Source organism: Vibrio sp. R10-SG3-ISO10, assembly GCF_059834185.1.
Map to the genome: position 1 here is coordinate 397,704 of NZ_JCBDHG010000002.1, position 57,516 is coordinate 455,219.

Below are 57,516 nucleotides of genomic sequence, written 5' to 3' on the forward strand. Positions count from 1 at the left end.
TATCTAAACCTGCCACTTTCTCATTGAGTTTACTGGCGATTTGATCTGCCTGACTCTCTACATACTCTTGGTTGCTATTGGTAATAACCTCTACCAACGTTTCTTTCTGGTCAATGTAAGCAACATAGCTAGACACAGAGACCGAAAAAACAACCAGAGCAATAATGGAGATAAGAAGTAGTTTTCTAAACCCTAAATTCCTCATTACAAACAACCCTTTTTTAGTCAATTAGTTATTAAGCGACTTGAAGTACGTCAACTCTAGTTAATTATTAAAATTATTATTAAAGTGTGGCTGTTATATGACAAAAATCCAGATTTGAAATGCAATAATCACATTAATGATAGATAAATCATTAATGTGATTAATATCAGTAAGTAAAATGTGATTTAGCTTGTTGATGTCCCAAAAGTGGGACGACTAACGTTAGGAATAAATAGTGTCAGACCAGCGAGCTAATCCAGCGGTGACCGAACCAAAGTAATTGCCACTCACGATTGGCGTGGTCGGCAGTATCGCGCTCACCGCCCCTCTTAAAATTGGCGAGCGTGCAGAGCCCCCTGTCATATAAACGACATCTGGCTCAATCCCACTCTGGTTTATTGCTTCTTTAACTAGTGCTTTAATCTTCTCTGTCGGGACTGAAATTGCCTCTTCCATATCCGATTTTGAAACAGGGATAGAAACTAACTCATTGAGCAATTGAATTTTCGCTTGATAGCTGTCGTCTTCGCCCAAAGCAATTTTGGTCTGCTCGGCTTCTCTGATGATGGCATATCCCAGTGTGCCTTGATATAGTTCGAATAGTCGGCGTAGTTTATCTGGGTTCTGCGCTTCTTTAATCAATAGTTGAAGCTGCTTTCTATTATCGTGCCCATAGAATTTTCGCTGCGCCTGCACATCATTGATAGCAATTGGATTCCAAAATTGGGTTGTCGGGACTTCTAACCCCGCCAGATTTTGGCTGCCCATTCCAAACTCAGGCATAAACTGCTTAAACGCGGTAAAGATATCCAGATCGTTGCCACCCACCATTTGACCAGAGTGTGCTAATAGCGAATCTCTACGCTCGCGCTTTCCAGCCCATGTTGGCCCCATGCGCAGAAACGAGCAGTCTGTGGTACCACCACCAATATCCACGACCAAGACATTTTTGTCCTGATCCAATGATGCTTCATAATCCAACCCGGCGGCAACGGGTTCAAACTGAAATTCAACGTCTTTAAATCCCGCTCTTAAAGCAGCACGACGTAAGATACCTTCGGCTTGAATGTTAGACTCTTCTCCACCTCGACCAAGAAAGTTCACCGGTCGACCAATCACAGTTTGAGTCACCTCTTGCTCTAGAGCCGATTCTGTTCGGTGACGAATGTTTGCCATCATGGCACAAACCAGATCTTCAAAAAACGATAGCTGCATATCACGCAGTCCCATTGCACCTAGGAACGATTTTGGAGATTTAACGTAATAGACATCCTGAGGATCTTCGAGATACAGATTTAGCGCCTCATGACCAAACTTGACGTCTTCACCGCGGACATCAAGCCCCTCTTCGGCATTGAGTTTAATCGCACGACGAAGCATGTTTTCACCCACGCTGTCTGAAGGCTTAATCCCTAAGCTTCTAAAAAGGTATTCGGACACCACTTCTGATGTTGGAGCACAAAGGGTCGAAGGAATATAGTAATCTTCTCCAACCAAAGGAATCTGTTTCACCTGTCCATCGACTAGCGTTGCGACTGAGCAATTCGCGGTTCCATAATCAAATCCAATAGACATAGTGGCTATACCTCTTCACTGTATCGAAATCTTTAGCCTTATTTTGGCGAGCCGGATAGTAAAACCTACACTGGTAGACAGGTCAATAGCGAAAAAGGCTTCTTTTTTAAATACCTAAATTCATTTAAAGTGATTGAAGAATAAATGAGCGAAGGAATCGTGGTCGGTGAATTTAAGACAGCTTGAAGTGTTTTATGCAGTAATGAAAACAGGCACCGTTTCAGGCGCGGCAAAACAGCTTTTTGTTTCCCAACCGAATGTCACCCGCGTTTTGTCTCACACCGAACAGCAATTAGGTTTCGCGCTATTTGAGCGTGTTAAAGGGCGTTTAATCCCAACTAGAGAAGCGAATTTACTGTTACCTGAAGCTGAAAAGGTTTATCAACAACTTGGACAGTTTAGAAACCTGACTAACAAGATAAAGGCAGGAGAAAAACACCTGACGATTGGCGCTCCGCCGATTCTTGCGACCATCTTACTTGCCCCCATCGTAGATAAGATTTGCCGCGAAACCGATTATACCGTTGAAATTTCTACCGGTAACCGAGACGAGTTATGTGATGCTTTGATCAAAAATGAAGTGGATCTGGCGATTGGTTTTGGTGACGAAACGCCACCAGCAATTGTGAGACGCGAGCTACTAAGTGAAGAAATGACCGTGTTAACACCACTGACGACTTCTAACCAAGCTAGCTATTCTCTGTCAGAGCTGATAAACAACAAACAACCGCTAGTTGGGCTTGATACTCGCGATCCATTAGGGTTGCGACTTCACCAAGCTATTCATGCGGTAGACGCCAGCTATCACTCTAAGATCTCAGTCAGAAGCTACAGCGCAGCTGCAGAACTTGTCACGTATGGAAACTGTAACGCGGTCGTGGATCCATGGACAGCGCAGCATTATCAGAACAAGGTGCAAACCGCTCAACTCGAACCTGCCATTAGAGTCTCCGTGTCTCTACTTCATGCAGAGCACTACCCATTATCGATCGCGGCCAAGTGGTTTGTGGAACAGCTTTACTCCAGCCTATAACCTAACGTTATACCCAACAAATAGATAAGCATTCGAAACTGACTCTACGCCTAGATAAAGTCTTGTTATTGCAAACAATCAATAACAGGGATGCTTATGTCAATTGCTCAACCTTACCTTCTTTTTCTTGGCGATGTCACTGATCCAATCGCAGCTAAAACAGCCCGTGGCATTGCCTTGTGGCGCCCTGAAACCTGTAAAGGGCAACTGAGGCTAAGCGAAGAAGCCGTGTCATTAGATTTACCAGAGTTATCGTTGCAACAAGCAAAAGAGCAAGGCGTCAAAACCCTTGTTATAGGCACAGCCAATGCAGGTGGCGTTATCCCTGAGAGTTGGCAACAGACGTTAATTCAGGCTGCTGAAATGGGCTTCAACATTGCGTCCGGAATGCATAGCCGCCTGTCCGATATTCCTCAGTTAAAATTGCTTGAAGAGAAAGGCAAATGCCAGCTTCACGATGTACGCCACTTTGACCAATCACTCGCCGTCGGAAATGGTAAGAAACGCCTCGGTAAGCGCCTTTTAACCGTGGGCACCGATTGCTCTGTTGGCAAAATGTTTACTGCCCTAGCACTTGAAAGTGCTCTCAAAAAACGCTCGGTAGATGCACACTTTAAAGCCACTGGGCAAACTGGCATTTTGATTGAAGGCTCAGGCATTTCAGTCGATGCCGTAGTAGCCGATTTTATTTCTGGTGCAGTAGAAGCGATTAGTCCTGACTTTACAGACCACAAGTGGGATATTATCGAAGGCCAAGGTTCGCTATTTAATCCTTCTTTTGCAGGTGTCAGTTTGGGGTTACTTCATGGCGCTCAGGCTGATGCTTTGGTGCTTTGTCACGAAATCGGTCGCCCGCATATTCGCCATCTGCCTCATTGCCCTGTCCCTTCAATCGAGGAGACACTGTCAGCTAACTTAGCCGCTGCTAAGCTCACTAATGCCAATGTTCAGATTGCCGGCATAAGCTTAAACACTTCTGCAATCAGTGAAGAGGATGCTCGCGCTTTATGCGCCGATTGGCAAGAGCAATTCAAGGTACCTGTGACAGACCCGGTTCGCTTTGGTATTGATTCTATTGCTCAACATATTGCTCAACTTTAAAGGTGGCTAAGATGCGCATTGAAGCCAAAGCTCACTCAATTAAGCTTGCCACTCCGTTTGTTATCTCTCGTGGTGCCCGGACTCACTGTAACGTCGTCAGAGTGACGATTGGTTTGGGCAACTGGCAAGGTGTCGGTGAATGTACCCCTTACCCACGTTATGAGGAAAGTGTTGAATCCGTCCTAGAGCAAATCGAAACTTGGCAAGTGAATCTGAAGCACTTAACCCCAGTACAAGCCAAGCTGCAATTGCAAAACTTTCCTGCTGGTGCAGCTCGTAACGCTCTGGACTGCGCATTGTGGGCGTTAATTTGCGATATGGATGAACTCGACTTTCCCGGACCTTACTTCGACGTTAACCCCAATATAGAAACGGCAATGACGGTCTCTATCGGCAGTGCAGAAATCATGGGGCAACAAGCTCGACAGTATGTAGAACAAGGGGCTACCTTACTCAAGGTTAAACTTGATGAGTCAGACATAGAACATAGGGTTGCAGCTGTAAGGCAAGCTGCGCCAAATTGCAGAATCATTCTTGATGCCAATGAAGCTTGGAAGAATATGGAGTTGGAGTCTCTGTTTCAGCGTCTCGCTCACTATGATATCGCCATGATCGAGCAACCTGTTCCTGCGGGTCAAGATGAGTTATTGCAAGGCATTGCTCATCCAATTCCGCTTTGCGCTGACGAGAGCTGTCATACCAAACAAGACCTCTCTTCACTAAAGGGCTGTTATGAAATGGTCAACATCAAACTGGATAAAACTGGCGGGCTCACTGAGGCATTTGCACTTGAAGCTCAAGCACGCTCCCTTGGCTTTGATATCATGGTAGGGTGTATGTTAGGCACGTCCGTAGCCATGAAAGCGGCATTGCCGATCGCGACGCGTGCAGAAATCGTCGACCTAGATGGCCCTGTTTTGCTGGGGCAAGATGTGGAAAATGGGTTGAGATACAGTGAAGGCAAATTACATTTATTGTAAACAACGAAAAGGCAGCCATTTAGGCTGCCTTGGTGATTCTACTTGTTTTTACACGTCGAGTGACATGCCAATTTGGCTGAGCTTGGTTTTAAATTCATCCACACTCGATGCTTCATAAGTCGGTGAACCGTTAAAATACCTTGGTTTTTCTGGAAGCATCGCATTCTTTAACGCTTTTTCTTGGTCAATATCATCATGATATACGGTGACGCGATTAGGGATGTCCTGTTGGAATTTCGCCATTGTGTTCTCCTTTCCTCTGACGTTTTACTCAAATAAAGCTTAGGAAATCTCCTCCAAGTGTCAAAGTGAACTTTCGTACCAGAAAACACTATAAGACTCTTGGTTAGTATCTGATATTAAAGAGAAACTAATCAGTATGGCTAACAATAAAAGGCTCACACAATTAGTGAATCTGTGAGCCTATACCAATTTTTCCGTAAATTTATTAACTTATTTAACTGAAGTAAATGCAGGAATAATATAGTCCTCCATTATTTCTTGATAAGGTGTCGGTCCATTCATTTGCCACGCCGTTCGCGCCACAACTAAGTTGAGTTCATCCACCACAGCGACTATCTGTCCACCATATCCCAAGCCATAAGCAACAGAGTAAGTTTTCCCATCTACTTCAGCATCACTTAACCACCAGTAATATCCGTAGCTAACGCCCCTATCACGGGTTTTTAAATACTTTTGTGTCGAGCGTTCAATCCAACCTTCAGGCAAAATTCGTTCGCCTTGCCACACCCCGTCTTGTGCGACCAGTTGACCGACCTTTAGCATGTCTCGTGGTCGCATATAACCACCACCAGCAGCATTACTCACACCACCAGCCTGCATTGACATGTAAGCGTTTTGAAAACAAAGCATATTAAGAGGGCTAGAGCGCCAATAGTCTGCGAAGTTTTTCTTTCCGCTCTGTTGGGCGACAATCTCTCCAACAACAGTCACTAGACCACCGTTGTACTGGAACATGCTGCCAGGTTGTACGGCAAGCTCACGATCTAGAATAAACTCGACCGGATCGTTTTTTGCCATTTCAATTGAGCGAACATTGTTTGGATTGCCATAAGGGATACTCCACTCATCCCAGTTGAGGCCAGCGCCCATTGACAAGAAATGATGTAATGTCAGCTCGGATTTATCCTGTTGAAGAAACTTGGCATAAGCCGGCATGAGGTCTGCTATTTTTGTTTGATAGCCTTCGAACAGCTCTTGTTTTATCGCAGAGCCAGCTGCGAGGGAAGTTAAACTTTTACTGATCGATTGTATCGTATGAGGAAAGTCTGCTTGCCAACCCCCAAAGTACTTTTCAATGACTAATTTACCATCCTTAGCGATCAGTAGACTGTCTGTATTCGCATAGAGGGAATCTGATTGTTGGCTTAGTTCAACAAGCGATTTTATTACACTTTGGTCATAGCGTATATTACTGTCAGTTTGCCACTCTTGATTTTCACAGCTGGTTTCGTTACTCAAGTTACTCCACCAGTAGTCGTCAAATAACATAGGAACGTTGAGCTCATGACTATTGACATCGGCACGTCCAAACAAGCTTTTAAATTCGCTGTATTGGAATCTTCCGGATTGGTACACCCCATCTTTTTGATGATAGAAAGAGCCCGATAAAGGAACATTTGTGTCTAGCGCACGAAACTCCCCTTTATCGTTGACCTCTATCGGGACAACGCCCCATGCGCTGTACAGATATTGCTTACCGTTTTGTTCATAAAAGAACATATTTTGCGCTTCAGATTTTCCCGCTTCATACATTCCATGATGCGCTTTGAGCGTATCTGCTTGCGCATGGGATAAAAGTAAAGCCGTACAAGTAACTACAGAAAAGGCTTTGAGAATCCGCCATCGTTTAGCTGTTATCATCATCCTGACTCCTGATTAGTTTTCTCATTCCCATTCTAAATAATTCTATTTTAATACAACCATTTACTAAGCAAATATGCGAGACCAAACGCAATAAACATTATCAATACCAAGCTTTATATTGGTGGAAACTTGCTAGAATTCAGGCGAAATTGTTTAACTAAAATCACACTTTCCTTTTCTACGCCCCCTATAGTTTAAAAAGGGATGAGTTGGCTCTTCCTTGCTTGTTTTAGCCTTTGACAAAACAACAATTGGCTACCCTACACAATGAAAAAACAAAATATTTATCAAGTCTTCACTCGGCTATTTGGCAACACCAATCGAACCAATATTTCATGGGGAACGATTGAACAAAACGGTGTCGGGAAATTCAGCGATTTTACAGATAAGGCGCTGGTCGAGATTAAAAAACTTGGTATAACCCATATCTGGTACACGGGTGTTCCGCATCATGCTGTTATTGGTGACTATAGTGAGATAGGCATTAGCAATGATCACCCGAGTGTGGTCAAAGGGCGTGCTGGGTCACCTTACGCGGTAAAAGATTACTACTCGGTCAATCCCGATTTAGCCGACAACCCTAGCGAGCGCAACCAAGAGTTTGCCGCGCTGATTGAAAGAACGCATAACGCTGACATGAAGGTCATCATCGACATTGTGCCCAACCATGTTGCGCGTGTTTACAAGGGGCTTAACAACCCAATAGGCGTCAGCGATTTTGGTGCCCATGATGACACTAGCGTCGCTTACGCCAAAGATAACAACTTCTACTATATCCCCAATCAAGCGTTTGAGTTGCCCGATACTCTGCTTGAGGAGCCGCCACTTGGTGGTGAAAAACATCCGGACCTTGTCGAACCGTATTATGAGTTTCCCGCAAAATGGACGGGCAACGGTTCACGCCTTGCTAAACCTAATCATGATGATTGGTATGAAACGGTCAAAGTTAACTATGGGGTAAAACCCGACGGCAGTAAAGACTTTGCAACGCTACCCGAAGAGTACCGCTTTAAATCTGCCAATGAGCACCTTGAGTTTTGGTCAGATAAGGAAGTGCCTGACTCTTGGGTTAAGTTCCGCGATATCGCCCTGTATTGGCTCGGACAAGGTGTGGATGGGTTCCGTTACGATATGGCAGAAATGGTACCTGTCGAGTTTTGGAGCTTTATGAACTCGTCGATTAAGCATGTTAACCCAGATGCCTTCCTCATGGCGGAGGTGTATCAACCGGACTTGTATCGCGACTATATTCAGCTGGGCAAGATGGACTATTTATACGACAAAGTCGATCTTTATGATTCACTCAAAGAGGTGATTCAGGACAAGGGCTCGACCAGAGAGATCGGACGCATACAGCATGAGCTGCGCGATATTGAGCACCATATGCTCCACTTCCTTGATAACCACGACGAGCAGCGCGTGGCTTCACCTGAGTTTGCAGGCAGTGGCGAGAAAAGCAAACCTGCCATGCTGGTGTCAGCGTGTTTATCTACCTCACCGACCATGATTTATTTTGGTCAAGAGGTTGGTGAAGCGGGCGCTGAAATGGCAGGGTTTGGTCAACCATCACGAACTTCAATTTTTGACTATATTGGTGTCCCTGCCCACCAGCGCTGGATGAATGAAGGGCGTTTTGATGGCGGCCTTCTTTCACCATCAGAACTCGAGCTTAGAAACTTTTACAGTACACTGCTTAACCTAACGTTAAACCATTCAGCACTGTGTGGCGATTACCATGACTTATACGCCGCCAATTTTGATAACTTCGCGGAAATGCAGGATAAACTGTATGCGTTTGCTCGCTCCGATGATGAGCAAGCCATCATCATCGCCACCAATTTTAGTAACAAGCAATCGAAGCAACTCGAGCTTATTATCCCAAATAACCTTGTGGAGCTGTGGCAATTAAGCAGTGGGCAATATCCCCTAGTTGATAAACTCAATCAGCAAACGTATCGCCTCAAGGTAGACGAAAACGGTGCAAGGATCGAATTAGATCTTGCTCCATTGGCAACCCATTTCCTATGTTTAGATAATCTCAAGCAGTTGAGAGGTTAAGATGAAGTCACTACCATTTATCTATCACGGACAATCTGTTGACTGGCTAACACGCGAAGACAATAAACTCAACGTCACCTTAGCCACCGAGAAAGCCGTCAACTTTACCAAAGTCTTGCTGCGCCATGAGCCAGATAATGAAGAATACTTGGTCGGGATGACGTTAAGCAAAACCACTGAACACTTAACGTACTGGCAAGCGAGTTTCCCTCTCAACAATGACCGAGATGTCTCGCACTACACTTTCAAGCTTTTGACTGAGTGCGGGCAATACTGGCTTGATGCCAAAGGAGTCTCAAAGCGAGTTTCACCAAAAGAGACTCACTTTAAATACAATGCACACCACCAACCGCCGAACTGGGTGCAAGAGCAGGTTTTCTATCAGATCTTCCCTGACCGTTTTTGCAATGGCAAACCTGAAATCAGCGTTAAAGAGGGAGAATACTTAGTCTCCGGCGGGACAAAATCGGTCGTGGCTAAGCAATGGGGTGACCCCATAGATACCGAAAGCGGAAACGCGGGTTGCGAGTTCTACGGCGGGGACTTATACGGCGTTGAAGATAAACTCGACTATTTGCAAAACCTTGGGGTAACTGCGCTCTACTTAAACCCAATTTTCACTGCGCCAAGTAACCACAAGTACGATACCTCTGATTACCTGCAAGTTGACCCCCATTTAGGCAGCAATGAGTACTTTGCCAGCCTTTGCCAGCAACTGCGAGATAGAGAGATGAAAATCATGCTCGATGCGGTGTTTAACCATACGTCAACAGAGCATCCGTGGTTTAATTTACAAGGGTTACAGGATAGCCTTGGCGCCTATCAATCACCGGATTCTCCGTATCGGGATTACTATTTCTTTAATGGTGATAGCCAAGACTACGTCAGCTGGAAGGGAATTCAATCACTCCCTGTACTGAACTTTGAAAACCAGCAGGTGAAAGACTATATCTACGCCAGCGATGAAGCCGTCATCAAACACTGGTTAAGGCCGCCTTATCAAATCGATGCGTGGCGCTTTGATGTGATTCATATGCTTGGTGAGGGTGAAGGCGCGACAAATAATGCCCACTATGTCAAAGCATTTAGAGATTCAGCTAAGCAAGTGAATCCAGATTGCTATGTACTCGGAGAACACTTCTTTGAAGCGACACAGTGGTTGCAGGGCGATCAAGAAGATGGCGCAATGAACTACTACGGCTTTGCCCATCCAGTAAGAGCTTTATTAGCCAAACTCGATATTGCCTTTGACCCTATCGATATCAGCGTAGGGGAGTTTGTCGATTGGCAAGCAGAAGCAAGAGCTAAACTACCATGGCAAAACCAACTAGCCCAGTTAAACCAGCTAGATAGCCATGACACGGCGCGCTTCCTTGAACTCGTTAAACATGACCCTCGCCTATTTAAACTGGCAAGTGTGCTGCTGTTTAGTTACGTCGGCACCCCTTGCATCTACTATGGCACAGAACTCGGTATGGTGGGGAGCCATGACCCTGACAATCGCCGCACAATGCCTTGGGAACAGGAGGATAACTCTGAGTATCTTGACTGGTTTACGCAGTTGATTGCTCTAAGGAAAGCCAACCCGGCCCTACAGAAAGGTGACTATATTCCCGTCCATCACGATGAAGACTGTTTTGTTTTTGCACGTAAACTAGGCGGCAATACCATGCTCTGTGCCTTCAACTTGTGCGAGAAAACAGTCCACCGCCAACTGCCAGTCTGGCGAGCTGATATACACTCAGGTACTTTCAATGGACAACTCTGTGGTGAGGTATCTTACGCCTCTAACGGGCTATTAAACCTTTCAATGCCACCTCGCTCGGCACTTTTGCTGTTAAAAGAGGAGTAATCTCCTAACTTCACACTATCAAGGATAAAACCAGCGGCGCATTTTCTTTGATGCGCCGATTTCTTTGAACACAAGCACATCTTTACCGTTTGATATAGCTTTTTCCTATACTTAACTCTCGATAATCTATTTTCCCATTAACTGGAGGAAAGGTAGCCTTGTCTTAAAGTTAATGACATGGATTGATAGTGATGAACAAGTTCCTGAAACCTCTTTCTATTTGTACTCTGGCAGTATTGGCTTCTAACCCTGTTGTGGCAATGACCGAAGGTGAAATCACGATTTGGATCAATGGTGATAAAAGCTATGAAGGTTTAGCTGAAATTGGTAAACAGTTTGAACAAGATACTGGCGTTAAAGTCATTGTTCAGCACCCTGAATCTTTAGAAGAACGATTTGAAAAAGTCGCCGCGAAAGGAATGGGGCCAGATATTATCATTTGGGCACATGACCGATTCGGTGGCTATGCAGAGGCTGGCCTTCTAAAGGAGCTCAATCCTAGCCAAGAATTTAAAAACAAACTCATCGATTTCAGTTGGGATGCGGTCACGGTTAACGGCAAGATTATGGGTTACCCAATCGCCATTGAGACACCTTCGCTTATCTACAACAAAGACTTATTGCCTGAGCCGCCAAAAACATGGGAAGAGCTCACCGCTATTCACAAAAACATGGCAGAGCAAGGTAAACAAGCCATTATGTGGGACGTAAAGAACGCCTACTTTACTTGGCCAATGATTTCGTCGGGCGGCGCGTACGCATTTGAAAAGATCGAAGGCGGCTATAATGGCGCAAAAACCGGCGTGAATAATGAAGCGGGTATTAAGGGACTTCAGTTTCTTGTCGACATGGTGAACCAAGGCGTCGTCAATCCCGATATGGATTACTCAGTGTCCGAAGCTGCCTTTAGCAAAGGTGAAGTTGCTATGACGATTAATGGCCCTTGGTCTTGGGGCAACCTAGATAAAATGGGGCTTAACTATGGCGTGGCCGAGCTTCCAACCCTAAATGGCGGTAAGGGCAATCCGTTTGTCGGCGTCCTCAGTGCAGGTATTAATGCTGGGAGCCCAAATGAAGATTTAGCCGTAGAACTATTGGAAAACTACCTGTTCGTTGATGACTCGTTAAAAATCATGAATGACGACAAACCGCTTGGTGCCGTCACACTAAAAAGCTTCCAGAAAATCCTAGAAAGCGATCAGCGAATCAAAGCAACCATGACCAACGCTGAAAATGGCGAGATCATGCCTAACATTCCGCAGATGACTGCTTACTGGTTTGCCGAAGGGGCAGCAATTGACAACGCGATGCAAGGAAAACAAACCGTAAAACAAGCCCTTGATACGGCAGCAAAGCAGATCATTAAATAATAACGACTTACTTTCTTCTTTTAACTTGTTCAGTCCTTTTGCCGAGAGTTTAGCTCTCGGCTTTTTTTATGATCAGATCAATTAAGGCTTGGGTCGGTTTGGTGAAGTCACCGACTTTAGTGTAAATCCCTACCTGACCAAGCTGCTTATTGTTTAGCCATAACAGGGCCAAACCTTGGTTAACAAAAAGCGCCTCCATCTCAGAGGTATAAGGCATAATCGCGTTGCTCATTTTAACCATATCAATACTGGCCGAAAGCGAATCTAGCTCATACGTGACTTGGGTATTTTGCGCGGCAGAAGTAAACAACTCCGCTCCCTCTTCCGTAAGTACATCGCCATGGCGAGCGTGATCAGGTGTCACCTTAACCAGCGGATAGTCTCTGGCTTTCTCCACGATATTGGCTTCGCCCCTCAAGGGATGCTCTGGACGCACATACCAAGCTTCTCGTTCTTGAAAAAGCGGAATAAAACGAACACGATGACGTGAGTTTATACCGATAATCTCATGACCAACAAACAGGTCAATATCATCGTTAATCAGATGATGCAGCATAGACAAACCGTTGCCAAATTCGATATGCATTGAACTGTTAGGAAACTGTTTTGTGAACTGCTGCACCGCTTCAGCGCCAAAGCACTGCCACCAAGCCTCTCCAATGCCCAGCTTAACCTTACCACCACTTCTAAGCTTCATATCCGACATTTGATGCATCATCTGGATGTGCTTTTCTTGCACTTCCTGAACATAGCGAAAGTACACCCAACCATATTCTGTAAGCTCAACACCTTTTGACTTTCTGACGAACAAGTCGGCTCCCAGCTGCTCTTCTAACTTTTTAATTGCCGTCGTCAAGGAAGGCTGACTAATAAAGAGCTTATCAGCAGCGGCTTTTATGCTGCCCTGTCGCGCAACTTCATAAAAATAACGATATTGCTTATCCATACTTTCACGCATCCGTTTTCTGAAGACTAAAGCCTAGCGTGTGGTATTGATTTTTTCTATAGGGCAATTCAAACAATCAATTATTTTTACCTGGATTAGTTCGCTATAGTCTGGTCAGTTAATCAGTTCAGTTAGGGCTTAGAAAATGGAAAAACGTTGGTGGCATGACAGTGTGGTCTATCAGATCTATCCACGCAGCTTTTGTGATTCAAACAACGATGGTATTGGTGACCTTCAAGGCATCATCAGCAAACTCGACTATCTAGATAAACTCGGTATTGACGTTATTTGGCTATCTCCTGTTTATCAGTCACCGATGGACGACAACGGCTACGATATTTCAGATTATCAAGCTATCGCACCTGAGTTTGGCTCCATGGAGGACATGCGCGAGCTGATTGCACAAGCTAAACAACGCGGTATTCGCATCGTTATGGATTTAGTGGTCAACCATACCTCTGATGAACACCCTTGGTTTGTTGAAGCAAAGCAAAACCCTAACAGCGAATATCGAGAGTTCTACATTTGGCGCGACGCCAATCCAGACGGCACTCCACCAAGCCAGATAGACTCTATTTTTGGTGGCAGCGCGTGGCAGTGGGATGAAGAGAATCAACAGTACTATTTCCATCTATTTTCAAAACGCCAACCTGACTTAAACTGGGAAAACCCAAACGTCCACGACAAAGTGTTCGAGATGATGAACTGGTGGATCGAGCAAGGGATTGGTGGCTTCCGATTAGATGTGATCGACCTTATTGGTAAAGAGATCGATAAAAGCATCACAGGCAACGGTGATCGCCTGCATCCATTGCTGCAGAAAATGAACCAAGCAACGTTTGGTGACAAAGACTTGCTCACGGTTGGCGAAACGTGGGGGGCAACACCAGAGATTGCTAAACTGTATAGCGATCCTGCAAGGCATGAGCTTTCTATGGTATTTCAGTTTGAACACATCACGCTGACTTGGCAAAACGGTGATAAATGGCGCCCTATTCCACTCGATTTAAACGAGTTTAAGCGTGTACTAACAAAATGGCAGGTTGAGCTAAAGAGCCAAGGTTGGAACTCACTATTTTGGAACAACCACGACCTCCCACGTGTCGTCTCGAAATATGGCTGTGACAAGCAATATCGAGTTGAATCTGCCAAGATGCTCGCCACGACTTTGCACTTTATGAAAGGCACGCCTTACATCTATCAAGGCGAAGAGATTGGCATGACCAACGTTGCATTTGAAAACATTGAACAATACAAAGATATCGAAACAGTCAATTTCTACAAGGTGAAGACAGAATCGGGAGTGAGTCATGAACACATGATGACAGCCATCCATGAAAATGGCCGCGATAATGCGCGTACGCCAATGCAATGGAATGATGACCATCATGCAGGCTTTACCAATGGTACTCCGTGGATAGAGGTCAATCCAAACTACACAGAAATCAATGTCGCGAAAGCACTTGCCGATAAAGACTCAATCTTCTATCACTATCAGCAACTTATCTCGCTGCGTAAAGCACACCCAGTGATTGTCTATGGCGATTTCATCCCGCTACTGGAAGATCACCCACAACTGTTCGCCTATGAGCGCAAGGGGCTTGAGGAACACATTGTGGTATTTAGTAACTTCAGTGCTGAATCCATTAGTGTTGAACTACCCGACCACTTGGTTGATCAGCAGGTCGAGACCTTAATCAGCAACGGTCACTCAATCGATTCGCTTAGCAATGAAATAAACCTCAAGCCATTCGAATCTATCGCAGTTAAACTCTAGTTAAATCGAACCTTAACCAAAAACACCGGGCATTAACCCGGTGTTTCTTTGTTTGCATCGCAAGCCTAAATCAATTGTTCGATCTGGCTAATGGTGGTTTGTGCTGATTGGTAATCCACTTGAAGTTCGACAAGTCCTTCAGCCGTTTGCACAAACAACGATGGGAAACTATTCCCCCCTATGCTACGAGCAAAATCCAACTCGCGCATGAACTCCTCATTCAAGGTGACCGAGCCAAAGTCGGACTCAAAACGTTCTAAATCTAAACCAATGCTGTCAGCAAGATCGATAAGCACATCGCTGTCACTCGGGTTTCTCGCCTCAAGGTAATACGCAGTTTGAATTGCGGTCAGCATTTGTTTCTCTGCGCTTTGCTTACGCGCAGCTAACACCGCTCGGCAAGCAGGATAAGTGGACCGTCTAGGGACGTTGGTATTCCAGAATTCATAGTTAAATTGAGTACCAAGGAAGTCCTCAATTTTCCTCCAGTAGGAAACAATCTGTCGCTGCATTGCTTCTGGCATGGGGAGATCAGAATCAGGGGCTAAGCCGCCTACTACATACTGTATTTCAATTTTGCCCTCTAAAATTTGGCAAATCTGCTGCCAAACTGGCTTGTAACCCCAGCACCACGAACACATAGGGTCATAAACATAATAGAGTTTGTTTTGAGCCATCCACATCACTCCAGCGAAGTATTGATAGCTTTAAGCATAACTGTTGAGAATCAATTTGCACTATAACGGAATAAGTAAATTTTAAACGAGATCACCAAAGGCTAGTAAACTGACTTTGCATCGCTCGACTGACAGGGAGCTTATCCTCCCCAATCACTACCATCATCTTCCCAGTAATGACTTTCTTTACCTTCTCGACTTTTGAAACGTTCACTATGGTTGAACGATGTATCTGCCAAAAGTTATCGGGGTCGAGTTGCTGGAGCAACTCTTTTAACGATGTCCTAAGCAGATATTCTGCCGTTTTGCCTTCTTCTTTAGTGAATACAGAAACGTATTTATCTTCCGCTTTAAAATAGAGCACGTCTGAGGTAGAGATAAGGTGAATGTCCTCCCCTTTGGTTGCTCTTACCCAGTTTAAATAGCTCGGGGACACTTGATGGCTAAGCTGTTGAATTTGCGAAAGTAACGCTGCCATATCTGGTGAGTTTTGATCTGCCGTCCCTTCGATTCGCTGCTTTACCTTAGCGACGCATTGCTCTAGGCGCTGCTCGGATAACGGCTTAAGCAAGTAATCAAGAGCATTGGCTTCAAACGCCTGTAGTGCATATTCATCATAAGCAGTAATAAACACGACTTGGGTTGGGCTGTTCATTTTACCCAATGCTCGTGCTGCCGACATACCATCAAGCTGAGGCATTTTTATATCAAGGAATACAAGATCAGGCTCGAATTGTTCAATCATTTCCAGCGCTTCTTGACCGTTTTTAGCCTGCCCTACAATTTCTAATTGAGGCCAAACCTCAGCCAGCATCTTGTTAAGGTGATATCTCAACAATGGTTCATCATCGGCAATGACTGCGGTAACTTCCTTGATTGTCATTAAATCCTTCCTATTACGAGGTCAATTGATTGAACGGAATTTGAATCACCGCCAACACACCACCAGAGGCAGATTGCTTCATTTTCAAGCTCGCTTGGTTACCATAAAGCGTAGCAATTCTCTCTTTGGTGTTTTCTAACCCAATACCATTGCCACTGCTGTTTGGCGCATTAGCAAACCCTACACCAGAATCTTCGACTTCGATAACCATAAGCTGTTCTTTTTTCGAGACTTCGATAGAGATCTCGCCCCCATCAACTTTTGGTTCAATACCGTGCTGAATCGCATTTTCAACCAAAGGTTGCAACAGCAAAGGGGCAAACAATACCTCTTCACTGATCGAGTTGGTGATCTGATAGTTTAAGCGTTCATCGAGACGGATCTTTTGTATCGCTAAGTAGGCATCAACCAAGTCTAATTCTGCTTTTAAAGTCGAAGTCTCTTTACGGCTGTTTTGTAACGTTCCTCTTAGCAAATCCGTCAGTTTCCCTAACATATGCTGCGCGGCTTTTGGGTCATGGCTAATTAACGCATTGACGTTGGCAAGGGTATTAAATAGAAAATGCGGTTCAATTTGGCTTTGCAGTTGACGAAGCTGGCTCTTAACTAAGGCTTTCTCTTGTTCTGACTGAATGCGTTTAGCTGTTTCTAGTTCCTTTTGTGCCAGTAGCTTTTGCTCATGCGTGTAAAAGTAGAAAAAGCATGTCGCTGAGAAGATAAACCCAAGAATTGCTACTGGTTTAAGTTGGCTGATATCAGAGAACTTTTCGTAACTATTTAACCACCAGTAGGCATTCAGCGTACCGAAAACCATTGCGCCCACTATCGACAACCCGGTCACCACTTGATTTGACAGCTTCGGCCACAAGCGGCTGATCACCAATGAGCTCACAACCGAGCTGTAACCATAGCCTAAACTGATCGCCAGATGCTCTAGGTAGGCACTTGGCCAAATAGATTGAGTGACAAAAGCAATCACTGCGCAAAAGATCGTGGTATAGGCAAAACTCTTAAATGCATTTGCTGCGTAGTTTGTCGATTCCGTCATTAAAACCTTCCTCTGAGATTAATAAAAATCATACGCTTATCTGATAAATTTGCATACACAGACTCGCTGTCCCCCGTCATAAAACGCGCAGCAAGTTCCGCTGAAAATGACGCAGAGCCTGAGTCATACACCCGATAATCCAACCACTGAGTCGCTATCACTCCCTGATCTTGCGGGGAATAAAGAAGATCAAACGTCGGAGTCAGTTTGTTTAGCCACAAATACTCTTTTGACCAAGACCATTGGCTCCAACTCGAAGAGTCTAACGACCAATGAAACATCATATTATGTTGCACCAAGTTAGTATTATTTAGCCCTTGTGCGTACGATGAAGCCAAAGGCTTAAGTGAGGGATTGTTCGATAAAGAAGCCACGCGCTCGAATGCGTTATTCCATTCACTTTGACTCCAGCTGCGACTGTCATACCAATACTCTAGGATGATGTTGTTGCCTACTGCATTTGCCCAATTAAGCCCGACCAGAGCTTGGACAGCGTCCGTTTGCTCTGCCAAGGTAACTGGTTGGTGATTTTCGCCTTGGATATAGCTTAAGTACTTACGTTGATAGAGTGCTGAGCTATGCAGTGACCATGCGTCACTCAGAACGGTAACAAATGAGCCGCCGAGTAAACCTTGACGAACGTCATCATAGTAAGCCAATCCTTGCCATTCACTGTCTCCCGACAGAACATATCGCCTTACGCCAATACCTCGCTGTTCAGAAGACTCTTCTAACTGGCTACCTTCTTGTTGCGTCCATGAAGAGACACTGTAAACGAGGCTCCACTCACCTGACATATCAAAGTAAGACGCCATAGCGACGCCCGTTCCCTCTTCGACTTGAATTCCAACAGGGTTTCTCCGGTAAGGCTTAAACACATCTAGTGGCCGATAGCCGTAACCTACCCCCCAATCGAGGCGCACTTTCCCTAACGTTATATCAATTGGAGTTTTAAAAAACTCTCTACTGCCTTGCCAAAACAGCTCTTGGACTATCAACTCGCCATCATATGACTCAGACGAATCTGAGCTATAAACATGAGTGCCTTTTGCCGCTATCAGGCCCGTGAATCCATAGCCTTCTAGTTGTAAGTCGATAAGCGCATCTACCGTTTCGCTGCTGCTGTCACTCGACTTACCTAGCAAAGAGGAATCTCGATGCTGCGCGGTACTGCCACTGAGAGTGTAATCCCAGTCAAAACTCACTTCGCTCGCCATTACCGGCGCCGCCAATACCATCAAGCAAGTTAACGCAAGGCTATATTTCATTTTATAACTCCGACAACGCATTACGAGTTAAATAGGCAGGGTTGTAGTATTTGTCTTCTAGTTCCACTGGCGTGATTTGCTGATATTCAATCACGGTCTTTTTCGCAGGCTGAATTTGATCAAGCAGCGTCATGGCAACAACTCGCTGCAATCCATCACGTTCACCTTGGGTAAACCAGGCTTGTTTCGCGAGCTTACCCGAGCGGAGATAAAGGTCAGCTTTGATTGGGAAATCATTGCTTTCATCCAACCACAATTCAATTTTCGAATAGCTCGCCCCTTTGGTAGTCGCTCTTAAACGTAGGTGGTTAACCAGTAAGGAATCACCGTTTACATCCAGTTGTTCCGGTTTTACAAACGTTGCATGGTAATCTTCGCTCCAAGTCAGGGTTGAAATATCCCCGACTGACGCCTCACCCAATAGCTTCTGCATCGGCGTAATACGGATTGGACGTCGGCTTTTCGGCATCACTAGCCAGTAGTTGTCCCCTAACATCAGCATTTTTTGCCCAGCTTCAACTTGGGATTTAAACAGCACTAGAGACTCTCGATTTGTACGAGTGTAAACATTGTACTCACGCGTTTTATCCAACTCTCCATTTTCAAACAGACTGACCAGTGACACCACTTTGGCGGCATCGGTATCAAGGCGGTACTGATCGGCATTCTTAACCATGGTCGCGACATCTTTCGCCATTACACTCGAAGCACTGGCGATAAGCACTGACGCTACAACTATCTTCTTAATCAAACTAAACATAAATCAACGCCTCCGTTATTGGCTTCTTAACCCCTTTCGATGCAGATAACCAAGCTGCCACAACACATATGAGCAACACGCCCACGGCTGTCATAGAGAGTAGTTCTGGTGAAAAGTAGATATTAAGTGGGTAACCTTCTGTTCGGCCTGGAGGGGGTGGCATTTGCACATCCACAACCATAAGCAATAGACTCACTAACAGGCTGATGACGCCTCCAATGAACGAGCCAATCAGTGCCAGTAAGGCCGATTCACGCACAAAGCCAGACACAATCTCTCTTGGGTATGTCCCCAGTGCCGACAGAGTGCCTATTTCTCGTGTGCGTTCAGTGACCGACATCGTCATAGTGTTAAACAATGCGACAAATACCACCAACGCCATCACAGCGCCCATAATGCCGAAAATTCGGTCATACAGGTCTTTAACTTTGGTATAGAAGAATGCGCGCTCTTGCCATGGCGTCACTTCAACTGGCTCCGCGAGAGACATGTCTGCCAGCTGCTGCTCAACCCAAAGCTTCATCGGCATCGTTTGCTCAGTATCAAATAGGAACACGGATAATGTGCTGACCTTGTCACTACCTAAAAGCTCCTGAGCAGACTTGATATGAATGTAGAGCTGGCGCTTATCCAGTTCAGGCACACCCGTTGAATAGATGCCGCGAACTTTGTAGTCATAGGCATTTAGCGCGCCATCGCTGGTTGTCGCCAGCAATGTAACCCAATCTCCGATGCTAACGTTTAGGTTGCGCGCTAAATCTACGCCAAGCATGACTTCTGGCTCACTTGGGTCGTAACGAGAGGATTGAATGCTCGACAGTGTCTTACCTTGGCGAACATCCAAAAACGGTCCTTTCATATCAAACTCACGCTCATTGACGCCTGTGCCAACAAAGATGGTCGATTTACTCCCGTTGGAGACAAGACCAGTAAACTCGATTCTAGGCTGAACGCCACGCACTTTATCGTTGGCAATCAATTGCTGGGTGATTTGAGTACCATCTGATAGACCATTTGCCAGTGGCATCTCTTCATCTTTTTCGAAGAAGTCAGGCTGGCTGATAGTCAAATGACCTGTATCTCTGGCCGTCGACTCTTTCAAAGAATCATAGGTATACAGCCCAAAGCCACCCGCTGAAGTTAGAGCAAAAATAGCGATCGCAATGATCAGAACAGATAGCACACTACGACGTTTGTTTCGCTGCAAATTAAGAAACGCGATACGCCATGATGGTGGAATTAGCTTGCCCATTTCATTGCCTCCTTGTTGATAGTACCGTCTAACAGGTCAATGCTTCGGTCACATTGCAGAGCCATACGAGGGTCGTGTGTCGCAACAATAAAAGTAGTACCCAACTCGTGCCCTAGGCCTTTCATCAGTTCAATCACCACCGAGGCAGTGTGGCTGTCTAAACTTGCGGTAGGTTCATCTGCAATCACCATTTGCGGTTTGTGCACGAGGGCTCTCGCGATAGCAACCCGCTGTTGCTGTCCTCCTGAAAGGTTATCTGGGCAGTGCTCAGCAAACTCTTTAAGGCCAACCTTTTCCAAGATTTCAAACGCTTTTTGTTTTTGCTCTTGCAAAGAAAAGCCATTTAACATCAGTGGATAGGCCACATTTTCCCACGCAGTCATAACAGGAATTAAATTAAACTTTTGAAACACGAAGCCAAGTTGGTTACGGCGCATATGAGCCGCCTTAATGGCTTCTCTTGGATAAGCAAGACCAGATAATTCAATAGAACCTTGGTAGTCCATATCAAGTAAGCCTAATATGTTGAGGAGCGTACTCTTGCCCGAACCTGACGGCCCGCATAGAGCCACCATCTCACCTTTGCTAATCACACCACTGACCTGATTTAATGCATGTACCTGCTGCTGGCCAATTCGATAGGTTTTGCTAATCTGCTTAAACTCAATCATAACGCCTCCTTAAGCTGCAGAATCTAGAATCGCTTTAGCTTGAACTGTCATAGGGTGATTCGGGTTTCTAGCTTGCATTTCAGAGACCCACTGTTTAGCTTGAGTCTTATCCTCTGCTCGAAGTGCCGCTTGAATGGCATAGATATAAACCCAAGAGATCGCATCATAGTGCTGTTGCTTAAACGACTCATCGGCTAACAAATCGAGAAATAGGTCATAGCCACGCTCAAAGTGGTTGAACATGTCAGGTAGAGAGGTAAATGTAGCCCCCGCGATTGCTCGCGCAAGCAGCGATTCAGGCAACCCTTGGCGGTATTCTTGTTGTTCTAGTGGTGTTGTTTGACTACTCAGTAGATCCAACCCCTTACTGATGGTCGCTAACCCTTGCTCTGTGTACTTCATTTTGTTCCACGGCATAAAAGCATCTCGCCCCATAAGGGTCTGAGTGCTTCCTAAGTACACCAAACTCAATGGGTCAGCGCCATCGGTAGCAATTTGAGTCTCTAACTGCTGATGAACAAGTTCCACCTTGTCTTCATCGCCTTCTGCTGCAAGATTGTATTGAGCAATCAGCTCCTCACTCGGCGCCGCGACGACTTGTGTCGCAACAACTAACCCAATACTAAATAAGCTCGCTAACGTTACTGTTTTCATCTGAATAATCCCTTGCCTGTTTTGATGATGAAAGAATAACCACGCCAATAAAAGTCGGCAGCACTATGCGACGAATGGAAGAAATCGAGAGTAAACGGTCGTAAAGTGGATTAAATGGACAATCCCTCAACGCTAACGGCGTGCAGCTATAGATTTTTGCCACTATGATCGTTAGAGTAGCGCCAATAATTGAGCCACTGCTTTTTATTATATGCTTGGCTAAAAGTAAGAAATGTAACGAGATAGACCAATGATTAATGACGACAGAATTATCGCAGACTTAACAGAACTGGAGGCTTTCCTAATCGCTGTAGAGAGTGGTGTACTTGGGCTGAGTAATGCAGCTGGCGTAGTACTCGCAACCAACAACAGTGACGGACGCCGATTTGTTGCAGTATTAGATGATAAGCACCAACTTGTGTTAGGTCGTTGGGTGACAGAGGAAGTATTCCAAACTGGACAAGACTTGGTTCGCAATGGACCTAAACGCCCTCACTAATTTAGTACCTAAATATATTCTAAGCCTGCCTATGCGCAGGCTTTATTTTAACGAAAATAACTTTATATTTTACAAATACAATAACTAAAATAAACACTATCCAATATTTCGGATAATTATCCAGTTATTATAAGAAAGAGGCTAACTAAATCAGTCAGCCTCTTCACATTATTTAAAATTGATTGATATTATGCGTTTGGCGGTGTGCCTTCGCCATTCGAAACAACCACATCAATCTGTACCAGTGCGTCCATCGCGATTTCAGCGACACCAACAACGGTGCGCGCTGGCAGTTCACGTTCAAAGTACGTCTTGTAAATTTCATTTACGGCCTCTAGATCAGCCAAATCACGCAGTTGAATGTTTACTTTAACAATATCATCCATCACGTGATTGATGCTTTCAACAATCGCTTTAATGTTGTCGAGACACTGTTGAGCCTGCTCTTTTGCTCCACCAGCAACCAATTGGCTCGCGCCTGCTTTCATGGGCAGCTGCGCTGCAATGTGGTTGTAGTGAGAAAATGCCACTGTCTGAGAGTGAAGTGGATTAACTGGCGCATTTTCTGTGTTATGTGCTCGAATCACAATACCGTGTCTATCTTCCACTTCTTGTGGTGGCGTACCATCACCGTGAGAAACCACGGCATCTAACTGAACTTTCGCACCCATAGGAAGGTCTGCCACAGAAACAAAAGTACGTGCTGGCATATAACCGACAGTGCGTGCGATAGACGAATCTGGGAAGAAAGTCGTGTATGCCGTATCGACCTCTTTCATATCCGCTAGATCTTTCAGATACACGTTCACTTTTACAATGTCATCAAATGGGACATCAATGCTCTCCATGATGGCTTTGATGTTCTTCAAACATTGAGCCGTCTGCTCTTGAACGCCACCTTCAATTAGCTTGCCTGTTTCCGCATCAATTGGCAGCTGAGCTGAGATATTGTTGTAGTGCGAGAATGCAACGGTTTGTGTAGATACTGCACTGACGGGGGCTTGCTCAGTGTTTCTTGATAGCTTGATAAGCGCACAAGGCTCCTGAGGAGCTGTACCTTCGCCATTTGAAATTAGCGCGTCCATTTGAACCAAAGCATCACCGTGTGGTAGAGCATTCACAGCCACAGTGGTACGAGTTGGAATGAGGTTCGGGAAGAAAGTCTCATATACTTCGTCCACTGCTTCCATGTCTGCAATGTTCTTTAGGTGAACATTAATACGTACAACGTCGTCCATGACGTGATCAATACTTTCAACAATCGCCTTAATATTGTTTAGACACTGTTTCGCTTGCTCTTTTACATCACCTACAACAACCTGCCCAGTAGCAGGGTCTAGGGGTAACTGCGCAGAGATATTATTGTAGTGAGAGAATGCTACGCTTTGCGTAGACAGCTCAGAAACAGGTGCATTTTCGGTGTTTCTTGAAACTTTAATGATTGCGCCACTCATGTCGGTTTTTATCCTTCTATTTCACGCTAGATAGTTATTTTATCTTGGGTTAGTTTTTAGTTATTGGAATTAAAGTGACATGATAGTAAGTGAATTATTTGCTGTTAATTGTGACTAGAATCAAGAACTACTTTTACTATAAGATGGCGAAAACAAGGATATTTAGTCACTACCCGATTAAATATCCAGATTTTTATTATTTGTTTAAACTCGAACTCATTAAATAATGTAATTTTCCCAGAATAGTGAATACATAATCATTGGAAAATTTGTTCTCTGAGTTTTGTTTCGATCAGATCTGATAGCCGCTTCACAAGAATCTGGGCAAAGTCATGACAATTCATTCTAACCACTGCGATTTATCTCTCTGTGAGTGCATAAATTATTCTAGGTGTCGTTAAAAGGCAGCCAAAACAAGCTTTACGCTAGGTGATATCGCTAGAAACAAAAAGGCCCTGAGACGTATCGCTCAGGGCCTTTCGTATAACTCACCGCTTTATGGCGCGTTGTCAATCTCGACAGGAAGGTAGTGCTTGGGCTCAAGTTTTAGCCATTCTGGCAGCACCGTACCCATGGAGATCGAAGACCAGGTGCCTGACAGAATACCGATGAACATCGCAATAGCGAAACCTTGCAGCGCGCTGCCGCCCATAATCCACAATGCCGATACCGTCATTAACGTGGTACCCGAAGTCACCATAGTTCGCGAGAAGGTCGCCATAACGGCTTGGTCGTTGATCTCTTCGGTTGGCAATGACTGTTTGGCAACAAGCAACTCACGAATCCGATCGGCAATAATGATCGAGTCATTAAGCGAGTAACCAAGAATCGCCAGTATTGCCGCAAACACGGTCAAGTTAAACTCCATTTGCGTTGCTGCAAAAAAGCCCAACACAAGCACCACATCGTGAAGCAATGCTAATAAAGAGCCGCTTGCCAATCGCCACTCAAAGCGGAAACACAGATAACCTAAGATACACAGCATAGAGATCATCAGCGCTAAACCGCCTTGATCGACTAAATCTTGCCCTACTTGAGAGCCCACCATGCTATTGCTGATCACATCCACTTGGTGAGAAATTGGCGAGAGCGTTTTAACCAAGTCCGCTGACTGTTCGCCTTGCTCAGGAATTGGGTAACGAATCACCCATCGACCATCTTGGTCTGAGTGAGTCACATTAGTGAACTGACCTAGTTCTGGTTGCAGAGCGTCAACAAGTTGTTCATGGGTAACATTGTTGTCTACTTTGACTTCAGTGACCATACCGCCGGTAAAGTCGAGCCCCATATTTAAGCCATTTATCCCCAACGCAACGAGAGAGACGACCATTAACGCGAATGATACGAAATTAGTAATGTAGCGAATTCGACGAATATGCTGTTTAAAAAATTCAACCATGATTACACCCTCACATCACGACGCGCATCGCGTCCCCATACCAAATTGATAATTGCACGTGATGCGAAAACACCACTAAACATACTGGTCAACAGACCCAAACCTAGAGTTAAAGCAAAGCCTTGTATTGGACCATTACCAATCGAGTAAAGAACGACAGCAGTGATCATGGTTGTAATGTTGGCATCGAGGATGGTGCTCAATGCACTACCAAACCCAAGGTCAATCGACTGAGCGAATGTACGCCCCTCAGCGAGTTTGTCCTTGATACGCTCGAATATCAGTACGTTGGTGTCTACCGCCATACCGACCGTTAAAACTAAACCAGCGATACCAGGTAGAGTCAGGACGGCGCCTGGAAGAAGTGCAATCAAACCAAGCAAACTCACCATGTTAACCATAAGCGCGACGTTCGCTACCCAGCCTAACCGGCGATACCAGAGCGCCATAAAGGTCAATGTCATCGCTAAGCCAAGCGCAAGAGCGGCAAAACCATTTTGAATGTTTTCAGCACCCAATGAAGCGCCAATAGTGCGCTCTTCTACAATTGTCACTGGCGCGGTCAACGAGCCAGCGCGAAGCAACAGTGCAAGGTTTTGCGCGTCTTCCATTGAACCTGCACCTGTGATGCGGAACTGACTACCTAGTTGAGATTGAATGGTTGCGACACTGATGACTCGTTCGCTACGTTCAGTTTCACCCTTAGCGTTAGTCGTATACTCGCGATACACGGTTGCCATCGGTTTACCGATATGGCCTCCTGAGAAATCACTCATGATCTTGCCACCAGCATGGTCAAGAGAGATGTTTACCTCAGAGAATCCCATTTTATCGACGCCAGCACGCGCATTAATAATGTGCTCACCGGTTAGGACAGGACGTTTTGCTAAAGTAACGTCACGACCATCGTTGTCTTTCAATACCACATCGCCATAGGCTTTACCTTCTGACGGAGTGCGTGATTCATGAAACGCCAAAGTCGCCGTTGCACCAATCACGTTCTTTGCCAGTGAAGGATCTTGCACACCAGGTAACTCAATACGAATGCTGTGCTCACCCTGACGTTGAACTAAAGCTTCCGTAATGCCCAACTCTTCAATGCGATCACGCATGATCTTCAAGTTTTGCTTGATAGTGACAGATTGAAACTCAGACTTGCTTGCTAGCGTAGGCTTAACAGCAAGGTAATCCGAATGACGCTTCACATCCCAGTTCGGGTAGTTTTGCTTAAGAAAGGTATTAACTTGAGTAAGCGAGTCATCAGAGTCATCAGAGTCAGTTTTAACATCAAAAGCTTCAGAACCAACCGAAGAAATTTGAATACCGCGCAGTCTCTCCTGACGCAAGAAGTCTCTCACTTCATCAACTAAGCTGTTACGTTGGTCTTCAAATGCCTTGTCAATATCAACATTGAGCAAAAACTGCACACCACCACGTAAGTCCAAACCTAGCTTGATAGGACTAAAACCCATATCACCTAGCCACTTAGGCGCGACGGAGACATAAGAAAAGGTAATCGAGTCTTCTTTCCCTAATAGCTTATCTAGCGCCTGACGTGCTTGGGTTTGCTCGGTTTCGTTCTCAAACACGAGCGTTGTTTTGTTGCCAACCTGCTCGATTTCGTTCACTTGAATATCGCGTTGTTCGAGATATTGGTTGAGCTCAGTGACATTATTTAGAATGCCGCTCTGTTCAACTTGTGACGTTGTGACTTGAATGGAAGGTTTTTCTCCATACCAAGTTGGAATTGCGCTCAGGGCAAGCATCACCACTGTCGCGATAAGAACCACGTATTTCCACGCAGAATAGTGGTTCATCAGGCGTGCGGGTTTCGCCTGCTTTATAGGATTTTTATTCATAATATTTCTTAACTTTGCTAGGAACTGTACCTAGGGATAAACGGTGAAGGCTAAAGCTTCGGTATGTAAGTTAGGAAATAGCGGAGTAATGGCCGTTGAGAGCGACATAAAGCACATTGGTCTCTTTCCAGCCGGAAATGCGATAAGGAGAATGGTAACGTGATGCAGCGCCTAAACCTGAGTCTGTTTTAGGCAGTTTATACAGCCTAAACAACGCTATCGCTGCAGGTTCAAAGCTAGGTAAATCTACATTTGAGGAGGACTCACCATCATCAAGGTATCGGGTGACATTCAGCCAGCGATTAGCATTGATGATGGCTAACCAATCTTGAGAAAAATCAGCTTTGGTAACAGGCTTAGATTGAGGCTCTTGCTTTACTTGATCAAATAGGGCTTGGAAGTCGCCGTTTGAAAGAGGCAGTAGAGCGTTCGCTCGGTTATTAAGACGTGCAGATGCTTCATGTTCAGCTTGCAATAAATAGGCGAACGCCTGCGTTGGCAGAGCCATCGCAAGTGTAAAAAGCCAAATATATGAAACAATTCGTTGAAGCATTGATGAGCCTGATAATAGTCAACAGCGAGATAGTAAATCTAACCTTGGCAACAGACAACTAAAATAATCTAAAAGCTAACATTCCAAATTTGATGGGTTTTAGCGATAGAAAATCTTCCCGGTTTGAACGTCCAAATAGATCTTATTGGCTTGCTTCAAGCCTCCGCAGTATACAAAGTAGGCATCGATACCTTCAAACGTCACAGAACGAATCCAACCTTGAGTTTCTTCAAAATCCTCAGGTACACATGTACCTTCTTTGAGCAGCTTGTCTGTTGTCTTTATGAACATTTCAAAATGCTGCTTGAAGTCATCAGAATCCTCAATGTAAGTGGTCACCGTTTCTACTCGCTCTTGCTTGGTAATCGTTGGAGCTACCTCCAACAGTGCCTCCATCGGCACCCATTCTGCAACCTCAGGCCCACCCTCTTCGTACACATAATAAGGCGATATCCTTCCCCACCCATCGCGTTTCTCTAGAATATGCAGTTTGTCACCTCGATAAACGACATTTTCAACAAACGCGGAGTAATCTGGAGCTTCGCGCACACCCAATTTGGGAGGGCTAACATAGTAGTCGGTAATCGGCGGCGGTGGCTCGACTTCTTCTTCCTCCTCAACCAGAAGGATCGGTGTCATTGGTTCTTCTTCCTCTACCCCTTCCATCGCTAACGCGTCTTGCTGAGGTTTGTAATAGAAGATGTAGTAACCACCCGCAGCACAGCCTATACCGACGAGCAGCAGGAGAAGCATAATGACCTTTTTCATATCGCCTTGATTCTTTTCCTATACTTATGAGGTTGCAAACACCATAACCATCATAATGAAATGGCACAGTATTAATATAACTATAGCGGCAGCATTGCTGATCACTTTACCTTATGGGGTAAATAGTGCGCACTGCGACGCGGAATCTTGGAATCGTGCCCTCAAACTTCAGCAAGAGTTGGATCAGAAATATAACTTTCACGCGACTCGATTCAATCAGTTTCTCCAGATGCACCAAGCCCAGCCTTTCTTATATCAGGAGTTCACCGCTGATGAACTGCACGGGCTGTGGCAAAGCGACAATCACACCTTTCATCGACATATGCAAACCCAAGCGGAGGCTTCCAGTGTTGTGATAAGCAGGATAAATGAAGAGAAACGGTTGCTTGATCCATTAGTCAATCAAGCGAACGCAATGGAAAAACGTTGGTTATCGATCAGTAAACATTGCAAACAATCAGGTAGTCAATCTAATGTCATTAGCGGCTGGCAGTACTCACAGGTTAACCAAGCGATGAGGAAAGATATTGAATCTTTAATCAGTAAACTGACCATACTTGAAGGTCGCTATAGAAAAGAGGTTGAGGCTCTGGAAAACGCCAAACCAAAGCCTCAGGATTAATTCAGGTTTTACCTTAGTGATGAAGTTGTTGTTCCACCGCCACTGCAAGTGCCACGGACGCGCCCACCATCGGATTGTTTCCCATACCGATGAAGCCCATCATTGCCACATGGGCTGGCACTGAAGAGCTTCCTGCAAACTGGGCATCTGCGTGCATTCTCCCCATGGTATCCGTCATTCCGTAACTTGCTGGTCCTGCCGCAACATTATCTGGGTGTAGCGTTCGTCCAGTACCACCACCAGAGGCAACCGAAAAATACGCTTTGCCCTGAGCATTGCACTCAGATTTGTAGATACCGGCGACCGGATGCTGAAAGCGTGTAGGGTTAGTCGAATTACCCGTAATACTCACGTCTACCGATTCACGGTGCATGATCGCGACACCCTCTCTGACATCATCAGCGCCGTAACAGAGAATCTCACCACGCGCGCCCTGAGAGAAACGTCTTCTTTCAACCTCCACCAGCTCCCCGGTTTGGAAGTCGAACTCAGTTCTTACATAGGTAAATCCGTTAATTCTGGCGATTAAGTAAGCCGCATCCTTGCCGAGTCCATTCAAGATCACTTTAAGCGGTGTGCTTCTCGACTTATTAGCATTGAGAGCAATTTTAATCGCTCCTTCCGCTGCAGCAAAAGACTCATGGCCTGCGAGAAATGCAAAGCACTGCGTTTGTTCATTGAGCAGTCGAGCAGCCAAAGCGCCGTGCCCTAAACCTACTTGTCTTTGCTGGGCAACGCTACCCTCCTTGGTAAAGGCTTGCAGCCCTTCACCAATGGCTAGCGCTGCCTGCTCCGCGTTTTCTGATTGGCGAAACAGCGCCAGTGCAGTCCCTAAGGTATACGCATCACAAGCGTTATCAAATGCAATCGGCTGAGTTTCAAGTACTACCTGTTTAGGATCAATTCCGAAAGTCAGACAGTAATTATGCGCCTCTTCCAGAGTAGAAAAGTTCATGTGATTAAGTAATTGAGTTATCGAAGTATTCATGATTTGGCCCTCTGGTTAAGCGTTGCGCGGATTGATCGTTTTTTCGGCTTCATCGAAGCGTCCATAGGTTCCACTCGCGTCTAGCATTGCGCTTTCAACCTCCATTCCACTCTCAATGTTTGCCATCATTTTGCCAAGGTTAAGATACTGATACCCAATGACTTCATCGTTTTCATCGAGCGCAAGTTTGGTTACATAGCCTTCAGCAAGTTCCATGTATCTCACTCCTTTCGCCATGGTTGAGTAACTTGTCCCAACCTGACTTCTCTGCGCTTTACCGAGATCTTCCAACGCAGCGCCAATTTCTAACCCGCCTTCAGAAAAAGCAGATTGAGTCCGCCCATAAACAAATTGGAGGAACAGTTCGCGCATCGCGACATTAATCGCGTCACAGACTAGATCGGTATTTAGCGCCTCTAGGATGGTTTTTCCGGTCAGTATTTCCGCCGCCATAGACGCAGAGTGCGTCATTCCAGAGCAGCCTATAGTTTCAATCAGCGCTTCTTCGATGATGCCTTGCTTAACATTCAAAGTGAGTTTCGCGGCCCCTTGCTGGGGAGCACAAGCCCCAACACCGTGGCTTAAACCAGAAATCGCGATAACATCTTTTGGCCGCACCATTAACCCTTCCACTGGAATGGGTGCAGATGGATGTAAGTCCCCACGTTGAATTGGGCACATAGATTGAATTTCAGAAGAGTATTGCATGGCGTTTTCCTAATCGTTAGGAAAACAAGTGAGGTGTGAAGGTATAACTTCTCTACAGAACGTCAAACCAACTCGTCAGCGAGTGGTTTATTCACAACAGCATCACCTGTTTTCGTATCTGTAGGAGTCATCAGCCAGAATTGGCGGTTAAGTAGGTGGAACCCCATCACCTTGGGAAATAGAATAGATCCACATCACACTTTGATGCAATCCTTTATTTAGAGTGAAAACTTATAATCAACCCAATTTATATAAGCAGACCAATTAAACCAAATGTAACAATTACTTTTACTGTTGATTCTGTTTGTTATCAATTATCATTTGCATTAATGTTAATTGCAGTTACCATTTAGGTATGTGTAACGGACTACCTCTGACTCTGCTTTGAAACTTGCTCTGTCACTTAAACATTTTCTTTTGATCTGGATTATCGGTCTAAGTCTAGCTGGAGGCAGCTACTTAATCGTTCATCATTATGAAACCCAAAAGCTCAATAGCCAACTTACCGCGCAGCTAAGCAACCAAGTACAGACCCTTCAACAATCACTAAACTCGATTGAAAGGCTGCTCTATTCAACTAGAGCATTTTTATCGAATGGCAATAAGCCAACACCTAAACAATTTGAAGCATACTTTTCAGAACAATCTTCGCTGCTGCCAAACGTTCAATCTGTCATTTGGGCGCCCACTGTATCCATTGATCAGATTTCTGAGTTTAAGCTGACCGCACGGCAGAACGGCTTTCTAGGTTTTGAGCTCACTCCGCCATTATCGACCAGTGAAGACAAAACATGGTTTCTCAGTAATCAAACGGTTCCTGTTTACTACCTATCCTCCTCGTTTGAAGGGAGTGATGATCTAGGCTTTCGATTAGAAAGTGACACTCAACTGGTTAGCGCGATGTCTCGTGCTATTACCTCCAATCGAGTCGGTGTTGTCGGCTTTGTTGAAGAAGGCCAACTTGCTGCAAACTTGGTGTTACCTAAGTTCTCTACCGGTGGAAAGCTTGAAGGATTTATTGTCGCTAAGGTTGTTTTCCATGAACTACTTGGTGAGATATGGCAACGAGAAGTGAACTCAGCCACAACCGAGATTGAAGTCTATGTTCAACCAAACCATGAGCTTGCCTTTGAGTCTCATATCAACACCAAGCTTACAGAAGATGGCCTAACAGCGCGGCTCGTCTCGCTTGACCAAACTGTACGTGTCCCGCTATTCAATCAAGAGTGGACAATTTCGATCTCAAAGATGGATAGCAGTGGCAGCACAGCTTTGTATAGTACAGCGTCAATACTGTTAATTTTCCTTTTAACGGGTTCTGTTTCAATAGCCGCAAACTTCTATGCCACCCGATTGAAAGTTTCTGATCAACTGATCGAAGAGAAAACCCGAAGTCTTGCTATTCAAGCGGTCAAAGACAACTTAACTGGGTTAAACAATCGAACTGCACTCAATCGAGAAATAGATAAACAGCTTAGGTATTTACAAAAAGGGTCATCTAACGGCTTCTCAATACTCTTTATCGACTTAGATAGATTTAAAGTCATCAACGACTCTATGGGCCACCTCCATGGTGACAAATTACTCAAGGAAGTTGCATCTCGATTAACCAGCCATTGCCGCGACGACGATATGAGTTTTCGCTTTGGCGGTGACGAGTTCATCATCTGCTTACCTCGATTAACATCACGTGGGGCACTGACACACATATGCCATCGCTACGCCAAAGTGCTTAGTCAGCCTTACACGATCGATGGTCAGTCTTGTCATATAGGCGCGAGCATTGGCATTTCAGTGGTCACTGACCCCAAACAGACCATAGCTGGTATTCTTCGTGAGGCAGATACCGCGATGTATAAGGCTAAAAGCTCTTCCAATGAGAAGGTCGTCTTCTTCCATGACCAGATGTTTAATCAGGCCAAGAAACGCTTTACTTTAGAGCAAGAGCTGACGGGCGCACTCGCATTCAAACAGTTGTCATTGGTTTATCAACCGATCTATGAAACAAGCAGTGATACGGTAGTCGGATTTGAGTCTTTACTAAGATGGAATCACCCTAAGCTAGGATTTATCTCTCCCCAAGACTTTATCCCGGTGGCAGAAGAGACAGGACAAATCATTCCAATTGGTGATTGGGTGGCGAAAGAGTGCTGCAAGATTCTAGAGCGATTATGGATCACGCGGCAAGGCAACAATGTACCTCGTTTTAATATTAATGTGTCTGCGAAGCAGTTTGAGTCAGAGCATATCTACCATACGTTAGCGCATTTACTTGAAAGTCACTCTTTTCCAGCCCATCTCATCGGTATAGAGATAACAGAATCTATGCTTCTAGCGGACGAGTGCAATGCCAGCCAACTTCAGCGTATCAAAGATCTCGGTGTAACCCTTTACTTGGATGACTTCGGCACAGGTTACTCTTCACTCTCGGTGCTCAATGATTACCCTGTTGACGTGATCAAAGTCGATCGCAGTTTCGTCAGCCGCATTGCACTTGGTCAGCATAATGCCGATAGCCTTTGTCAGGCGATCATCAATATGGCGCATACCATCGATCTTGAAGTCGTCGCCGAAGGCGTAGAAACCCCAGAGCAACTCGCTTTCTTAACCCAGCATCGTTGTAATTTGATTCAGGGATACTTGAAGTCTAAGCCTCTTACTGTGTGTGGTATAGAAAGAGTCCTTGATAACCAGACAAAAGCGACCGCTTAACCTTGTTCGAAAATTTCGAATATGAATAACGAATTTATATTATTTTTTGTGATTTAATTCACACATATTATTTCTCTCAAGCGCACAAGACGCAGTTTACAAAATTAACTACAGCCAAGAGTTGAGAGGAATTCATGATGAAAACAGTACTAAAAGCAATCGCACTTACCGCCCTAACTTCAACAGTAGCATTTGCAATGCCAGCAGAGGATCAATCAATCCGAATCAAGACTATTGAGAACCAAGCTATTGTCACCGTGACTGAAAATGGCGTGCCGGTAAGCGATGTCAAAGTAAAGGTTAAAGGCAATGGAACCCATTACTTCACAACGGGAGTAAAAGGCACGTTTATGGCGGCAAACCTATTGGATAACGGCCGTACTTTTACCTTCGAAATTATTGATGAGAACGGTGATGTCATTCGCGAGCAGCGCTACCTTCCTTCATTTTAATCTTGGGTAAACCCAAAATAAGAAAGCCTGAGAATTCACTCCTCAGGCTTTGTTGTTTCTAGACTCTGTTGTGCTAGTCTAAGCGGTCACACTTGGCAGCGCAGATAAAATCATTTTGATGCAGCCCTTTAATAGAGTGGCTCCACCAGGTTACCGTCACTTTTCCCCATTCAAGAAGTATGGATGGGTGATGAAACTCCTCTTCAGCCAGCTCAGACACTTGGTTGGCAAACGCCCATGCAAGTTTATAGTTCTTAAACTTATAGACTTTTTCCAGTTGAGGAATGCCATCGCGCTCTAGCATCTGCCAGCCTTCTAGCTCTGTAAGGAGTAACCTTCTCTCTTCTGCGCCTAACGCCACTGCGCTACTGGTACAAGACTCACAACGTAATTCATCAAGCATGTGTCACTTCCTTTGGTTCAAATAATGGGGGTAATAATCCAGCCTGCATGGCTTGCTTAACATGGAACATTAAATCCAATTTACTTAGTTTGTATAATTGCTGAATGTTATCCAGAACAAAATATTCTGGCTGCATAATATCTATCCGGTAAGGCGTTCTAAATACGGTGTGGATATCAAACTCTACTCGCTGCGCCTTAGGATCATCTAATGCATATAGCGTTTCACCTGGTGAAGACAAAATACCACCACCATAGATCTTAGTTTGATCGCCTTCTTTAACGAGTCCAAATTCGACCGTGAACCAGTATAAACGCGCCAAATAGACTCGCTCTTTGTCACTCGCATTGCGGCCGAGAAGGCCATAAGTCTGAGTAAACTGGGCAAACTCGGGGTTGGTCAACATAGCGCAATGACCAAAAATTTCGTGGAAAAAGTCAGGCTCTTGGAGGTAATCAAACTCTTCACGAGTTCGCAGGAATGTCGCCACCGGAAATTTCTTATCTGCAAGCAGAGCAAAAAATCGGTCAAAATTGATTAGTGCTGGCACAGGTTCCACCTGCCAACCCGTCGATTCCTTTAATACTCGATTGATATCAACAATCTGCGGAGCTCTATCTATTGGCAAATCAAGCAGTTCGAGTCCTGCCAAATACTCTTTACACGCTCTTTGCTTTACCAAGTGAAGTTGACGCTCAACCAAATCGCGCCAAACCTCATTCTCTTCTGGGCTCCACTCCACAATCCCGTGTTCATTCACAGGTTTAGAATGATACTGTGCCATACCTAGCTCCGTTAACAAATCCGTTACATTAAGCCTATCGCCATGCTAAGACGGTGACAATTTTCCGAGCCAACTCTATCGCCACCCTTTCCTGTAACATAATTTTTACATTTGACAGCTTTTTGCTTATTTTTCATGGAGCTGAAGTCACCCCACTTGTTTGACTTTGCCTATATTTTCATCAAAGCTTATTTGGATAACGGAGAACAAAAAGACGAGGATGTCATGTCTAACTCAGAGCAGCGCTTCCCTTCCCCAATTTGGGCGCCAAGTCGTGAACGAATTGAGTCATCAAATCTAAATCAATTCATAAAACACATTAATATTCAGGGAGATGCGATAGAAAACTACTCAGACTTACATCGCTGGTCAGTTGAATGCAAAAAAGATTTTTGGCTAGAGGTCTGGCAGTTTTGTGATGTCATTGGCTACAAAGGCGATTGTATATTAGGTGAAGGATTAGCTAAATGGGGTACATTTAGCGCTAGTAGAGATACCATTTGGTTCCCTCAATCACAGCTCAACTATGCTGAAAACCTACTCGCCTACGCGTTTCAGGCCCCTGATGACATCGCTATCTGGTTTAAAAATGAGCGCGGAGATTGCCGAAAACTCTCGTGGCAAGAGTTGTGTGATCAGGTGTCTATTCTTCAACAATGGTTAAAACACAATGGTGTTGAAAAAGGTGATGTCGTTGCAGGGTACTTACCGCACATGCCTGAAACCGTGATCGCCATGTTGGCCACGACTAGCCTAGGCGCAATTTGGACATCGACCTCCCCTGATTTCGGAGCAGAAAGTGTCATAGAACGCTTTGGTCAAGTTCAACCAAAGGTTTTGTTTTGCTGCAATGGTTATGACTTCAACGGCAAAACTTTTCACATGGAAGAGAAGAATCGACAAATTGTCGATGCTATGCCGAGCTTAGTGAATACTTGTCAGATTGATTACTTGCAAGAACAACCGAGCAACCAAGGTCTTAGTGATTCGTTTTCAGACTGGGAAGCCATTTTAGCCAGTTACCTATCGCGGGGGATTCGCTATCAAAGGATCAGTTTCAATGATCCGTTGTTTGTTCTCTACTCTTCAGGCACAACTGGCAAACCAAAATGTATTGTCCACTCAGTTGGCGGAACAATCCTAAACCACCTCAAAGAACATCAACTTCATTGTGATGTTCAACCTAAAGATCGCGTTTTCTACTACACAACCTGTGGTTGGATGATGTGGAACTGGCACGTGTCAGCACTGGCCAGTGGAGCCAGTTTGGTCATTTACGACGGCAGCCCTATGTACCCGAACCCAAACGCTTTATGGCAGCTGTGCGAAGATGCACAAGCGACCTTATTTGGTACATCGGCTAAATATTTGGAGGCGCTTGAAAAGTCGCAATTTAACCCAAGCAGTCACTATTCGTTGGACTCCCTAAGAACCTTGTGTTCAACAGGCTCTGTCTTGTACCCCGAACAGTTTGACTATGTGTATGCCAACATTAAGGTGGATCTTCATTTAGCTTCCATCTCCGGAGGAACGGATATCTGTGGCTGCTTCGTGTTAGGCAACCCAATTTCGCCAGTTTATCGTGGAGAGTGTCAGGGAGCAGGGTTAGGCATGGATGTTGCCGTGTTCAATGACTCAGGAAAAGAAGTAATTACAGAACGAGGTGAACTGGTTTGTCGCAACAGTTTTCCTAATCAACCTTTAGGATTTTGGCACGATGACGGTGAACGCTACCACAATGCCTACTGGGACAAATATGAAAACACTTGGCACCATGGTGACGATGTTGAAATGACAGCGCGAAATGGCATGATTTTCTATGGACGAAGCGACACCACACTCAACCCAGGCGGGGTGAGAATTGGTACCGCTGAGATTTATCAAAAGGTGAATCAACTTCCTGAAATTCAAGACTCTATCGCTGTAGGACGGCGCGTGGATGGCGACGAGAAAATCGTCCTCTTTGTCCAGCTGAACCCTAAACAGATGCTTACAAAGGAGCTCGAAAGCGCGATCAAGCAAACGCTGCGAGCACAGTGTTCTCCGCGCCATGTGCCTTCAGAAATCTATACATTGACTGAAATACCAAAAACGAAATCCGGCAAACTGGTCGAGCTTGCGGTAAAACAAGTCTTACATGGTGAAGAGATAAAAAACAAAGGCGCTATCGCTAACCCTTGGGTTTTGGATGAAGTCGAGAAGTTCCAAGGTCATCCTGTTGTCTAAACAAAAAGCCCGACGTCATCGTCGGGCTTCTTAAATCTCTTTAAGCTATCACTTTTAGGCTATTATTTTTTAGCCACGGCCATCAGTACCTTTAGCGTTCCATCTGGCGTTTCAATATCGAATGGCGTCGTGACGACAACCTCGCTGAAGCCAACACTCGATAATACTTGCTGCGCATGCGTGATTGTCATACCACCAACTTCGTCTTTATCTGACAACCAATCCCAATGGACAAAGTAACTGCCTTCATCGAGCAAACTGAAGACAATATCTGCGGTATCAGAGTAGCTTGGTAAAAAGCTGCATACCGACGAGGCAACAACCAAATCAAACTGTGCTCTAAATGCTGGGTGCATTGCGACAAGTCCACGACTGAGGATATCGACTACTGGCTCGACATTGGCAAGCTCTTTCATGTCTAGCTGTTCGATCATCGCTTCCGAGCTGTCTAGCGCGACAATGTCTTTAGCGACTGGCGACATCCGTTGACTCAACAAACCGGTACCACAGCCAAAGTCCAGAATGTGCATTCCTTTAAAATCGACAACTTTCTGTAGCGACTCAAACGCCTTATCTGCGTAATCATTGGTTGCGTTTTCCGCATCCCAGTTTGCTGCGACATCGTCCCAACTATTAGCCATCATGATCTCCCTGTTACTACATTCACTTGGCATCGCTCAAGAGTATCAAAACTGCATGAAATTCATAGCATTTCAATGCTGAAAACAGACAATTGCCTAGGATTAATATAATATCGATTTCAAGCTAATCAAATTGTACAAAAGATGAACTTATCTCAGATCGAAGCTTTTTGCACCGTCGCAGATACTGGCTCTGTTTCGGAGGCCGCCCGTCAACTTGAATGCAACCGCACTAAATTAAGTATGGCAATCAAAGCATTGGAAAAAGATCTCGATGTTGAGCTATTCGTTCGTAGCGGTAACAATTTGGTGCTTTCCGAAGCGGGTAAAGCGATTTATAAAGATAGTCAGAACTTGTTGGTGACCGCATCGCGTATTCGCCAAACCTGCGCACAAGTTTCTGGTGAATTCAACGCTGAAGTTTGGATTGCCCGTGACGATTCACTACCCGATGAGTTATGGCATGACCTCTCTCATAGGCTCAATAACCACTTTCCAGCAACAACGTTCAATATTGTGCTCGCCTCTAGTGGTGACCTCGCCAACCTCGTCGCAACCTCTCAGGTCGACTTTGCTTTCGGCGTCGATTATGAGCGCCTTGATGATCCTCTTGTCACCTTTCAGCCGCTCGGTAAAATCCGCTTGATGTCAGTGTGTCGAACTAGCAATCCGTTGGCGCAATTACGTCGTGTATCCGATGACGAACTGCGTAACGCGATGCAGGCGGTCATGGTTTATCTCAATGAGAAAGACAATCCAGAGCTTCAGCCGTTTTCTTTACGCTATATCGGCTTCTCAAGCTTTGAATATATGCTCAATACGATTCTTGAAGAAGAAGCGTGGGGCGTTCTACCAGAACCTCTGATCCGTAATCTATTACGCAAACAAGAGCTTGCAGTGATTAAGCATACCTATGGTTTAACTCAGGAAGACTACTGCATGTTTACCGCAGCAGGCATGGCCGAGCACCCCGGGATGTCTTGGTTAGCTGACAAGTTAAACGAGTATCTGTTTGATTTTTAGCCTGACACACAAACAAACCATCAGTGAGTGTCAAAAATAATGACAGTAGATTTTAGTCCTATCTCATTGAATTATATAGACTAACCAAGAAAGGCTAAAAATACACCATACCTAAAACTCATATAATGTTTGTTAAATGCGCTGGTTTTGAGAACACTGTAAGTGTAGATAAACAAGAGATAACATTATGTGTGCTAGGACAAGCTTAAACGAAAAACGAATACTCACCTTCTCAGCGTTGCTCGCATCGGGCTTTGCTGGCGCAGGTCTCGTACTCGGCTTGCTTGTAGGCTCACTGGTTATTGTCTTTGACGGCGTTTATTCTCTGGTCAGTCTGCTGTTAACTTTATTGTCGCTGGCTGTCTCGCGCTTTATTGAGCGCCCTTCGAAGCGTCAATTCCCATTTGGTAAAGCAGTGCTAGAGCCCGTTGTCATTGCTGTAAAAGGCAGTGTCATCCTCGCGATTGTCAGCGTTTCTCTTTACTCAGCAGTGACGGCTATGTTTACTGGCGGCCGTGAGGTTGACGCAGGCATTGCGACTCTGTTTGGCGTCGTGAACGTATTGGGTTGTGGCTATGCTTGGTGGTATATCGCCAACAAGTCAAAACGCTTTTCTTCTGGGCTTATTGAAGCAGAAAGCAAACAGTGGCAAATGGATACCCTATTAAGTGTTGCTGTCACGTTAGGTTTTGTAGCCGCTTGGTTAGTCTCCATTTCGCCATTTGCACAGTATGCCGTTTATGCCGACCCAATGATGATGATTCTTATGTCTTTTTACTTCATCAAGGTGCCGTTTGATATGTTGATGGGCGCACTGCGCGAACTGCTAATGATGAAACCTGACGAAGCTATTTGTAACGCGGTAGACAAAGAAGTCTCTGCATTAGATAAACAAGTGTCTCAGCAACTAAAAGTGGCAGCCGTCACTAAGGTCGGCCGCGAGTTAAGGGTTAATCTTGACGTTCATTCAAAAGGTCAACAAGTTGAAGTGGCGGAACTGGATAAAACCCGCCGAGTGTTAAAAGATAAACTGTCGAAGCTTTCGTTAGACCTTAACCTAACCATGAATATTGCCAGCTAAAAACAAGTTAAGCTGTATCGCATTACAGATGCAGCACGCCCGAAATGGTAGTGCAAGCGGTACCGCTTAGCTTCACTCGCTGACCTTCTATCTCTAAGCCAATATGCCCACCCCGTGGAGAGGCTTGGTAAGCATTAAAGCTATTTTTACCTAACGCCTGTTGCCAGTAAGCAGCTAACGCGCAATGAGCAGAGCCTGTGACGGGATCTTCGTTGACGCCTACCCAAGGAGCAAAATAACGAGATACAAAATCAACCTCTGCATTATTGCTCAACGCAGTAACAATCACTCCACGGCCTTTCAGTTGCTTCATGGCATCAAAGTTCGGCTTCAACTGCTCCAGTATGTGTAAGTCGGGTACGTGTATCAGTACTTTTTCATCAAACTGCCTTGTGGCAATAATTTGATTTGAACTCAATCCTAAAGCTTCAAACAGCAAGGAGTTACCCGCTTCTTCACTGCCAGACAAAGTCGCAATTGGGAAATCAAGTTCAATGTTATTGTGATTAAGTTTGGCCGTTAGTTGCCCTGACAGTGTATTAAAAGCGACGCTCTCCCCTATTGAGAGTGCCCCCTTTTGCGCGAGAATGTGGGCAACAGCGAGGGTACCGTGACCGCATAGTGCAACCTCAACTTTGGGTGTAAACCACCTCAGTTGCATGTTGCTCAATGTGAGAAACGCTGTCTCTGAGACCGCCATTTCTTCAGCAATCGAATACATCAGCGACTCTTCGAGCGGCTCTTGAGTAATACAAACGCCAGCAGGATTCCCTCGAAAAGGCTCGGAGGTAAACGAGTCAACTTGATAGATTTCTAGTTCCATAGCGAATTTTTCAACGTAAATAGGGGCTCGATTACTTAGCTACATCTAGCCATTGACCGCCCGTTAAACTGTCAAGATCTGCGGCCTTTAATCTAAACACCGTATTCGGCGTTCCTGCTGCTGCCCAAATCTCACCGTATTGCTTCAAATCCTGGTCGAGCAGGGTTTGGACTTTTGCGGTGTGAGCGACGGGAGGCACACCGCCAATCGCATATCCAACTTTCTCTCGGACAAAAGCCGCGTTGGCCTTCTCAAGTGGGATACCCGTTTGCTGTTTAATTTTGTCTGCACAAACCATATTTGTGCCTGAAGCCACGACAAGGACGGCTTCTCCTGTCTCGCCATTTTTAAAAATGAGCGACTTGGCGATTTGGGCGACACCACAACCAATGGCATCAGCGGCTTCAAGTGCGGTGCGGGTTGAGGCTGGCATTTTTTGAATGACAAAATCATGGCCTCGACTTGATAAAAAATCCTGAACTTTGATTGATGACGCTTTCAGTTCCGTTGACATAGTGTTCCCTCTTATTGTTTGTTCTTATAACTGTATGTATAACCTCAACATATCCTTATGCTGAATGCCAGACTCATAGATAGGTTCAGCGTAGTTATCTACAAAGTGATTCTTAACAACGCTATCGACTCTAAAACCGAGCCTTTGGTAATAAGTCAATTGGTAACCAAACGTTCCCGTCCCTAACTCAACTCGCTTTACGCCTTTACTGCCTAGCTCAGCGAGAGCATGCCTAAGTAGCTTCGAACCGATACCTTTTTGCTGATAAACAGGTAGCACTGAGACATTAAATACTTCGGCAAGTGTGTCATTTAAAGGTTTTACTGCACACACAGCCACTATTCGCTCGTTGTCTAGCGCTACAAAGCACCAAGAGTCACTGAGATACGTTGCGATACTTTGCTCACTGGGGTCAGCCTCAAGCAACAAATCCATCGGTACTTTTGTTGGCAAAGTTTCTTTAAATATCATGGCTTAGTAAGTCGTATTCTCTGTTCGTTTGGTTATCTGTATCAGGTAGAAAGAGTCTTTGGTATTCAGCATTTAGCGGTTAAGTTGGGATTTTCAGCTAACAAGTTGGTCATCGGCAAAAACAAAGGCTCTGGAAGTGAATCTAATGCAAACCATTGCCATTGCTTACATTTGTTTGGCTCCATAATTTGAGCCTTTCCGGCTGCACATTCAGCAACAACGAACAAGGTAATGTAGTGCTTATCTTCTTGTTCAAACACGTCGTTGGTAAACCCAAGCTTACTAACTGAGTTCACCTGCAATCCTGTCTCTTCCAGGACTTCGCGCTCAGCACACTCTTCAATAGACTCGCCAAATTCTAGGTGCCCGCCAGGCGTCGCCCAAGTATGAGCGCCGTGAGCACCGATTCTTTCTCCAAGGAGGATTTGGCTATCTCGCTTAATAACAACCGCAACACCGACACGTACTTCTTTTTTCACCGTTAACCTCTTTGTATTCATTTAAAGTTTCGTTTTGGTTAGAGCTTTTCGACAATCAAATAAGTATGAAGCTCTGGGTATTGGTCAAATTCGAGATGTCGAACCATACAGCCTAGCTCAATAAACAAGCTTAAAAATCCATTGGTTCCGAGTGACGAATAATAGACTTCAGGCCCCATAAAGCTGTTGGTGTGAAAGCCCTCTTCACTTGTGCCGCCAAATGAGAAGATGAAAAGACCGCCGACATTGAGACTATCGACAATCTTGGTCATAACATGACGCTGTTTCTCTAAAGGAATATGCCAAATACTGTCCCAAGCGGTAATGAAATCGTATTTTTCAACAAATTCATACTGACAAATATCGGCGTTGATAAACTCAACCTGTGGGTGTTTCTCTTTGGCTAGCGCCAGCATCTCACTTGATACGTCCATACCTGAAGGAGTGAACCCTTCGCTCGATAACAATTCAATGAATCGTCCGGTACAACCACAACCAATATCTAGGGCTTTTCCGCGTTTCTCCGTAAACGAAATGGCACGCTTGTGTTGCTCAATACCATTCTCTAAGTTGAAACTTTCTCCTTGCCAAATGTGAGTAATTTGGTCGTATGCCTTGCCTATTTGTTCTGGTTTCATGTTGGTTTCTATCATTCCTTTATTCGTCACGACTCGTGATAATTCTTGGGACAATTTAGTTAAGCTCTAACTGCCAATAACCTACGGAGATATGTTGATCAAACTTGAATCCAATGTTGGCGAACTCGCCAACTTTTCTAAACCCCATCTTCTCATGTAATGCCACACTAGACGGGTTTGGCAACGCAATAGTTCCTATCGCGTTTTTAATGCCGAGTTCACGTAATTGAGCAATCAGAGCAGTATAGAGCTTTTGCCCCGCCCCTTTGCCTTTCGCATCACTAGATAGATAAATAGATGGTTCAACCGTATAGCGATAAGCACTGCGAGGTTTCCACTTAGCCGCATAAGCATACCCTAGGGGTTGGCCCGCCTCTTCGAGCACAATCCAAGGTAGCTCTGCAGAGAGAACGGCATCAATCCTCACCTTCATATCTTCAATAGAAACAGACTCTTCTTCGAATGAGATAGCCGTCGTGGCGATGTAATGATTGTAGATATCCGCAATCCATTGAGCATCTGAGAGCTGCACTTGTCTTAGTTCCATTTGTCCTCCTTGACCAATAACTCGCTATTCATCCTACACTCGATTGAGCTAAGAGATAAACCTAAGAATCAATTTCAAATGCAGGACAAGGCGTCCCTTGGTGATATTTCAGTTGCCAGTTACATCCCGTAAATGCCCAAATCGAAGACCGTTTGGCATAACTACTAATTTCACCATCCGCAGAGATTAATGCTGATTTATATAGAAGAAGCTGAACGGAAGGTTCGAGTTGGATGCATTCATAATCCTGTGAATGGATGATAACTTGAGAAGGTTCTTCACCGTCCATCATTTCACTGATCGTCTCAAAATCAAAACTGGTACCCGATTTCCCTACTTCACGAAATGTCGGGTGGATTAGTCGTTCTCTTTCAGCTTTGTCTTTCCGAACTGAAAACTGATGTAGCGCTTTTTCTTGTTCAACCAGAATATCCATTTCCTATCCCCTCGTTCGGCTATTTTACTTTTGACCAATATGATTAGAGAGCATCACAAGAAGCTTGAAGATGTTGTGTAATCGAACCCCTAATCGTAGTGGCTTAGCATTATCTTTAATCTTGATGGCAGCTTTAATTGCAGAGATCTTGGCATAAATGCTTTCAATCACTTGCTGAGTCTCCCACCCATGATAGCGCTCAAGCTGTTTGATACCTTTAGTGCTAGCTGTATCTATTTTGGAGCGATTGAGTGAGTTAAAGTTAAACCCTTGCTGCAATGCGTTTCGATAGGCTGATTCTTTAATTTGTGGAATGAGTTGTTCATACCCCGAGCGCGTCTCTACATACAAACGAATAAGCTCGATGTTTTCTTGCAGTTCCACAGCAACTGTTCGTTTCAGTCCGCGATTACCTGCAATCCATTTATACAACGAGCTCGCGACTTTCTCTGCACTACTCGCCGCTTCAAATGCTTCCTTTGCCTGCATACTCCCCTCACTGTTCATCTAGCCTCTTGTCATAGATGCATAATAGGTTGAATGCAAAATATTAAGTGATTTCAGTAGGTTTGCAATAGGTGGAGTGACGATGGTCGACTGGTTAATCGAATTTGAGTGGATAAATACGCAGAGCGCAAAATCTAGATACAAAAAAGGAGAGCCGAAGCTCTCCTTTTCTTAATCCTAAAAACTAACTCTAATTAAAGAGCAGCTTTCGCTTTTTCAACTAGAACTGCGAATGCAGCTTTGTCGAATACCGCGATGTCAGCAAGGATCTTACGGTCGATCTCGATAGATGCTTTCTTAAGACCGTTGATGAAACGGCTGTAAGATAGACCATTCTGACGAGATGCAGCGTTGATACGTGCAATCCATAGTTGACGGAATTGACGTTTCTTGTTGCGACGGTCACGGTAAGCGTATTGACCAGCTTTAGTAACTGCTTGGAAAGCTACGCGGTAAACACGTGAACGTGCACCGTAGTAACCTTTAGCTTGTTTTAGAACTTTCTTATGACGTGCACGAGCTTGTACACCACGTTTTACGCGAGGCATTATGCTTCTCCTAAACTAAACGATTAATAAACTAAAAAGAATTATGCGTATGGTAGCATACGAGCAACTGCAGCCACTTCACACTTAGGAAGGATTGCATTTGGACGAAGCTGACGCTTGTTCTTAGTAGTACGCTTAGTCAGGATGTGACGTTTAGTAGCGTGCTTAAACTTAATACCACCAGCAGTTTTCTTAAAACGCTTAGCAGCACCTTTGTTGGTTTTCATCTTAGGCATGATGAATAACTCCGCATTGTTGAGTTGTTTTAAACAATAGTAATTAGGGCGAACAAAACCCAGCCACCTTACGGCAGCTGAGTTTTCTTACTTGCAAAGCCGTTAATTACTTCTTTTTAGGGGCAAGAACCATGATCATCTGACGACCTTCGATCTTCTTAGGGAAAGATTCCACTACTGCTAAATCAACAGTGTCTTCCTTAAGACGATTTAGAACGTCAACACCGATCTCTTGGTGTGCCATTTCTCGGCCACGGAAGCGAATTGTTACCTTCACTTTGTTGCCTTCTTCAAGGAAACGCGTCAGGTTGCGTAGTTTTACCTGATAGTCTCCAATATCAGTTCCAGGACGGAATTTTACTTCCTTAATCTGGACCTGTTTTTGCTTTTTCTTCTGCTCTTTAGCAGATTTGCTCTTCTCAAAGAGGAATTTACCGTAGTCCATTACACGACATACTGGTGGCTCAGCGTTTGGACTGATTTCTACCAGATCCATACCTGCTTCTTCAGCTGCTGCTACTGCTTCTTGGATAGAAACAACACCAACTGATTCACCATCAGCGCCAGTTAAACGAACTTCACGAACGCCACGAATTTCACCGTTTAAACGATGAGCATTTTGTTTGGCCGGTACTTGGCCGCGTCTTCCGCCTTTAATAGTTTATTCCTCCAGATTGAGCTTACGGCTTGAGATCTCGTCTTGGATGTATGAGATAAAGTCATCCACTTTAAACTTGCCAAGATCTTTGCCTTTACGAGTACGTACTGCAATTTCGCCAGCTTCCATTTCTTGGTCGCCACAAACAAGCATATACGGTACACGCTTCAAAGTATGTTCGCGGATTTTAAAGCCTATCTTCTCATTTCTCAAGTCCGCTTTAGCTCTAATTCCACATTTTTGTAGTTTTTGTGCCACTTCCTGAACATAATCTGACTGCTTATCAGTAATATTCATGATTACAGCCTGCTCTGGCGATAACCAAGTTGGGAAGAAGCCGTAGTATTCTTCGATCAAAATACCGATGAAACGCTCTAGTGAACCTAGAATAGCACGGTGAATCATAACTGGCACTTGGCGCTCGTTATTTTCATCCACGTAAGTAGCACCTAGACGACCCGGTAGGTTGAAGTCTAGCTGAACTGTACCACACTGCCATGCACGATCTAGACAATCGTAAAGCGTAAATTCAATCTTAGGACCATAGAACGCGCCTTCACCTTCTTGAATCTCGTATGGAATATCCATTGATTCTAGAGATAGCTTAAGTGCTTCTTCAGATTGATCCCAGATCTCATCTGAACCTACACGCTTTTCTGGGCGAGTAGATAGCTTAACCACGATGTTAGAGAAGCCGAACGTTTGGTATGTATCGTAAACCATCTTGATACAACCCGTTACTTCGTCTTGGATCTGGCTTTCAGTACAGAAGATGTGTGCATCGTCCTGTGTGAAGCCACGTACACGCATAATGCCGTGTAGTGCACCCGATGGCTCGTTACGGTGACAAGAGCCAAACTCAGCCATACGTAGCGGTAGATCACGGTAAGATTTCAGACCTTGGTTAAAGATCTGTACGTGACCTGGACAGTTCATCGGTTTAATCGCGTATTCACGGTTCTCAGAAGATGTTGTGAACATCGCATCTGCGTATTTATCCCAGTGACCAGAGCGCTCCCAAAGAACGCGATCCATCATTAATGGACCTTTCACTTCTTGGTAATCGTACTCTGTCAGTTTTTGACGTACGAACACTTCTAGGTCACGGAAGATAGACCAACCATTATGATGCCAGAACACCATACCCGGTGCTTCTTGCTGCATGTGGAACAGATCTAACTGTTTACCAATTTTACGGTGGTCACGCTTCGCTGCTTCTTCTAAGCGAGTAAGGTGCGCTTTAAGCGCTTTTTTGTCATGGAAAGCAGTACCGTAGATACGTTGCAGCATCTTGTTGTCACTGTTACCACGCCAGTAAGCACCTGCTACGTTAAGTAGCGTGAAGTGCTGACAGAAACCCATATGTGGTACGTGTGGACCACGACACATATCGATATATTCTTCATGATGGTAAAGACCTGGACGATCATCACGAGAAACGTTCTCGTCTAGGATTTCCATCTTGTATGTTTCACCGCGAGCTTCAAATGCATCGCGAGCTTCCTGCCAGCTAACCTTTTTCTTGATGACTTGGTATTTGGTCTTAGCAAGCTCTTTCATACGCTTTTCAATCTTTTCTAGATCTTCTTGCGTTAGAGAGTGCTCAAGGTCGATATCGTAGTAGAAACCACTATCGATAGTCGGACCAATCGCCATTTTCGCTTCAGGGAAAAGCTGCTTGATCGCGTGACCAAGTAGGTGAGCACAAGAGTGGCGAACGATTTCTAGACCATCTACTTCATCTTTAACTGTGATGATTTCTAGGCTTGCATCTTGTTCGATAAGATCACAAGCATCAACACGGTTACCATCTACACGACCAGCGATGGTTGCTTTCGCAAGACCAGGACCGATAGATTGTGCGACATCAAGAGTAGAAACAGGGTTGTCAAATTGACGCTGACTGCCGTCAGGAAGAGTAATAATAGGCATTTAACTGTCCTTTACAGTGGTGTTGCACACCAAGCAACACATGCAATTTAAAACGTGTCTTTAACTTAGAATTCAAGGAGTAAAGACGAGAGTTCTTTTCCTTTTTCTGCGCAAATACGGATGCACAACTCAGGAACGAACGCGTATTGTAACGAATTAATGTGAAATAACAATCGAAGTCACAGAATTGATTAAGAAAAGTTCAAAAATCGTTCAGGTTAACCAGTAATTAAGCACCGTTCGCACCTCATCAATCACATCGCTAGCGAGCATACCGACCTGCCCTTCACGCATTGCGATTTGGTCAGCGGCAACACTATGTAGTAGTACGCCGAACTTGGCAGCATTAGATAATGTCAATCCCTGCGCGATCAAGGCTGCAAGAATTCCGGTTAGGACATCTCCCATACCGCCAGTTGCCATTCCTGCATTTCCTGCCTGACAAACTGAGATCTCGTCTCCGTCGAATATTAAGGTTCCCGCGCCTTTCAAGACGATGATACCACCGTATTTCTTATGCAAGTTTCTTACTGCTTGAAAGCGGTCTTGTTCGATGTCAGTGACACTGCAGCCCAGAAGACGCGCCGCTTCACCTGGGTGGGGAGTGAGAATTCGCAAACTATCGGCATTGGGTTGCCGCGCCAAGAGATTAAGGCCGTCCGCATCGATAACTTTTGGTTTTTCTACTCGACTAGCTGCTAAGAACATATCTTGTGCCCAGCTGTCAATTCCAAGCCCCGGCCCCATAGCAATGACATCAGCAAAATCTAACCCACCCTTCAGGGCATCAGCTTCGCCGCCCCACCCCAACGTCATTACCTCTGGGCAGGCAACCTGCAGTGGCAACGCCGAATGGGGGTGACATAACGTACGTATCAGACCAGCACCACTTCGCGCTCCCGCGGTCGCACATAGACGAATCGCTCCTGCATAACCTTGATTACCTCCTAGGCAAAGCAAGCGTCCATTGTGCCCTTTGTGAGCTGTCGCGATACGGGGCGGCATCGCTAAGCTAAATTGGCCCGCATCGATAAATCGGCTACTGACTTCTACGCACTGCCTGAATTCACTCTCAACACCCAGGCCCGCAAAGTGAAGCTTACCTGTGTACGCTCTCGCCTGCCCGGTTGTTAAACCCTGTTTTACGCCAATAAACGCTACCGTGTGTTTTGCAATGATCGCATTTCCCAAGATTTGACCACTGTCGGTACACAAACCGGAAGGAGTATCTATCGCGACAACCGGAACTTGGCTTTCATTGACCTTTGCGATGAGATCTTGAAGGGGCTTCCTGACTTCTCCCGTAAGACCAGTGCCCAATAGTCCATCAATCAACACATCCGCGCTGCTTTTCGACCAATCCAACGAGTCGAACAATTGAATCTCTCCGCCGCACTCCCTCCACTCTTGTTTGGCTTTAGCCGCATCACCAGATATTTTGGTCTCATCACCGAATAAATAGAGAGAAACCTCTAATCCATCTGACTTGGCAAGTTTGGCGACGACAAAGCCATCTCCGCCGTTGTTTCCTGTTCCTGCCATTATCACAATACGCTTTGCACGAGGAAACTCATCTCTCATTACTTGATAAGTTGCCAGCCCAGCTCGAAGCATTAACGTATACATCTCAACGCCAGCGAGCTTAGCTGCTTGCTGTTCACCGTGTTTAACTTGCTGGCCTGTATACAGTTCTAGAGGAAGTGTTGAGTTCATAAATTCGACGGGGTATTGGAAGATCTTTAAAGCATATACAACAACGCCAAGGAAATCCTTGGCGTTGATTACAGATTATTGCTTTTTGGAGACAAGCGCTTCGGCGGTCGCATCTTGTATAGATAGAAACAAAGAACGAATCTCACCCGTCGGTGTACGCATCGGGTTAAGCGTAATGTTCTGATACATAAAGTCTGCTTGTTGAGTCACAGGACGAACATTTCGGCACTTAAACAAGTATGGACGCTGCTGCCAAGTGATAAAGCTACGACAGCCTAAATCATAAACGGGTTTGGTTTTTAGCTTAAACCAATCTTGAGGAATTTCAGGAAACAGCTCAAAAAGAGACTTACCAATCGCATCGTGCGCTTGTATGCCACTGTGATGAGTCATAAACCCATTCCACACTTGAACATTATGATCAGTATCGAGAACCACTAAGCCCAAGTCTACATTTTGCACCATATCCACCATCCAGTGGAACTGCTCAAATTCAGCTGGAAGAGATAACATTAGAAGTCCTCCATTAGGTACGAAAGCTTGTTGTCTAGAAGTGGTAACGATTCATCGACAAACATAAACAGTAAATCACAACGTATCGACGTTCCATCAATGTTGTAGCTCACTTCAAACGTCATCGTTTTCTTAAACACACCGGTCGTTGAAGAAATCACAGAATCAATAGAGATGTGCTGGCCTAACAACACTGGAGAACTTTGGAAGAAACGCACCTCAGCTTGCTTACCCAAACCATTCAAGAAGGAACCGACCAAAATGTTAGAAACGTCCATTAACAGTTCAAGCTCTTCTAACTCTTCACTATCGGCTGGGACTTTCATTAGTTTTTTAAGGTCGCTGACACTTGAATCACTTAATAGTACCAGCGCTTCACCTGCTATACCTTCTCCACTGAACCCTTGGCACACCCCTGAGACTTGATCGTTTTCCGCTAGATCTCTAAGGGCCATGTGAAGTTCACTGACTTCTAGTATGTTTACGTTTGGTAAGGGTAAATGGACAAACACGTCAAAGTGTCTTGCCAAGGCGTCAGCCGCTTGACCGATAGATACGTTAGCCACTTCCATATAGATGTCTCGGCGGCGAAGTATCGGTAGTTCGACAGAAACAGGCGTGATAATTCTCGGTTGAGTTGGCGGTTCAACTAGCTCTTTAAGCACCTGATTAAGAGCATCTTTATCAATTGGCTTCTGGATAAACGCCTTTGCACCTAGCGTCATCACCCTTTCTTTGGCCTTAGGTTGAATATCGCCTGAGACTACCACCACTGGTATATCAATACCTCGGTTACCAATTTCTTCCAACGTGCCAAAACCATCCAACTCTGGCATGGTTAAATCCAAGAACATCAACTTGAATTCATTTTGTTCTAGCTGCTCTAAAGCATCCAATCCATGGACTGCAAAGGTAATATCAGCATTTAGCGAAGCAGGCAGTGAGCGAGCCATTTGCTTTCTCGCCAAAGCGGAGTCATCGCATATAAGTACCGGATAAGACATGCGTACACCTACTCCTATTTATGTAGTTTATTATTTGAGTGTAACAGAAGGTTTGCACACCCGGTACGCTAGGCGGCAAATTTCTTTGAGTAAACAGTAGGTAAGACCACTAGACCAATATTAGGCTTACTCTTCACCACTCGCTTTTTGATTAAATGAGTCCTCGTCAAATCCTTCATCGCGAAACGTTGACGCAACCTCTCTAAATTTTTCTTCTATTGCTAAGAAGGTATCGACCATCAAGGGTTCGAAATGGCTACCTGAGCCATCAGCAATAATTCCTACCGCTTTCTCATGGGAAAAAGCCGGTTTATATACGCGCTCTGAAATTAGCGCATCATAGACATCAGCAACCGCCATAAGCCGCGCACTCAAAGGAATATCGTAGCCTGACAAACCTTCCGGATAACCGCTACCATCCCACTTTTCTTGGTGACTGTAGGCAATCTCTTTTGCCGTTTGAAGAAAATCACATTTAAAGTCAATAGAGTCCTCAACCGTCAATAGCACTGCTCGACCAAGCGTGGTGTGGAACTTCATCAAATGAAACTCTTCGTCGGTCAATTTACCCGGCTTCAATAGTACACTATCAGGAATACCGACTTTGCCAATGTCATGCAGAGGTGCTGACTTGTAGAGCAGTTCTATTGAGCTCGGACTCAACTCTTCCGTGTAGTGACCATTAATCAGGAGCTCTTCAGCAAGCAGTTTGACGTAGTTTTGCGTGCGACGTATATGGTTTCCTGTTTCGTTGTCTCGTGTTTCCGCCAATGATGCCATCGCGCCTATTGTCGCGTCTTGCAGCATTTCTAACTCTCGAGTACGCTTTTTCACGCGTTGTTCCAAGCTTTCGTTTTGCTCAGACAGCTCTTCCATCGTGAAACGTAGCTTAAGGTGAGTATTGATACGTGATAGCAAGGTCGGTGGGCTGATCGGCTTCAGGATATAATCGACCGCTCCAACTTCAAAGCCACGTTGCTCATCTTCAATCTGAGTTTTAGCGGTGAGAAAGATAACTGGAATGTGCTGGGTATTCGGATTGGCTTTGAGCCTCTCACAGACTTCATAACCATCCATCTCAGGCATCATGATATCTAAAAGGACAATGTCAGGGGATTGATTTTCGCAGATAGCCAGAGCTTGCTGGCCACTCGTTGCCACAATGACTTTGTGATGCGGCTTAAGCAGGCTGCTTAATAACACACGATTTTCTGCGTTGTCATCGACAACAAGCACACTCGATACCGAATCAGCCACTTGACTCTCCAAACACTTTATCAATATCTAATGGATAGATACTGATCGCCTTTCTCAATGCCTGACTTGCCGCTAGAAAGTCACAATCGTGAATATTCCGACAGCAGGCTTCGAAGTTCTCCGACTCTAGTAAAGTATTGAGTCGTATGTAGTGCTCGTCAAGAAAGTCGATAGCACTAGAGTCAAATTCATTAAGTAACATATCGAGCCGAGCTATCAGCGCGACACTCTCGTCATCTAAGCTCTCTTTAACTTCAGCGGGATAAGGTCGGCCTAGCCCTTTGCAAACTGCCATAAAAAACGGCTCTAAATGTGCTTCAAGTTCCTCAATTAAGCTTTCAAACTCTTGATTGGTCCCTTCTTCACCCAGTTGTGACTCTAATCGTGCGGCGATATCAGATAATCGTGTTGCCCCTAGATTCCCAGCAGAACCTTTAAGCGTATGTATTAGCAGTTTCGCGTGGGGATAATCTTGTTTCTCAAGCGATATGTTTAGACGCTTACAGAAATCATGCTCTTTATCAACAAGCTGAGAGAGCAATCTTTGATAGAGCACTTCGTTACCTGCAACACGCATTAACCCACTTTTAGCGTCAAGCAACTCAATATCATGAATCGAGTAGCTAGTATCAACAGCACTCTCATTCTCTTGCTCCGATACAGCAAACTGTTGCCTCGAATCTTTAAGATCGAGCTTATCGACACAGCACCTCTTTATCGTCGAATAAAGCGCGTCTGGATCAATCGGTTTAGATACATGCTCGTTCATACCCAAACTTAAACACCTTTCCCTCTCTTCAATCATCGCATGCGCCGTCATGGCAACCAGTGGAATGTCATCGTACAACTCATTGGATCGAATTCTTCGACTAGCCTCGTAACCATCCATAACAGGCATCTGTAGATCCATAAAAATTATGTCAAAGGCATCCCTGTCTTTTTCTAAGATTTCTAACGCTTCTAAGCCGTTGTTGGCCACCGTCACATGAATCGCTTTGTCTTCCATCAGCTCAACCGCAATTTGCTGATTGATCTCATTATCCTCTACGAGCAGTGCGCGCAACCCGTTAAACATACCACCGTCTTTTTCTGCTTTTGATTTATGGCGGGAACTCGACGATGAACCTTGGGGCGCGAATAGGTCCATCAATAGATCAAACAGAAATGACTGTCCTATCGGTTTCGCCAGGAATCCTGCAATATCTAAATCGTCTAGTTCATTGGAGATGTCATCTTTGTCATAAGCAGTAACAATGACCATTTGGGGTTGATGCTGCGGTTTGATTTGTTGGCGGATCAGCTTTGTTGCCTCAATACCACTCATTTCAGGCATCTTCCAATCCATGAACACAAGGTTATAAGGCTCTCCAGCCGCTGAGGCGCGTTCAAGCTCTTGCAGTGCTTTTTGTCCGCTGTTGACCATAGCTGGCTTATTAGGCAAGACATCCAGTAAATCTTCCATAATGAGTAGCGCATGTTCATTATCATCTACAGCTAAAGCTTTTACTGATTGGAGCGTATCTGGAACCACCAAACATTTATCTTGATTGGCTTCTTCAAATCCAACGAGGACGCAAAATGAAAAACAGCTGCCTTGATTAGGCGTACTATCAACTCGAATTTCACCATTCATAAGCTCGACCAGTCTTCTGCATATTGATAGTCCCAACCCTGTACCTCCATAACGCCGGGTAGTAGAACCATCTGCCTGAGTAAATGCATTGAATAACTTGTCAGCTTGCTCCTTTGACATTCCAATTCCGGTATCCTGAACGTCTAAGCATAAGTAAATCTGACCATCCGACTCAGGGCGGACATTGACCGACACCGCTATCTCGCCCTGCTCTGTAAACTTAACCGCGTTGTTCACCAAGTTAATGATAATTTGCCCCAAGCGAAGCGGGTCGCCTTTAATCACTTTCGGTACATCTTTTGAGACTTTAAACAGAAGCTCTAGGCCTTTTTCAAACGCTTTTTGACCCGTCACCATAGAAACATTGTGCAAAACATCATCGAGATAAAAGTCGATCTCTTCAATGGTAAGTTTGCCAGCTTCTATTTTGCTGAAGTCGAGAATATCGTTGATGATACCGAGCAGTAGAGAAGCTGAATTGTGGATCTTAGACAAATAGTCGTGTTGTTTGGGTGAAAGGTCTGTTTTCAACGCAAGGTGAGACATACCAATGATCGCGTTCATAGGCGTGCGAATTTCGTGGCTCATGTTGGCTAAGAACATGGACTTTACTTCAACCGCTTCCTCTGCTTTCGCACGAGCCTTCGTAAGCTCATCTTCGACTAACTTCCTCGAAGTCACATCACGCAAAAACATGGCTGCACAACACTGGTCATCAAACCAAAAAATGCTAATCCCAAGATCTATTGGAATCATTCTTCCATCTTTGGTGAACGTTTCAACTTCAAAGAAACCGCCACTGACCTTATCTTGATCATCAATAGAAAGCTCACCACTCATGATTTCTTCTAGGTCTTTTGGCAACTCGATTTTGAGTAATTCACATAAGTTCTTGCCGGTGACTTCCTGGGAAGTAAAGCCATAAGTCTCCTGCGCCGTCTTATTCCACATGACAATTTTCTGGTACGCATCAATAATAACGACGCTCGATGGAGCCCCATCAATAATAGTACTCGACAAGGCCTCAGAGGCTTTCAGATCTTTCGTTCGACGCTCAATTTCCGCTTCTAAACCTTGTTGGTGCTCTGCTAAAGCCAAGTTTTTTTGTTGCAACTCTTCTAGCAACTCATCCCGTGATTTTTCTCCTAGTATGCTTGCTATAGCGGTACGTTGCTGGGTAGTAAGCGCTGTACCTAACCGGATTCGCCAAATTAAACTCTGTTTGGAGACCTGAACATCCAGTATTGGAATCGCTAAATGGGGAATAGGTGTGGTAAGTTCAGGACAGCGCCATTCAAACATCAGCATTTCATCATCCAATGCCGCTATCAATTGAATTTTGTCTGTAAGTGTAAAGAGATACCGAGGGATTTCACTGCCAAGCATTAGGAGTTGGTCACGTTCGATGTGTTGGTAACCAATGACATCCAATATTGAAGCAATTTTTCTGCGCAATGCAATTCTAGACACATCACTATTGGCAACAGTTAGGTGATATTGGTTAGTCATGAGAGAACCTCACAACTATTGCGGTTGCATCATCAAAGGGCTTACTGAAAGACTCAATAAAATAAGAGGAGATGTAATCCAAAGCTTTGCCATTGGCATGCTCTAACTCAGACTGAGAAATGTTTTCTTTGACACCATCCGTCGTCAAGAGAAAGGTGGAGTCGTTAGTAAATTCGAATTCAAAATGCCTTAGATTCGGTAAGGTCTCACCCACGATCCCCGCTTGAGCATGGAAACTCGTTCCTTTATCTCCAAGCCGACGAACAAGAGTGTTTCCCACACCTAAACCATAGCCTTTTAACTTGGTTGAATCGAAAAAAACTATGGTCATGGCTGCACCTAAAGTTCCGGCTAAGAAATAATGGGCTTGACGCATTGTCCAATCAATATCAGCGCTGCCACTAGCATCAAGAAACTGTTCTAGTTGTCGGGCTAACTGAGCGGCTTTTACTCCATGACCTAAAACATCAATAATTGTGACCAGTAGCCCGTTGTCTAGCTTACAGATATGAAAGCCATCTCCGGCTTCCGGTTCATCTCGATATGGGACGCACTTGACGCTGTATTGAAACCCCATATTAGTTCTTCCACTTGGTAATAGTGACAATTGTCCCTATTTCAGGTGAAGACTGAATATCAAAGTCATCCATCATTCTCACTACACCAGGAAGCCCAAGCCCCAAAGATTGCCCGGTCGAATAATTGTCTTTCAACGCACTTGTCAAATCGCTAATTCCATCCCCGGAATCTGAAGCGATAATCTTCAAGCCAATATTTAGCGAAGTTTCAACTTGGTGAATAGATACCTCACCTTCTCCCGCATATTTCACAATATTAGTGGCAAGTTCAGATACCGACGTAGCTAACTCACTTACAAAAGCAGCGCTGTACCCAAGCTGCTGAGCTATAGTGTACACAGCCAATACAACACTCATGACATCTGACTCTGACGTAACATGATGCGTTTCTATCACTTTTGCAGGAGCACTAGAATCAATCAATGACACCTCCTATCAGATGTAAACCATCGTCAATACTCTGCACACAAGGCAGCTGCTCGGTATGATAGCCAATGTTAACCAATGCCATTGCAATACCAGGTCGTATACCAACAAACAGACAGCGCCTACCCATAACTTGTACCGTTTTTGCAATGGTAAACAACTTATCGAAATCGGCGCGATCTAAGGTTTTAACTTCCGACAAATCAATCAGTACACCACTAATCGAGTGGCTTGCGACTTTTTCTAGCAAGTGAAAGCGAAAGTCATCTAAGACTTCATCACTCAAGTCGACTTGAATCGTCGCAACAAGAACATTCTGTAACTGACTTATGGAAATAGACTTCTTCATTATTATGCTAAGCCTCAAACTAAGAGAGTGCTTTTAGTGCCTGTACGTTTAACCCCATCATTTCAAATGCATTTTCTAATGCATCCCTTAAGGTAGCATTGGTTTGTACTTCTCCAACGTTGATACCAAGCTGAACCATGGTTTGCGCAATTGACGGTGAAACGCCCGACACTAAACAATCACAGCCCATCAATTTGGTGGCTTTGGTAATCTTAATAAAGTGATTGGCAACGGCGGTATCGACAACCGCAACACCTGAGATATCCATAATGAAAATTTTAGCGCGGTGTTCGGATATTTTGTTGAGCACAGCCGACATAATGTCTTGCGCCCGCTTGGAATCAATGATCCCCACAATAGGGAGCATTAAAATATCTTGCCACACCATGGTCACTGGCGTAGACATTGCAAGAAGCGCTTCGCTCTGTTCCGCAATACGGCGATTGATTAAGCGTGAATAAGTATCAACTACGATTGTGGTATCTAAATGAAGCAGTTTCGTAAAGGCTGTAACAAGCGAGCTGTATTCATCACTATATAAACTTCCGTCGTACATCCTTTTAGTGAAGATAACCA

General features: G+C 44.8%; 58 protein-coding genes and 1 riboswitch (2 of these 59 running past the window's edge). Of the genes, 14 read left to right on the plus strand and 44 right to left on the minus strand.

Annotated elements, in window-relative coordinates; all coding sequences use genetic code 11:
* Both AC6R16_RS02600 and yegD read right to left on the minus strand, forming a co-directional pair.
* Positions 1–205: the beginning of a methyl-accepting chemotaxis protein gene (locus AC6R16_RS02600; protein ID WP_500673497.1), read on the minus strand. 1,706 nt of this gene lie to the left of the window's left edge; the window shows 205 of its 1,911 coding nt (coding positions 1–205); it begins with the start codon at positions 203–205; the stop codon falls past the left edge of the window.
* A 222-nt stretch (positions 206–427) separates the two neighbouring features.
* A complete protein-coding gene (gene yegD, locus AC6R16_RS02605; RefSeq protein ID WP_500673498.1) occupies positions 428–1,780 on the minus strand; it encodes a molecular chaperone in 1,353 nt (450 codons plus the stop codon).
* 166 nt (positions 1,781–1,946) lie between these two features.
* On the opposite strand from yegD, the gene AC6R16_RS02610 reads away from it, so the two are divergent.
* The 3 genes from AC6R16_RS02610 (at position 1,947) to dgcA (ending at position 4,894) form a co-directional block, all read left to right on the plus strand.
* On the plus strand, positions 1,947–2,813 hold the full coding sequence (locus AC6R16_RS02610; protein WP_500673499.1) for a LysR family transcriptional regulator: 867 nt from the start codon (positions 1,947–1,949) through the stop codon (positions 2,811–2,813).
* Between the two features lie 96 nt (positions 2,814–2,909).
* On the plus strand, positions 2,910–3,914 hold the full coding sequence (dgcN, locus tag AC6R16_RS02615; RefSeq protein ID WP_500673500.1) for an N-acetyltransferase DgcN: 1,005 nt from the start codon (positions 2,910–2,912) through the stop codon (positions 3,912–3,914).
* Between the two features lie 11 nt (positions 3,915–3,925).
* Entirely contained in the window at positions 3,926–4,894 is a 969-nt protein-coding gene (gene dgcA / locus AC6R16_RS02620) for an N-acetyl-D-Glu racemase DgcA (protein ID WP_500673501.1), read from the plus strand.
* 48 nt (positions 4,895–4,942) lie between these two features.
* Here the strand turns inward: dgcA and AC6R16_RS02625 are convergent, their stop codons facing one another.
* Both AC6R16_RS02625 and AC6R16_RS02630 read right to left on the minus strand, forming a co-directional pair.
* Positions 4,943–5,137 carry a hypothetical protein gene (locus AC6R16_RS02625; protein ID WP_004749433.1) on the minus strand — a complete coding sequence of 65 codons (195 nt, stop codon included), beginning with the start codon at positions 5,135–5,137 and terminating at the stop codon, positions 4,943–4,945.
* Between the two features lie 210 nt (positions 5,138–5,347).
* Positions 5,348–6,781, minus strand: a complete 1,434-nt coding sequence (locus AC6R16_RS02630; RefSeq protein WP_500673502.1) for a serine hydrolase domain-containing protein — start codon at positions 6,779–6,781, stop codon at positions 5,348–5,350.
* A gap of 267 nt (positions 6,782–7,048) precedes the next feature.
* Between AC6R16_RS02630 and AC6R16_RS02635 the strand changes: the two genes are divergently transcribed.
* The 3 genes from AC6R16_RS02635 (at position 7,049) to malE (ending at position 12,061) form a co-directional block, all read left to right on the plus strand.
* Positions 7,049–8,839 carry an alpha-amylase family glycosyl hydrolase gene (locus tag AC6R16_RS02635; RefSeq protein ID WP_500673503.1) on the plus strand — a complete coding sequence of 597 codons (1,791 nt, stop codon included), beginning with the start codon at positions 7,049–7,051 and terminating at the stop codon, positions 8,837–8,839.
* 1 nt (position 8,840) lies between these two features.
* On the plus strand, positions 8,841–10,691 hold the full coding sequence (gene malZ, locus AC6R16_RS02640) for a maltodextrin glucosidase (protein ID WP_500673504.1): 1,851 nt from the start codon (positions 8,841–8,843) through the stop codon (positions 10,689–10,691).
* Between the two features lie 191 nt (positions 10,692–10,882).
* Positions 10,883–12,061 (plus strand): maltose/maltodextrin ABC transporter substrate-binding protein MalE, encoded by a 1,179-nt coding sequence (gene malE, locus AC6R16_RS02645; RefSeq protein ID WP_500673505.1) that lies wholly within the window; start codon positions 10,883–10,885, stop codon positions 12,059–12,061.
* 49 nt (positions 12,062–12,110) lie between these two features.
* On the opposite strand, the gene AC6R16_RS02650 is transcribed toward malE, so the two are convergent.
* Positions 12,111–13,007: a LysR family transcriptional regulator gene (locus AC6R16_RS02650; RefSeq protein ID WP_500673506.1), complete on the minus strand. Its 897-nt coding sequence runs from the start codon at positions 13,005–13,007 to the stop codon at positions 12,111–12,113.
* Positions 13,008–13,152: 145 nt separating this feature from the next.
* Here AC6R16_RS02650 and AC6R16_RS02655 point away from each other — a divergent pair, with 145 nt between their 5' ends.
* Entirely contained in the window at positions 13,153–14,784 is a 1,632-nt protein-coding gene (locus AC6R16_RS02655; protein ID WP_500673507.1) for a glycoside hydrolase family 13 protein, read from the plus strand.
* A gap of 65 nt (positions 14,785–14,849) precedes the next feature.
* Here AC6R16_RS02655 and AC6R16_RS02660 read toward each other — a convergent pair whose 3' ends face one another.
* The 8 genes from AC6R16_RS02660 to AC6R16_RS02695 all read right to left on the minus strand — a co-directional run bounded on the left by AC6R16_RS02660 (position 14,850) and on the right by AC6R16_RS02695 (position 21,997).
* Complete coding sequence (locus tag AC6R16_RS02660; RefSeq protein WP_004746021.1) at positions 14,850–15,461, minus strand: DsbA family protein; 612 nt, start codon at positions 15,459–15,461, stop codon at positions 14,850–14,852.
* A gap of 91 nt (positions 15,462–15,552) precedes the next feature.
* Complete coding sequence (locus AC6R16_RS02665) at positions 15,553–16,344, minus strand: LytR/AlgR family response regulator transcription factor (protein WP_500673508.1); 792 nt, start codon at positions 16,342–16,344, stop codon at positions 15,553–15,555.
* Between the two features lie 13 nt (positions 16,345–16,357).
* Entirely contained in the window at positions 16,358–17,392 is a 1,035-nt protein-coding gene (locus AC6R16_RS02670) for a sensor histidine kinase (protein ID WP_500673509.1), read from the minus strand.
* Positions 17,392–18,660, minus strand: a complete 1,269-nt coding sequence (locus AC6R16_RS02675) for a hypothetical protein (RefSeq protein WP_500673510.1) — start codon at positions 18,658–18,660, stop codon at positions 17,392–17,394. The genes AC6R16_RS02670 and AC6R16_RS02675 overlap by 1 nt, the downstream gene beginning before the upstream one ends.
* 1 nt (position 18,661) lies before the next feature.
* Positions 18,662–19,420: an outer membrane lipoprotein-sorting protein gene (locus AC6R16_RS02680; protein ID WP_500673511.1), complete on the minus strand. Its 759-nt coding sequence runs from the start codon at positions 19,418–19,420 to the stop codon at positions 18,662–18,664.
* A complete protein-coding gene (locus AC6R16_RS02685; RefSeq protein WP_486796414.1) occupies positions 19,413–20,672 on the minus strand; it encodes an ABC transporter permease in 1,260 nt (419 codons plus the stop codon). Before AC6R16_RS02685 ends, AC6R16_RS02680 begins: the two co-directional genes overlap by 8 nt.
* The gene (locus tag AC6R16_RS02690) at positions 20,660–21,343 is read right to left on the minus strand and encodes an ABC transporter ATP-binding protein (RefSeq protein WP_500673512.1); all 684 of its coding nucleotides are present in this window, start codon (positions 21,341–21,343) and stop codon (positions 20,660–20,662) included. Before AC6R16_RS02690 ends, AC6R16_RS02685 begins: the two co-directional genes overlap by 13 nt.
* Before the next feature lie 9 nt (positions 21,344–21,352).
* Entirely contained in the window at positions 21,353–21,997 is a 645-nt protein-coding gene (locus tag AC6R16_RS02695) for a hypothetical protein (RefSeq protein WP_500641352.1), read from the minus strand.
* A gap of 250 nt (positions 21,998–22,247) precedes the next feature.
* Here AC6R16_RS02695 and AC6R16_RS02700 point away from each other — a divergent pair, with 250 nt between their 5' ends.
* Entirely contained in the window at positions 22,248–22,496 is a 249-nt protein-coding gene (locus AC6R16_RS02700; RefSeq protein ID WP_486788170.1) for a hypothetical protein, read from the plus strand.
* 188 nt (positions 22,497–22,684) lie between these two features.
* Here AC6R16_RS02700 and AC6R16_RS02705 read toward each other — a convergent pair whose 3' ends face one another.
* The 5 genes from AC6R16_RS02705 to AC6R16_RS02725 all read right to left on the minus strand — a co-directional run bounded on the left by AC6R16_RS02705 (position 22,685) and on the right by AC6R16_RS02725 (position 28,529).
* Entirely contained in the window at positions 22,685–23,950 is a 1,266-nt protein-coding gene (locus AC6R16_RS02705; protein ID WP_500673513.1) for a Rid family hydrolase, read from the minus strand.
* 496 nt (positions 23,951–24,446) lie between these two features.
* The gene (secF, locus tag AC6R16_RS02710) at positions 24,447–25,349 is read right to left on the minus strand and encodes a protein translocase subunit SecF (RefSeq protein ID WP_500673514.1); all 903 of its coding nucleotides are present in this window, start codon (positions 25,347–25,349) and stop codon (positions 24,447–24,449) included.
* A gap of 2 nt (positions 25,350–25,351) precedes the next feature.
* On the minus strand, positions 25,352–27,208 hold the full coding sequence (gene secD, locus AC6R16_RS02715) for a protein translocase subunit SecD (RefSeq protein ID WP_500673515.1): 1,857 nt from the start codon (positions 27,206–27,208) through the stop codon (positions 25,352–25,354).
* Between the two features lie 70 nt (positions 27,209–27,278).
* A complete protein-coding gene (locus AC6R16_RS02720; RefSeq protein ID WP_500673516.1) occupies positions 27,279–27,761 on the minus strand; it encodes a hypothetical protein in 483 nt (160 codons plus the stop codon).
* A 99-nt stretch (positions 27,762–27,860) separates the two neighbouring features.
* The gene (locus tag AC6R16_RS02725) at positions 27,861–28,529 is read right to left on the minus strand and encodes an SH3 domain-containing protein (RefSeq protein ID WP_500673517.1); all 669 of its coding nucleotides are present in this window, start codon (positions 28,527–28,529) and stop codon (positions 27,861–27,863) included.
* Positions 28,530–28,584: 55 nt separating this feature from the next.
* Here AC6R16_RS02725 and AC6R16_RS02730 point away from each other — a divergent pair, with 55 nt between their 5' ends.
* Complete coding sequence (locus tag AC6R16_RS02730; protein ID WP_500673518.1) at positions 28,585–29,151, plus strand: hypothetical protein; 567 nt, start codon at positions 28,585–28,587, stop codon at positions 29,149–29,151.
* A 13-nt stretch (positions 29,152–29,164) separates the two neighbouring features.
* Here AC6R16_RS02730 and AC6R16_RS02735 read toward each other — a convergent pair whose 3' ends face one another.
* Positions 29,165–30,139: a GGGtGRT protein gene (locus AC6R16_RS02735; protein WP_500673519.1), complete on the minus strand. Its 975-nt coding sequence runs from the start codon at positions 30,137–30,139 to the stop codon at positions 29,165–29,167.
* Positions 30,140–30,154: 15 nt separating this feature from the next.
* The gene (locus tag AC6R16_RS02740) at positions 30,155–30,847 is read right to left on the minus strand and encodes an iron-sulfur cluster assembly scaffold protein (RefSeq protein ID WP_500673520.1); all 693 of its coding nucleotides are present in this window, start codon (positions 30,845–30,847) and stop codon (positions 30,155–30,157) included.
* A gap of 114 nt (positions 30,848–30,961) precedes the next feature.
* Positions 30,962–31,027: riboswitch (Fluoride riboswitch) on the minus strand.
* A 204-nt stretch (positions 31,028–31,231) separates the two neighbouring features.
* On the opposite strand from AC6R16_RS02740, the gene AC6R16_RS02745 reads away from it, so the two are divergent.
* Both AC6R16_RS02745 and AC6R16_RS02750 read left to right on the plus strand, forming a co-directional pair.
* Complete coding sequence (locus tag AC6R16_RS02745; RefSeq protein WP_500673521.1) at positions 31,232–33,559, plus strand: bifunctional diguanylate cyclase/phosphodiesterase; 2,328 nt, start codon at positions 31,232–31,234, stop codon at positions 33,557–33,559.
* Between the two features lie 134 nt (positions 33,560–33,693).
* A complete protein-coding gene (locus tag AC6R16_RS02750; RefSeq protein WP_367938955.1) occupies positions 33,694–34,011 on the plus strand; it encodes a DUF2147 domain-containing protein in 318 nt (105 codons plus the stop codon).
* A 73-nt stretch (positions 34,012–34,084) separates the two neighbouring features.
* Here the strand turns inward: AC6R16_RS02750 and AC6R16_RS02755 are convergent, their stop codons facing one another.
* Entirely contained in the window at positions 34,085–34,414 is a 330-nt protein-coding gene (locus tag AC6R16_RS02755) for a 4a-hydroxytetrahydrobiopterin dehydratase (protein ID WP_239853402.1), read from the minus strand.
* Positions 34,407–35,198 (minus strand): phenylalanine 4-monooxygenase, encoded by a 792-nt coding sequence (gene phhA, locus AC6R16_RS02760; RefSeq protein WP_500673522.1) that lies wholly within the window; start codon positions 35,196–35,198, stop codon positions 34,407–34,409. Before phhA ends, AC6R16_RS02755 begins: the two co-directional genes overlap by 8 nt.
* A 225-nt stretch (positions 35,199–35,423) precedes the next feature.
* Between phhA and AC6R16_RS02765 the strand changes: the two genes are divergently transcribed.
* Entirely contained in the window at positions 35,424–37,424 is a 2,001-nt protein-coding gene (locus AC6R16_RS02765; protein WP_500673523.1) for an acetoacetate--CoA ligase, read from the plus strand.
* A 62-nt stretch (positions 37,425–37,486) separates the two neighbouring features.
* Here the strand turns inward: AC6R16_RS02765 and AC6R16_RS02770 are convergent, their stop codons facing one another.
* Complete coding sequence (locus tag AC6R16_RS02770; protein ID WP_004746051.1) at positions 37,487–38,065, minus strand: class I SAM-dependent DNA methyltransferase; 579 nt, start codon at positions 38,063–38,065, stop codon at positions 37,487–37,489.
* A gap of 144 nt (positions 38,066–38,209) precedes the next feature.
* Here AC6R16_RS02770 and AC6R16_RS02775 point away from each other — a divergent pair, with 144 nt between their 5' ends.
* Complete coding sequence (locus AC6R16_RS02775; RefSeq protein ID WP_004746053.1) at positions 38,210–39,088, plus strand: LysR family transcriptional regulator; 879 nt, start codon at positions 38,210–38,212, stop codon at positions 39,086–39,088.
* Positions 39,089–39,275: 187 nt separating this feature from the next.
* A complete protein-coding gene (locus AC6R16_RS02780; RefSeq protein WP_500673524.1) occupies positions 39,276–40,169 on the plus strand; it encodes a cation diffusion facilitator family transporter in 894 nt (297 codons plus the stop codon).
* A 22-nt stretch (positions 40,170–40,191) separates the two neighbouring features.
* On the opposite strand, the gene AC6R16_RS02785 is transcribed toward AC6R16_RS02780, so the two are convergent.
* From AC6R16_RS02785 to AC6R16_RS02885, 21 genes are all read right to left on the minus strand, one after another.
* Entirely contained in the window at positions 40,192–40,992 is an 801-nt protein-coding gene (locus AC6R16_RS02785) for a PhzF family phenazine biosynthesis protein (RefSeq protein WP_500673525.1), read from the minus strand.
* Positions 40,993–41,023: 31 nt separating this feature from the next.
* Positions 41,024–41,506 (minus strand): YbaK/EbsC family protein, encoded by a 483-nt coding sequence (locus AC6R16_RS02790; RefSeq protein WP_500673526.1) that lies wholly within the window; start codon positions 41,504–41,506, stop codon positions 41,024–41,026.
* A 24-nt stretch (positions 41,507–41,530) separates the two neighbouring features.
* Positions 41,531–41,977, minus strand: coding sequence for a GNAT family N-acetyltransferase (locus AC6R16_RS02795; RefSeq protein ID WP_500673527.1), 447 nt, complete (start codon positions 41,975–41,977; stop codon positions 41,531–41,533).
* 65 nt (positions 41,978–42,042) lie between these two features.
* A complete protein-coding gene (locus tag AC6R16_RS02800) occupies positions 42,043–42,456 on the minus strand; it encodes a nucleotide triphosphate diphosphatase NUDT15 (protein WP_500673594.1) in 414 nt (137 codons plus the stop codon).
* Between the two features lie 38 nt (positions 42,457–42,494).
* The gene (locus AC6R16_RS02805; RefSeq protein ID WP_500673528.1) at positions 42,495–43,094 is read right to left on the minus strand and encodes a class I SAM-dependent methyltransferase; all 600 of its coding nucleotides are present in this window, start codon (positions 43,092–43,094) and stop codon (positions 42,495–42,497) included.
* Between the two features lie 55 nt (positions 43,095–43,149).
* Positions 43,150–43,641, minus strand: coding sequence for a GNAT family N-acetyltransferase (locus tag AC6R16_RS02810; RefSeq protein ID WP_500673529.1), 492 nt, complete (start codon positions 43,639–43,641; stop codon positions 43,150–43,152).
* 61 nt (positions 43,642–43,702) lie between these two features.
* Positions 43,703–44,077 (minus strand): nuclear transport factor 2 family protein, encoded by a 375-nt coding sequence (locus AC6R16_RS02815; protein ID WP_500673530.1) that lies wholly within the window; start codon positions 44,075–44,077, stop codon positions 43,703–43,705.
* Positions 44,078–44,101: 24 nt separating this feature from the next.
* Positions 44,102–44,584, minus strand: a complete 483-nt coding sequence (locus AC6R16_RS02820; protein WP_500673531.1) for a hypothetical protein — start codon at positions 44,582–44,584, stop codon at positions 44,102–44,104.
* Between the two features lie 194 nt (positions 44,585–44,778).
* Positions 44,779–45,132 carry a 50S ribosomal protein L20 gene (gene rplT, locus AC6R16_RS02825; protein WP_004401084.1) on the minus strand — a complete coding sequence of 118 codons (354 nt, stop codon included), beginning with the start codon at positions 45,130–45,132 and terminating at the stop codon, positions 44,779–44,781.
* Positions 45,133–45,173: 41 nt separating this feature from the next.
* Positions 45,174–45,368, minus strand: a complete 195-nt coding sequence (gene rpmI, locus AC6R16_RS02830) for a 50S ribosomal protein L35 (protein ID WP_004411425.1) — start codon at positions 45,366–45,368, stop codon at positions 45,174–45,176.
* A gap of 106 nt (positions 45,369–45,474) precedes the next feature.
* A complete protein-coding gene (gene infC / locus AC6R16_RS02835; protein ID WP_071881323.1) occupies positions 45,475–46,026 on the minus strand; it encodes a translation initiation factor IF-3 in 552 nt (183 codons plus the stop codon).
* A 3-nt stretch (positions 46,027–46,029) separates the two neighbouring features.
* A complete protein-coding gene (gene thrS / locus AC6R16_RS02840; RefSeq protein WP_004748569.1) occupies positions 46,030–47,958 on the minus strand; it encodes a threonine--tRNA ligase in 1,929 nt (642 codons plus the stop codon).
* 213 nt (positions 47,959–48,171) lie between these two features.
* Entirely contained in the window at positions 48,172–49,671 is a 1,500-nt protein-coding gene (locus AC6R16_RS02845; protein WP_500673532.1) for an NAD(P)H-hydrate dehydratase, read from the minus strand.
* A 75-nt stretch (positions 49,672–49,746) separates the two neighbouring features.
* Positions 49,747–50,184 (minus strand): PAS domain-containing protein, encoded by a 438-nt coding sequence (locus tag AC6R16_RS02850; RefSeq protein ID WP_239853429.1) that lies wholly within the window; start codon positions 50,182–50,184, stop codon positions 49,747–49,749.
* Positions 50,184–51,188, minus strand: a complete 1,005-nt coding sequence (locus AC6R16_RS02855) for a response regulator (protein WP_004748566.1) — start codon at positions 51,186–51,188, stop codon at positions 50,184–50,186. The genes AC6R16_RS02850 and AC6R16_RS02855 overlap by 1 nt, the downstream gene beginning before the upstream one ends.
* A 126-nt stretch (positions 51,189–51,314) precedes the next feature.
* Positions 51,315–52,445: a response regulator gene (locus AC6R16_RS02860; RefSeq protein ID WP_500641376.1), complete on the minus strand. Its 1,131-nt coding sequence runs from the start codon at positions 52,443–52,445 to the stop codon at positions 51,315–51,317.
* On the minus strand, positions 52,438–55,587 hold the full coding sequence (locus AC6R16_RS02865) for a hybrid sensor histidine kinase/response regulator (RefSeq protein ID WP_500673533.1): 3,150 nt from the start codon (positions 55,585–55,587) through the stop codon (positions 52,438–52,440). The genes AC6R16_RS02860 and AC6R16_RS02865 overlap by 8 nt, the downstream gene beginning before the upstream one ends.
* Positions 55,580–56,164 (minus strand): SpoIIE family protein phosphatase, encoded by a 585-nt coding sequence (locus tag AC6R16_RS02870; RefSeq protein WP_500673534.1) that lies wholly within the window; start codon positions 56,162–56,164, stop codon positions 55,580–55,582. The genes AC6R16_RS02865 and AC6R16_RS02870 overlap by 8 nt, the downstream gene beginning before the upstream one ends.
* Before the next feature lies 1 nt (position 56,165).
* Positions 56,166–56,588, minus strand: a complete 423-nt coding sequence (locus AC6R16_RS02875) for an anti-sigma regulatory factor (RefSeq protein ID WP_500641379.1) — start codon at positions 56,586–56,588, stop codon at positions 56,166–56,168.
* Complete coding sequence (locus AC6R16_RS02880; RefSeq protein ID WP_500673535.1) at positions 56,581–56,940, minus strand: STAS domain-containing protein; 360 nt, start codon at positions 56,938–56,940, stop codon at positions 56,581–56,583. Before AC6R16_RS02880 ends, AC6R16_RS02875 begins: the two co-directional genes overlap by 8 nt.
* 19 nt (positions 56,941–56,959) lie before the next feature.
* Positions 56,960–57,516, minus strand: the 3' portion of a protein-coding gene (locus AC6R16_RS02885; RefSeq protein ID WP_500641381.1) for a protoglobin domain-containing protein. Its footprint extends 358 nt past the window's final position; only the last 557 of its 915 coding nucleotides appear in the window; its start codon lies off the right edge, out of view; the stop codon is at positions 56,960–56,962.

What these genes read in the sequence shown, in the direction of transcription:
- AC6R16_RS02670 (WP_500673509.1), bottom strand. Translation starts at nt 17,392, where the DNA reads ATGACGGAATCGACAAACTACGCAGCAAATGCATTTAAGAGTTTTGCC.
- AC6R16_RS02850 (WP_239853429.1), bottom strand. Translation starts at nt 50,184, where the DNA reads ATGTTATCTCTTCCAGCTGAATTTGAGCAGTTCCACTGGATGGTGGAT.
- AC6R16_RS02730 (WP_500673518.1), top strand. Translation starts at nt 28,585, where the DNA reads ATGAAATGGCACAGTATTAATATAACTATAGCGGCAGCATTGCTGATC.
- AC6R16_RS02690 (WP_500673512.1), bottom strand. Translation starts at nt 21,343, where the DNA reads ATGATTGAGTTTAAGCAGATTAGCAAAACCTATCGAATTGGCCAGCAG.
- AC6R16_RS02660 (WP_004746021.1), bottom strand. Translation starts at nt 15,461, where the DNA reads ATGGCTCAAAACAAACTCTATTATGTTTATGACCCTATGTGTTCGTGG.
- AC6R16_RS02635 (WP_500673503.1), top strand. Translation starts at nt 7,049, where the DNA reads ATGAAAAAACAAAATATTTATCAAGTCTTCACTCGGCTATTTGGCAAC.
- phhA (WP_500673522.1), bottom strand. Translation starts at nt 35,198, where the DNA reads ATGGCACAGTATCATTCTAAACCTGTGAATGAACACGGGATTGTGGAG.
- AC6R16_RS02845 (WP_500673532.1), bottom strand. Translation starts at nt 49,671, where the DNA reads ATGAACTCAACACTTCCTCTAGAACTGTATACAGGCCAGCAAGTTAAA.
- AC6R16_RS02815 (WP_500673530.1), bottom strand. Translation starts at nt 44,077, where the DNA reads ATGGATATTCTGGTTGAACAAGAAAAAGCGCTACATCAGTTTTCAGTT.
- secD (WP_500673515.1), bottom strand. Translation starts at nt 27,208, where the DNA reads ATGAATAAAAATCCTATAAAGCAGGCGAAACCCGCACGCCTGATGAAC.
- AC6R16_RS02790 (WP_500673526.1), bottom strand. Translation starts at nt 41,506, where the DNA reads ATGTCAACGGAACTGAAAGCGTCATCAATCAAAGTTCAGGATTTTTTA.
- AC6R16_RS02650 (WP_500673506.1), bottom strand. Translation starts at nt 13,007, where the DNA reads ATGGATAAGCAATATCGTTATTTTTATGAAGTTGCGCGACAGGGCAGC.
- rpmI (WP_004411425.1), bottom strand. Translation starts at nt 45,368, where the DNA reads ATGCCTAAGATGAAAACCAACAAAGGTGCTGCTAAGCGTTTTAAGAAA.
- AC6R16_RS02740 (WP_500673520.1), bottom strand. Translation starts at nt 30,847, where the DNA reads ATGCAATACTCTTCTGAAATTCAATCTATGTGCCCAATTCAACGTGGG.
- secF (WP_500673514.1), bottom strand. Translation starts at nt 25,349, where the DNA reads ATGGTTGAATTTTTTAAACAGCATATTCGTCGAATTCGCTACATTACT.
- rplT (WP_004401084.1), bottom strand. Translation starts at nt 45,132, where the DNA reads ATGCCTCGCGTAAAACGTGGTGTACAAGCTCGTGCACGTCATAAGAAA.
- AC6R16_RS02810 (WP_500673529.1), bottom strand. Translation starts at nt 43,641, where the DNA reads ATGGAACTAAGACAAGTGCAGCTCTCAGATGCTCAATGGATTGCGGAT.
- AC6R16_RS02785 (WP_500673525.1), bottom strand. Translation starts at nt 40,992, where the DNA reads ATGGAACTAGAAATCTATCAAGTTGACTCGTTTACCTCCGAGCCTTTT.
- thrS (WP_004748569.1), bottom strand. Translation starts at nt 47,958, where the DNA reads ATGCCTATTATTACTCTTCCTGACGGCAGTCAGCGTCAATTTGACAAC.
- AC6R16_RS02870 (WP_500673534.1), bottom strand. Translation starts at nt 56,164, where the DNA reads ATGGGGTTTCAATACAGCGTCAAGTGCGTCCCATATCGAGATGAACCG.
- malZ (WP_500673504.1), top strand. Translation starts at nt 8,841, where the DNA reads ATGAAGTCACTACCATTTATCTATCACGGACAATCTGTTGACTGGCTA.
- AC6R16_RS02695 (WP_500641352.1), bottom strand. Translation starts at nt 21,997, where the DNA reads ATGAAAACAGTAACGTTAGCGAGCTTATTTAGTATTGGGTTAGTTGTT.
- yegD (WP_500673498.1), bottom strand. Translation starts at nt 1,780, where the DNA reads ATGTCTATTGGATTTGATTATGGAACCGCGAATTGCTCAGTCGCAACG.
- AC6R16_RS02770 (WP_004746051.1), bottom strand. Translation starts at nt 38,065, where the DNA reads ATGGCTAATAGTTGGGACGATGTCGCAGCAAACTGGGATGCGGAAAAC.
- AC6R16_RS02720 (WP_500673516.1), bottom strand. Translation starts at nt 27,761, where the DNA reads ATGCTTCAACGAATTGTTTCATATATTTGGCTTTTTACACTTGCGATG.
- AC6R16_RS02775 (WP_004746053.1), top strand. Translation starts at nt 38,210, where the DNA reads ATGAACTTATCTCAGATCGAAGCTTTTTGCACCGTCGCAGATACTGGC.
- AC6R16_RS02665 (WP_500673508.1), bottom strand. Translation starts at nt 16,344, where the DNA reads ATGACAATCAAGGAAGTTACCGCAGTCATTGCCGATGATGAACCATTG.
- AC6R16_RS02675 (WP_500673510.1), bottom strand. Translation starts at nt 18,660, where the DNA reads ATGAAATATAGCCTTGCGTTAACTTGCTTGATGGTATTGGCGGCGCCG.
- AC6R16_RS02705 (WP_500673513.1), bottom strand. Translation starts at nt 23,950, where the DNA reads ATGAGTGGCGCAATCATTAAAGTTTCAAGAAACACCGAAAATGCACCT.
- AC6R16_RS02725 (WP_500673517.1), bottom strand. Translation starts at nt 28,529, where the DNA reads ATGAAAAAGGTCATTATGCTTCTCCTGCTGCTCGTCGGTATAGGCTGT.
- AC6R16_RS02685 (WP_486796414.1), bottom strand. Translation starts at nt 20,672, where the DNA reads ATGGGCAAGCTAATTCCACCATCATGGCGTATCGCGTTTCTTAATTTG.
- AC6R16_RS02735 (WP_500673519.1), bottom strand. Translation starts at nt 30,139, where the DNA reads ATGAATACTTCGATAACTCAATTACTTAATCACATGAACTTTTCTACT.
- AC6R16_RS02880 (WP_500673535.1), bottom strand. Translation starts at nt 56,940, where the DNA reads ATGAAGAAGTCTATTTCCATAAGTCAGTTACAGAATGTTCTTGTTGCG.
- AC6R16_RS02625 (WP_004749433.1), bottom strand. Translation starts at nt 5,137, where the DNA reads ATGGCGAAATTCCAACAGGACATCCCTAATCGCGTCACCGTATATCAT.
- AC6R16_RS02855 (WP_004748566.1), bottom strand. Translation starts at nt 51,188, where the DNA reads ATGTCTTATCCGGTACTTATATGCGATGACTCCGCTTTGGCGAGAAAG.
- dgcN (WP_500673500.1), top strand. Translation starts at nt 2,910, where the DNA reads ATGTCAATTGCTCAACCTTACCTTCTTTTTCTTGGCGATGTCACTGAT.
- AC6R16_RS02820 (WP_500673531.1), bottom strand. Translation starts at nt 44,584, where the DNA reads ATGAACAGTGAGGGGAGTATGCAGGCAAAGGAAGCATTTGAAGCGGCG.
- AC6R16_RS02755 (WP_239853402.1), bottom strand. Translation starts at nt 34,414, where the DNA reads ATGCTTGATGAATTACGTTGTGAGTCTTGTACCAGTAGCGCAGTGGCG.
- AC6R16_RS02680 (WP_500673511.1), bottom strand. Translation starts at nt 19,420, where the DNA reads ATGTTTAGTTTGATTAAGAAGATAGTTGTAGCGTCAGTGCTTATCGCC.
- AC6R16_RS02795 (WP_500673527.1), bottom strand. Translation starts at nt 41,977, where the DNA reads ATGATATTTAAAGAAACTTTGCCAACAAAAGTACCGATGGATTTGTTG.
- AC6R16_RS02865 (WP_500673533.1), bottom strand. Translation starts at nt 55,587, where the DNA reads ATGACTAACCAATATCACCTAACTGTTGCCAATAGTGATGTGTCTAGA.
- AC6R16_RS02805 (WP_500673528.1), bottom strand. Translation starts at nt 43,094, where the DNA reads ATGAAACCAGAACAAATAGGCAAGGCATACGACCAAATTACTCACATT.
- AC6R16_RS02655 (WP_500673507.1), top strand. Translation starts at nt 13,153, where the DNA reads ATGGAAAAACGTTGGTGGCATGACAGTGTGGTCTATCAGATCTATCCA.
- malE (WP_500673505.1), top strand. Translation starts at nt 10,883, where the DNA reads ATGAACAAGTTCCTGAAACCTCTTTCTATTTGTACTCTGGCAGTATTG.
- AC6R16_RS02780 (WP_500673524.1), top strand. Translation starts at nt 39,276, where the DNA reads ATGTGTGCTAGGACAAGCTTAAACGAAAAACGAATACTCACCTTCTCA.
- dgcA (WP_500673501.1), top strand. Translation starts at nt 3,926, where the DNA reads ATGCGCATTGAAGCCAAAGCTCACTCAATTAAGCTTGCCACTCCGTTT.
- AC6R16_RS02750 (WP_367938955.1), top strand. Translation starts at nt 33,694, where the DNA reads ATGATGAAAACAGTACTAAAAGCAATCGCACTTACCGCCCTAACTTCA.
- AC6R16_RS02700 (WP_486788170.1), top strand. Translation starts at nt 22,248, where the DNA reads ATGATTAATGACGACAGAATTATCGCAGACTTAACAGAACTGGAGGCT.
- AC6R16_RS02630 (WP_500673502.1), bottom strand. Translation starts at nt 6,781, where the DNA reads ATGATGATAACAGCTAAACGATGGCGGATTCTCAAAGCCTTTTCTGTA.
- AC6R16_RS02765 (WP_500673523.1), top strand. Translation starts at nt 35,424, where the DNA reads ATGTCTAACTCAGAGCAGCGCTTCCCTTCCCCAATTTGGGCGCCAAGT.